At 64.3% G+C, this 54,462-nt stretch carries 62 protein-coding genes and 1 riboswitch (1 of these 63 only partly in view); of the genes, 27 read left to right on the forward strand and 35 right to left on the reverse strand.

All coding sequences use genetic code 11. From position 1 onward, the window contains the following. Nucleotides 1-495: 495 nt before the first annotated feature. Nucleotides 496-1,098 (reverse strand): TetR/AcrR family transcriptional regulator, encoded by a 603-nt coding sequence (locus CLV47_RS00005; RefSeq protein ID WP_106346955.1) that lies wholly within the window; start codon nt 1,096-1,098, stop codon nt 496-498. A gap of 127 nt (nt 1,099-1,225) precedes the next feature. Here CLV47_RS00005 and CLV47_RS00010 point away from each other — a divergent pair, with 127 nt between their 5' ends. Beyond that, complete coding sequence (locus CLV47_RS00010) at nt 1,226-1,843, forward strand: NADPH-dependent F420 reductase (RefSeq protein WP_106346956.1); 618 nt, start codon at nt 1,226-1,228, stop codon at nt 1,841-1,843. A 118-nt stretch (nt 1,844-1,961) separates the two neighbouring features. On the opposite strand, the gene CLV47_RS00015 is transcribed toward CLV47_RS00010, so the two are convergent. The 5 genes from CLV47_RS00015 to CLV47_RS00035 all read right to left on the reverse strand — a co-directional run bounded on the left by CLV47_RS00015 (nt 1,962) and on the right by CLV47_RS00035 (nt 5,762). Further along, entirely contained in the window at nt 1,962-2,369 is a 408-nt protein-coding gene (locus tag CLV47_RS00015) for a (R)-mandelonitrile lyase (RefSeq protein ID WP_106346957.1), read from the reverse strand. 37 nt (nt 2,370-2,406) lie between these two features. After that, a complete protein-coding gene (locus CLV47_RS00020) occupies nt 2,407-2,796 on the reverse strand; it encodes a DUF2255 family protein (protein ID WP_106346958.1) in 390 nt (129 codons plus the stop codon). Next, complete coding sequence (locus tag CLV47_RS00025) at nt 2,789-3,673, reverse strand: aldo/keto reductase (protein WP_106347453.1); 885 nt, start codon at nt 3,671-3,673, stop codon at nt 2,789-2,791. Before CLV47_RS00025 ends, CLV47_RS00020 begins: the two co-directional genes overlap by 8 nt. Before the next feature lie 91 nt (nt 3,674-3,764). Then, nucleotides 3,765-4,796: a zinc-binding dehydrogenase gene (locus CLV47_RS00030; RefSeq protein WP_106346959.1), complete on the reverse strand. Its 1,032-nt coding sequence runs from the start codon at nt 4,794-4,796 to the stop codon at nt 3,765-3,767. A gap of 90 nt (nt 4,797-4,886) precedes the next feature. Then, entirely contained in the window at nt 4,887-5,762 is an 876-nt protein-coding gene (locus CLV47_RS00035; protein WP_106346960.1) for a helix-turn-helix transcriptional regulator, read from the reverse strand. A 101-nt stretch (nt 5,763-5,863) separates the two neighbouring features. Here CLV47_RS00035 and CLV47_RS00040 point away from each other — a divergent pair, with 101 nt between their 5' ends. The 4 genes from CLV47_RS00040 to CLV47_RS00055 all read left to right on the forward strand — a co-directional run bounded on the left by CLV47_RS00040 (nt 5,864) and on the right by CLV47_RS00055 (nt 9,292). Then, complete coding sequence (locus CLV47_RS00040; RefSeq protein ID WP_106346961.1) at nt 5,864-6,289, forward strand: flavodoxin; 426 nt, start codon at nt 5,864-5,866, stop codon at nt 6,287-6,289. Nucleotides 6,290-6,379: 90 nt separating this feature from the next. After that, the gene (locus tag CLV47_RS00045) at nt 6,380-7,003 is read left to right on the forward strand and encodes a YqgE/AlgH family protein (protein WP_106346962.1); all 624 of its coding nucleotides are present in this window, start codon (nt 6,380-6,382) and stop codon (nt 7,001-7,003) included. A 137-nt stretch (nt 7,004-7,140) separates the two neighbouring features. Beyond that, nucleotides 7,141-7,734 (forward strand): hypothetical protein, encoded by a 594-nt coding sequence (locus tag CLV47_RS00050; protein ID WP_106346963.1) that lies wholly within the window; start codon nt 7,141-7,143, stop codon nt 7,732-7,734. Between the two features lie 274 nt (nt 7,735-8,008). Further along, a complete protein-coding gene (locus CLV47_RS00055) occupies nt 8,009-9,292 on the forward strand; it encodes an acyl-CoA dehydrogenase family protein (RefSeq protein ID WP_106346964.1) in 1,284 nt (427 codons plus the stop codon). Between the two features lie 31 nt (nt 9,293-9,323). Here CLV47_RS00055 and CLV47_RS00060 read toward each other — a convergent pair whose 3' ends face one another. Then, a complete protein-coding gene (locus CLV47_RS00060; RefSeq protein WP_106346965.1) occupies nt 9,324-10,880 on the reverse strand; it encodes an FMN-binding glutamate synthase family protein in 1,557 nt (518 codons plus the stop codon). 101 nt (nt 10,881-10,981) lie between these two features. Between CLV47_RS00060 and CLV47_RS00065 the strand changes: the two genes are divergently transcribed. The 4 genes from CLV47_RS00065 to mshB are packed head-to-tail and all read left to right on the forward strand — an operon-like array spanning nt 10,982 to nt 13,725. Continuing rightward, nucleotides 10,982-11,248, forward strand: coding sequence for an acylphosphatase (locus CLV47_RS00065; RefSeq protein WP_177557439.1), 267 nt, complete (start codon nt 10,982-10,984; stop codon nt 11,246-11,248). 52 nt (nt 11,249-11,300) lie between these two features. Next, nucleotides 11,301-12,005: a mycothiol-dependent nitroreductase Rv2466c family protein gene (locus CLV47_RS00070; RefSeq protein ID WP_202862295.1), complete on the forward strand. Its 705-nt coding sequence runs from the start codon at nt 11,301-11,303 to the stop codon at nt 12,003-12,005. Beyond that, nucleotides 12,002-12,823: a maleylpyruvate isomerase family mycothiol-dependent enzyme gene (locus CLV47_RS00075; protein WP_106346967.1), complete on the forward strand. Its 822-nt coding sequence runs from the start codon at nt 12,002-12,004 to the stop codon at nt 12,821-12,823. Before CLV47_RS00070 ends, CLV47_RS00075 begins: the two co-directional genes overlap by 4 nt. A gap of 2 nt (nt 12,824-12,825) precedes the next feature. After that, nucleotides 12,826-13,725 carry an N-acetyl-1-D-myo-inositol-2-amino-2-deoxy-alpha-D-glucopyranoside deacetylase gene (gene mshB, locus CLV47_RS00080; RefSeq protein WP_106346968.1) on the forward strand — a complete coding sequence of 300 codons (900 nt, stop codon included), beginning with the start codon at nt 12,826-12,828 and terminating at the stop codon, nt 13,723-13,725. A 10-nt stretch (nt 13,726-13,735) separates the two neighbouring features. On the opposite strand, the gene mshA is transcribed toward mshB, so the two are convergent. Next, nucleotides 13,736-14,995, reverse strand: a complete 1,260-nt coding sequence (gene mshA / locus CLV47_RS00085) for a D-inositol-3-phosphate glycosyltransferase (RefSeq protein ID WP_202862296.1) — start codon at nt 14,993-14,995, stop codon at nt 13,736-13,738. 120 nt (nt 14,996-15,115) lie between these two features. Between mshA and CLV47_RS00090 the strand changes: the two genes are divergently transcribed. The 6 genes from CLV47_RS00090 to CLV47_RS00115 all read left to right on the forward strand — a co-directional run bounded on the left by CLV47_RS00090 (nt 15,116) and on the right by CLV47_RS00115 (nt 19,334). Beyond that, nucleotides 15,116-15,619 (forward strand): SixA phosphatase family protein, encoded by a 504-nt coding sequence (locus CLV47_RS00090; protein ID WP_106346970.1) that lies wholly within the window; start codon nt 15,116-15,118, stop codon nt 15,617-15,619. Nucleotides 15,620-15,773: 154 nt separating this feature from the next. Then, nucleotides 15,774-16,076, forward strand: coding sequence for a hypothetical protein (locus tag CLV47_RS00095; protein WP_106346971.1), 303 nt, complete (start codon nt 15,774-15,776; stop codon nt 16,074-16,076). Continuing rightward, entirely contained in the window at nt 16,069-17,133 is a 1,065-nt protein-coding gene (locus CLV47_RS00100; protein ID WP_106347455.1) for a YihY/virulence factor BrkB family protein, read from the forward strand. The genes CLV47_RS00095 and CLV47_RS00100 overlap by 8 nt, the downstream gene beginning before the upstream one ends. A gap of 183 nt (nt 17,134-17,316) precedes the next feature. Continuing rightward, a complete protein-coding gene (locus CLV47_RS00105; protein ID WP_106346972.1) occupies nt 17,317-17,526 on the forward strand; it encodes a helix-turn-helix domain-containing protein in 210 nt (69 codons plus the stop codon). A 2-nt stretch (nt 17,527-17,528) separates the two neighbouring features. Beyond that, entirely contained in the window at nt 17,529-18,065 is a 537-nt protein-coding gene (locus CLV47_RS00110; protein WP_170110865.1) for a Clp protease N-terminal domain-containing protein, read from the forward strand. A gap of 411 nt (nt 18,066-18,476) precedes the next feature. After that, the gene (locus CLV47_RS00115) at nt 18,477-19,334 is read left to right on the forward strand and encodes an MBL fold metallo-hydrolase (protein WP_106346974.1); all 858 of its coding nucleotides are present in this window, start codon (nt 18,477-18,479) and stop codon (nt 19,332-19,334) included. 101 nt (nt 19,335-19,435) lie between these two features. On the opposite strand, the gene CLV47_RS00120 is transcribed toward CLV47_RS00115, so the two are convergent. The 3 genes from CLV47_RS00120 to CLV47_RS00130 all read right to left on the reverse strand — a co-directional run bounded on the left by CLV47_RS00120 (nt 19,436) and on the right by CLV47_RS00130 (nt 21,238). After that, on the reverse strand, nt 19,436-20,386 hold the full coding sequence (locus CLV47_RS00120; RefSeq protein ID WP_106346975.1) for a DUF559 domain-containing protein: 951 nt from the start codon (nt 20,384-20,386) through the stop codon (nt 19,436-19,438). Nucleotides 20,387-20,543: 157 nt separating this feature from the next. Continuing rightward, nucleotides 20,544-20,909, reverse strand: a complete 366-nt coding sequence (gene crcB, locus CLV47_RS00125) for a fluoride efflux transporter CrcB (protein WP_106346976.1) — start codon at nt 20,907-20,909, stop codon at nt 20,544-20,546. Then, nucleotides 20,906-21,238: a fluoride efflux transporter FluC gene (locus CLV47_RS00130; protein WP_337589553.1), complete on the reverse strand. Its 333-nt coding sequence runs from the start codon at nt 21,236-21,238 to the stop codon at nt 20,906-20,908. Before CLV47_RS00130 ends, crcB begins: the two co-directional genes overlap by 4 nt. Here CLV47_RS00130 and CLV47_RS22565 point away from each other — a divergent pair. Together CLV47_RS22565 and CLV47_RS00135 are read left to right on the forward strand one after the other, a co-directional pair. Continuing rightward, complete coding sequence (locus tag CLV47_RS22565; RefSeq protein WP_272946771.1) at nt 21,203-21,331, forward strand: hypothetical protein; 129 nt, start codon at nt 21,203-21,205, stop codon at nt 21,329-21,331. The two genes, CLV47_RS00130 and CLV47_RS22565, sit on opposite strands and share 36 nt — an antisense overlap. Nucleotides 21,332-21,364: 33 nt before the next feature. Next, nucleotides 21,365-21,462: riboswitch (Fluoride riboswitch) on the reverse strand. Between the two features lie 166 nt (nt 21,463-21,628). Continuing rightward, entirely contained in the window at nt 21,629-22,873 is a 1,245-nt protein-coding gene (locus CLV47_RS00135; protein ID WP_170110866.1) for an acyltransferase family protein, read from the forward strand. A gap of 27 nt (nt 22,874-22,900) precedes the next feature. Here CLV47_RS00135 and CLV47_RS00140 read toward each other — a convergent pair whose 3' ends face one another. Beyond that, nucleotides 22,901-23,650 carry a GAF and ANTAR domain-containing protein gene (locus tag CLV47_RS00140; RefSeq protein ID WP_106346978.1) on the reverse strand — a complete coding sequence of 250 codons (750 nt, stop codon included), beginning with the start codon at nt 23,648-23,650 and terminating at the stop codon, nt 22,901-22,903. Nucleotides 23,651-23,812: 162 nt separating this feature from the next. Here CLV47_RS00140 and CLV47_RS00145 point away from each other — a divergent pair, with 162 nt between their 5' ends. From CLV47_RS00145 to CLV47_RS00155, 3 genes are all read left to right on the forward strand, one after another. After that, nucleotides 23,813-24,013, forward strand: a complete 201-nt coding sequence (locus tag CLV47_RS00145) for a CsbD family protein (protein ID WP_106346979.1) — start codon at nt 23,813-23,815, stop codon at nt 24,011-24,013. Between the two features lie 231 nt (nt 24,014-24,244). After that, on the forward strand, nt 24,245-24,724 hold the full coding sequence (locus CLV47_RS00150) for a hypothetical protein (RefSeq protein WP_106346980.1): 480 nt from the start codon (nt 24,245-24,247) through the stop codon (nt 24,722-24,724). Between the two features lie 72 nt (nt 24,725-24,796). Beyond that, on the forward strand, nt 24,797-26,635 hold the full coding sequence (locus tag CLV47_RS00155; protein WP_106347457.1) for a flavin-containing monooxygenase: 1,839 nt from the start codon (nt 24,797-24,799) through the stop codon (nt 26,633-26,635). Nucleotides 26,636-26,767: 132 nt separating this feature from the next. Here CLV47_RS00155 and CLV47_RS21910 read toward each other — a convergent pair whose 3' ends face one another. From CLV47_RS21910 to CLV47_RS00165, 3 genes are read right to left on the reverse strand one after another with little or no spacing between them, the layout of a single operon-like run. After that, complete coding sequence (locus tag CLV47_RS21910; protein ID WP_170110863.1) at nt 26,768-26,950, reverse strand: hypothetical protein; 183 nt, start codon at nt 26,948-26,950, stop codon at nt 26,768-26,770. Further along, the gene (locus CLV47_RS22680) at nt 26,878-27,297 is read right to left on the reverse strand and encodes a nitroreductase/quinone reductase family protein (RefSeq protein WP_146135228.1); all 420 of its coding nucleotides are present in this window, start codon (nt 27,295-27,297) and stop codon (nt 26,878-26,880) included. Before CLV47_RS22680 ends, CLV47_RS21910 begins: the two co-directional genes overlap by 73 nt. Beyond that, nucleotides 27,186-28,106, reverse strand: coding sequence for an SDR family oxidoreductase (locus CLV47_RS00165; RefSeq protein ID WP_106346982.1), 921 nt, complete (start codon nt 28,104-28,106; stop codon nt 27,186-27,188). Before CLV47_RS00165 ends, CLV47_RS22680 begins: the two co-directional genes overlap by 112 nt. Nucleotides 28,107-28,215: 109 nt before the next feature. On the opposite strand from CLV47_RS00165, the gene CLV47_RS00170 reads away from it, so the two are divergent. Continuing rightward, nucleotides 28,216-29,166 carry an AraC family transcriptional regulator gene (locus CLV47_RS00170; protein ID WP_170110867.1) on the forward strand — a complete coding sequence of 317 codons (951 nt, stop codon included), beginning with the start codon at nt 28,216-28,218 and terminating at the stop codon, nt 29,164-29,166. Here the strand turns inward: CLV47_RS00170 and CLV47_RS22840 are convergent. From CLV47_RS22840 to CLV47_RS00245, 15 genes are all read right to left on the reverse strand, one after another. After that, entirely contained in the window at nt 29,156-31,282 is a 2,127-nt protein-coding gene (locus CLV47_RS22840; RefSeq protein ID WP_106346984.1) for a dipeptide ABC transporter ATP-binding protein, read from the reverse strand. The genes CLV47_RS00170 and CLV47_RS22840 overlap by 11 nt on opposite strands. Further along, nucleotides 31,279-32,235 (reverse strand): ABC transporter permease, encoded by a 957-nt coding sequence (locus tag CLV47_RS00180; RefSeq protein ID WP_106346985.1) that lies wholly within the window; start codon nt 32,233-32,235, stop codon nt 31,279-31,281. The genes CLV47_RS22840 and CLV47_RS00180 overlap by 4 nt, the downstream gene beginning before the upstream one ends. Next, entirely contained in the window at nt 32,225-33,175 is a 951-nt protein-coding gene (locus tag CLV47_RS00185; RefSeq protein ID WP_238145153.1) for an ABC transporter permease, read from the reverse strand. Before CLV47_RS00185 ends, CLV47_RS00180 begins: the two co-directional genes overlap by 11 nt. Before the next feature lie 18 nt (nt 33,176-33,193). Beyond that, a complete protein-coding gene (locus CLV47_RS00190; RefSeq protein WP_170110868.1) occupies nt 33,194-34,855 on the reverse strand; it encodes an ABC transporter substrate-binding protein in 1,662 nt (553 codons plus the stop codon). Between the two features lie 166 nt (nt 34,856-35,021). Continuing rightward, a complete protein-coding gene (locus CLV47_RS00195; RefSeq protein WP_106346987.1) occupies nt 35,022-36,728 on the reverse strand; it encodes an FAD-dependent oxidoreductase in 1,707 nt (568 codons plus the stop codon). Beyond that, the gene (locus tag CLV47_RS00200) at nt 36,725-38,503 is read right to left on the reverse strand and encodes a PAS domain S-box protein (protein WP_170110869.1); all 1,779 of its coding nucleotides are present in this window, start codon (nt 38,501-38,503) and stop codon (nt 36,725-36,727) included. Before CLV47_RS00200 ends, CLV47_RS00195 begins: the two co-directional genes overlap by 4 nt. A gap of 107 nt (nt 38,504-38,610) precedes the next feature. Next, a complete protein-coding gene (locus CLV47_RS00205) occupies nt 38,611-39,402 on the reverse strand; it encodes an enoyl-CoA hydratase/isomerase family protein (protein ID WP_106347459.1) in 792 nt (263 codons plus the stop codon). 67 nt (nt 39,403-39,469) lie between these two features. Continuing rightward, nucleotides 39,470-40,708, reverse strand: a complete 1,239-nt coding sequence (locus CLV47_RS00210; RefSeq protein ID WP_106346989.1) for an alpha-hydroxy acid oxidase — start codon at nt 40,706-40,708, stop codon at nt 39,470-39,472. Between the two features lie 5 nt (nt 40,709-40,713). Continuing rightward, the gene (locus tag CLV47_RS00215) at nt 40,714-41,493 is read right to left on the reverse strand and encodes an SDR family oxidoreductase (protein ID WP_106346990.1); all 780 of its coding nucleotides are present in this window, start codon (nt 41,491-41,493) and stop codon (nt 40,714-40,716) included. Nucleotides 41,494-41,589: 96 nt separating this feature from the next. Beyond that, nucleotides 41,590-43,119, reverse strand: coding sequence for an AMP-binding protein (locus tag CLV47_RS00220; RefSeq protein ID WP_106346991.1), 1,530 nt, complete (start codon nt 43,117-43,119; stop codon nt 41,590-41,592). Beyond that, nucleotides 43,119-44,684 carry a long-chain-fatty-acid--CoA ligase gene (locus CLV47_RS00225; protein ID WP_106346992.1) on the reverse strand — a complete coding sequence of 522 codons (1,566 nt, stop codon included), beginning with the start codon at nt 44,682-44,684 and terminating at the stop codon, nt 43,119-43,121. Before CLV47_RS00225 ends, CLV47_RS00220 begins: the two co-directional genes overlap by 1 nt. A 32-nt stretch (nt 44,685-44,716) precedes the next feature. Beyond that, nucleotides 44,717-45,868 (reverse strand): acyl-CoA dehydrogenase family protein, encoded by a 1,152-nt coding sequence (locus CLV47_RS00230; RefSeq protein ID WP_106346993.1) that lies wholly within the window; start codon nt 45,866-45,868, stop codon nt 44,717-44,719. Further along, complete coding sequence (locus CLV47_RS00235; RefSeq protein WP_106346994.1) at nt 45,865-46,281, reverse strand: MaoC/PaaZ C-terminal domain-containing protein; 417 nt, start codon at nt 46,279-46,281, stop codon at nt 45,865-45,867. Before CLV47_RS00235 ends, CLV47_RS00230 begins: the two co-directional genes overlap by 4 nt. Then, entirely contained in the window at nt 46,278-46,733 is a 456-nt protein-coding gene (locus tag CLV47_RS00240) for a MaoC family dehydratase N-terminal domain-containing protein (RefSeq protein ID WP_106346995.1), read from the reverse strand. Before CLV47_RS00240 ends, CLV47_RS00235 begins: the two co-directional genes overlap by 4 nt. Nucleotides 46,734-46,781: 48 nt before the next feature. Continuing rightward, nucleotides 46,782-47,687 carry an SDR family oxidoreductase gene (locus CLV47_RS00245; RefSeq protein WP_106346996.1) on the reverse strand — a complete coding sequence of 302 codons (906 nt, stop codon included), beginning with the start codon at nt 47,685-47,687 and terminating at the stop codon, nt 46,782-46,784. A gap of 149 nt (nt 47,688-47,836) precedes the next feature. Here CLV47_RS00245 and CLV47_RS00250 point away from each other — a divergent pair, with 149 nt between their 5' ends. The 3 genes from CLV47_RS00250 to CLV47_RS21915 all read left to right on the forward strand — a co-directional run bounded on the left by CLV47_RS00250 (nt 47,837) and on the right by CLV47_RS21915 (nt 50,108). Then, a complete protein-coding gene (locus tag CLV47_RS00250; RefSeq protein ID WP_170110870.1) occupies nt 47,837-49,003 on the forward strand; it encodes a TetR/AcrR family transcriptional regulator in 1,167 nt (388 codons plus the stop codon). A gap of 54 nt (nt 49,004-49,057) precedes the next feature. Further along, nucleotides 49,058-49,453, forward strand: coding sequence for a PaaI family thioesterase (locus CLV47_RS00255; protein ID WP_170110871.1), 396 nt, complete (start codon nt 49,058-49,060; stop codon nt 49,451-49,453). A gap of 505 nt (nt 49,454-49,958) precedes the next feature. Next, nucleotides 49,959-50,108, forward strand: a complete 150-nt coding sequence (locus CLV47_RS21915; protein ID WP_170110864.1) for a hypothetical protein — start codon at nt 49,959-49,961, stop codon at nt 50,106-50,108. Nucleotides 50,109-50,471: 363 nt separating this feature from the next. On the opposite strand, the gene CLV47_RS00265 is transcribed toward CLV47_RS21915, so the two are convergent. Together CLV47_RS00265 and CLV47_RS00270 are read right to left on the reverse strand one after the other, a co-directional pair. Further along, the gene (locus tag CLV47_RS00265) at nt 50,472-50,840 is read right to left on the reverse strand and encodes a hypothetical protein (protein WP_170110873.1); all 369 of its coding nucleotides are present in this window, start codon (nt 50,838-50,840) and stop codon (nt 50,472-50,474) included. Next, on the reverse strand, nt 50,804-51,034 hold the full coding sequence (locus tag CLV47_RS00270) for a hypothetical protein (RefSeq protein ID WP_106347001.1): 231 nt from the start codon (nt 51,032-51,034) through the stop codon (nt 50,804-50,806). The genes CLV47_RS00265 and CLV47_RS00270 overlap by 37 nt, the downstream gene beginning before the upstream one ends. 333 nt (nt 51,035-51,367) lie before the next feature. On the opposite strand from CLV47_RS00270, the gene CLV47_RS00275 reads away from it, so the two are divergent. The 3 genes from CLV47_RS00275 to CLV47_RS21765 all read left to right on the forward strand — a co-directional run bounded on the left by CLV47_RS00275 (nt 51,368) and on the right by CLV47_RS21765 (nt 52,645). Next, nucleotides 51,368-51,610, forward strand: coding sequence for a type II toxin-antitoxin system Phd/YefM family antitoxin (locus CLV47_RS00275; protein WP_106347002.1), 243 nt, complete (start codon nt 51,368-51,370; stop codon nt 51,608-51,610). Further along, nucleotides 51,607-51,870 (forward strand): Txe/YoeB family addiction module toxin, encoded by a 264-nt coding sequence (locus CLV47_RS00280; protein ID WP_106347003.1) that lies wholly within the window; start codon nt 51,607-51,609, stop codon nt 51,868-51,870. The genes CLV47_RS00275 and CLV47_RS00280 overlap by 4 nt, the downstream gene beginning before the upstream one ends. A gap of 583 nt (nt 51,871-52,453) precedes the next feature. Further along, nucleotides 52,454-52,645 carry a hypothetical protein gene (locus CLV47_RS21765; RefSeq protein WP_146135230.1) on the forward strand — a complete coding sequence of 64 codons (192 nt, stop codon included), beginning with the start codon at nt 52,454-52,456 and terminating at the stop codon, nt 52,643-52,645. 124 nt (nt 52,646-52,769) lie between these two features. Here CLV47_RS21765 and CLV47_RS00295 read toward each other — a convergent pair whose 3' ends face one another. The 3 genes in view from CLV47_RS00295 to CLV47_RS00305 are tightly spaced (each overlapping or abutting the next) and all read right to left on the reverse strand, a layout consistent with a single transcriptional unit that may run on beyond the window. Then, complete coding sequence (locus tag CLV47_RS00295) at nt 52,770-53,522, reverse strand: urease accessory protein UreD (protein WP_106347005.1); 753 nt, start codon at nt 53,520-53,522, stop codon at nt 52,770-52,772. Then, nucleotides 53,519-54,229 carry an urease accessory protein UreG gene (ureG, locus tag CLV47_RS00300; RefSeq protein WP_337589538.1) on the reverse strand — a complete coding sequence of 237 codons (711 nt, stop codon included), beginning with the start codon at nt 54,227-54,229 and terminating at the stop codon, nt 53,519-53,521. Before ureG ends, CLV47_RS00295 begins: the two co-directional genes overlap by 4 nt. Continuing rightward, nucleotides 54,222-54,462 carry the 3' end of an urease accessory protein UreF gene (locus CLV47_RS00305; RefSeq protein ID WP_106347007.1) on the reverse strand. The gene runs 413 nt beyond the window's last position, so the window shows 241 of its 654 coding nt (coding positions 414-654); the start codon falls outside the window, past its right edge; its stop codon occupies nt 54,222-54,224. Before CLV47_RS00305 ends, ureG begins: the two co-directional genes overlap by 8 nt.

Below are 54,462 nucleotides of genomic sequence, written 5' to 3' on the forward strand. Positions count from 1 at the left end.
GTGCGGTGAAAGTCGCACGCCGGGTTCGGAAGGCGGCCTGGGGAAACGGGCCCGGAGTAATTCAGGAACCGCGCCCCAGGCCGACCTAACCACGTCACCGCGTGGCGGGACGGTGGGCCGACGGATATTGATGATCTGACTCTGGTGTGTGGGTATCACCACCGCGCGTTCGAGGACCGGGACTGGGAATCGGTGATGATCGGTGGCCTGCCGCATTGGCGGCCACCCGCGTGGATCGACCAGGCCAGGACACCGGTACTGCATCACCGCATCACCCTCGCCAACAGACGCGAATAAGCCAGCGACCGGCATCGATCCAAGCTAGTACGCAAAGTCCTCGATCAACCAATTGTCGATCATTCTTAGACGCATGCCCAGTGAGCCTATTGCGACGTACTCTCGGACACTTGCCAGACCCGCATGAGCCCTTTAGCGATTTTTGCGATCGGTCGCGATGATGGGCAGCGGTTCGGAACGATGGGTCGAGGGCTCTTTTCAGGACTTGACAGCCCTTGCGCCGGCCGGTGCCGCTGCCGTGGGGATGGCGTTGTCGATGAGGACGGCCGCGATGGCGGCGGCGGTGGTGAACGCTTCGGTGTTGAGGACTCGGCCGCGGGCTGAGGCGCCGTCCAGGAGCAGCGCCAGTTGCTCGCCGAGCTGTTCGGGGTTGGTGGCTCCAGCCTCGCGTGCGGTGTCGGTGAGTCGGGCGGCAAAGTCGTTTTTGTAGTTGCGAGCGTGTACACGTGCTGGATGGCCCGGGTCCTGGATTTCCACGGCCGCCCCGATGAATGGGCACAGGGGCGCGCGCATGTCGAATACGGCGAGGAGGCGCTCGCGAGGTGTGAGGTCGGTGCGGTCGAAGACCTCGGGCAGGATGTCGGGATCGAATCGGCGTAGGCATTCGGCGACCAGCTCGTCTTTGCCGGTGAAGTGTTGGTAGAGCGTGCGCTTGGACACCTCAGCCGCCGCGCAGAGCTGGTCGATGCCGGTGCCGTTGATGCCTTGATCGCGGAACAGTTGTTGTGACGCGCTGAGGATGCGTTCGCGCGCGCCCCTGCCGCGGCGCAGGCCCCGCGGCCCCTTCTCCAATGCTGTCATTACCCCAGCGTAGCCCACTTGGGTACCGATCGGTGTGCATAGCTTGCGCACCGCATGCCGTGCTGTTACGTTAAGTACGCAGATCGGTGTACTTAGCACCGACATCGCGAATGAATGGACACCCGTCATGACCACAATCAGCATCATCGGCTCGGGCAACATGGCCGGCGCCATCGGCACCCGGGCGGCGAAGCACGGCCACACCGTCGAGATCATGAGCCGCAACACCGCCAAGGCTCAAGCCCTCGCCGACCAAATCGGTAAGGGAGCCACCGTCGGCACGTACGGCGCAACGCCGGCGGGTGACATCGTCATCGTGGCCGTCCTGTACGCCGGCGCGGTTGACGCGGTTGCGCAGTACGGGGATGCGCTGGCCGGGAAGATCCTCGTCGACATCACCAATCCGTTCAACGCCGACGCCAGCGGACTCGTGACTACCTCGGGCAACTCGGTGTCCGAGCAGATCGCCGCCGCCGCTCCCAAGGACGCGCACGTGGTGAAGGCACTGAACACGATCTTCGGCGGCGTCCTTGCTGCAGACAAACCAATGGACGTGTTCCTCGCAGGCGACAGCGCCGAGGCGAAGGCACGCGTCGCCGCGTTTCTGGAGAGCTTGGACCTGCGGGCGCTCGACGCAGGAGGGCTCGAGATGGCCCACGGCCTTGAATGGGCCGGCATCGTCCTGGTGGGCGTGGCACGCAGCGGCGCCGGGTTCGAGATCGCCTTGAGCGCCGCAGCCATCTGAAAATTCTCTCCCGGCTAAACATAGCCGCGGTCGTACTCGTCAACCGACTCCGCCGGCGGACGGTAAGCGCGAGATCTCATCGCGCTCCAAGGCGAACCTCGACTGGCACTTTGCCTGGTCAGCCGGCGCGGTTGGCGGCGTTGTACTGCTCGTCGCTAACCGGTTCCAGCCACGTGGTGGCATCGGCGGCCGGGGTTTCGTTGAGGATCGCGTAGTGGCACATCATGTTGTCGGCGGTGCCGCCGTGCCAGTGTTCCTCCCCGGCTGGGGTCCACACTGTGTCCCCGGCGCGCATGCGGATCACGGTGCCATCGCGGGTGGCGACCAGACCGATGCCATCGGTGCAATGCAGCAGCTGGCCGTTGGTGTGGGAGTGCCAGTGCGTGCGGGCGCCCGGCGTGAACCGGACTAGAGCGGTGACCAGGCGGGATGTGCCATCGCCGGTGAAAAGGGGGTTCATATAGACGTCGCCGGTGAAGTTCTTGGCGGGCGTCTTCACCGTCGCGGCGGCCGGTCGAAGTTCCATGGTGGTGCTCCTATTCAGCGAATTGTTGCAGGTTGATTCAGGCGGGATCGAGCCGTAGCGTGGTGCGCCGCGCCTCCGTGCTCGTGATCCGCTCGGTCGGGCCCGGCCACTGGCCGTACTTGATTCGGTACGCGGCGTCGAGCGTGTCGTCCAGGGCGTTGTCCGGCGTGTGGTCGGCTTCGACGAAGGACACGTCTCGCTGCAGACCACTGGCGCTGATCATGCCTTGATGCCGGGCTTGCACGCCTCGATACCAGGTCGCGTCCGGGCCATTTACCGACCGGACGTACAGAGCATCGTCGTGGCGTACGACCCACACGATTCGGGCGGGACGTAGAGTGCCGTCCCTACGTCGGGACGCGATCTTGATTTCGGTGTCGTCGACGGCGGCGAGCTCGGCGGCGGTCCACCGGTTGCCCTCAGGCATCGGGGATCTCGCGTCCGAAGTCTTCGAGCGTGACGGCTTCCGGTTCGGGGCCGCCACGGATGCCTGTGTCTAACTTGTCGAGTGCGTCGAGTTGCTCGCCGGTGAGGTCGAAGTCGAAGACGGCGAAGTTCTCGGTGATTCGGGCGGGCTTGGTGGACTTCGGAATCACCGAACGCCCGCGCTGCAACTGCCAGCGCAACATGACCTGCGCGGGCGTCTTACCGTGCTGCTCGCCGATGGCGGTGATGGTCTGGTCGTTGAAGGTGCTGCGCGTGGTGCCGTCGCCGCGGTAGGAGGTGATGCCACCAATAGGTGACCACGCCTGCGTGAGGATCTGGTGTTCGGCGTCCGCGGCCTGTACGTCGGGTTGGGTGAAGTACGGGTGCAGCTCGATCTGGTTGATCGCGGGCACGATCGACGTCGCATCCAGCAGGTCCCGTAAGTGTGTGCGCATGAAGTTGCTGACACCGATCGCGCGGACACGGCCATCAGCGAGAAGCTTCTCGAGGGCTCGGTAAGCGCCGATCGTACGGTCGAACGCGCTGGGAAGCGCCTGGTGCAAGATCAGCAGGTCGATCTGCTCGACGCCGAGCTTGCCGGCGCTCTTGTCGAACGCATGCAGCGTCTCTTCGTAGCCGTAGTCGGAGATCCACACCTTGGTCTCGATGAACATCTCCGAGCGATCGACGCCCGAGCGGCGGATTGCCTCGCCAACCTCGCGTTCGTTTCCATAAGCGGCCGCGGTATCGACGTGCCGGTAACCGGTGGCGATCGCGGCTTCGACTGCCTTCGTGGTTTCCTGCGGCGGGGTCTGAAAGACACCGAGACCGATCGCCGGGATTTCCACGCTGTTGTTCAGGGTGAATGTGGGGATCATAATGTGCAGCTCCATATCTAGTGAGTGCTCTGTGCGATGCCGCCGGCGAGATGCGCGGCCTTTACGGTGATGGGTTTGGTGGATGGCGTTGTCATGGCGTGACCGCGACCTTCAGTGCTTGCCGGTCTGCCATCGCCTGATAGCCGGCGGGTACGCCCGCGAGATCGACGGTGCGATCGAAGACCTTGCCTGGCTCAATCGTGCCGTCCAGGACGTCGGGCAACAGCTGCTCGAGATAGGCGCGGGCAGGTGCGACCCCGCCGGTAAGCGTGAGGTTGCGCGCGATCATGTCCATGCCGATCGGTCCCTCGGTGTACTGCGGGACTCCGACGCGACTGACGTATCCGCCGTCGCGGACCGCGCCGAATGCGGTCTCAAGGGCATCCGCGTGACCGACGCACTCAAGGACGGCGTCGACACCATTCCCGCCGGTCAGGTCCCGGACTAGTGCGGTGGCCTCGCTGCCGCGTTCGGTGACGACATCGGTGGCCCCGAACTCACGTCCCACGTCAGTGCGCACCGTGTGCCGTCCGATCAGGATGATGCGCTCGGCGCCAAGGCGACGCGCGGCGAGCACTGCGGACAAGCCGACCGCGCCATCGCCGACGACGGCGACCGTGCTGCCGTTGCCGACGTGGCCGCAGACGGCGGCGTGATGGCCGGTACAGAACACGTCGGTAAGGGTGAGCAGAGATGGCATCAGCGACGAGTCCGGCGCGACGTTGAGCTTGACGAGAGTCCCTGCCGCCTGCGGAACTCGGACTGCCTCGCCCTGGCCTCCGTCGTTGGCGTGGCCGTAGCCGCCACCGTGTCGGCACGAGGAGGTCAGGCCGCGGCGACAGTAGTCACACGTGTTGTCCTGCCATAGGAACGGGGAGATCACCAGGTCACCGCGCTGCAGCGTAGTGATGGCCGAGCCGAGGTCTTCGACGACGCCGATGAACTCGTGACCCATGCGCTGCGGTGCGGAATCGGCAGGTTTGGAGCCGTACGGCCACAAGTCACTGCCGCAGATCGCGGCACCGGTGACGCGGACGACCGCATCGGTAGGGGCGTCGATCGAGGCGTCGGGGACGTGCTCGATTCGGACGTCGCCGGCGCCGTACATAACGGTGGCTCGCATGTAGTCAGGTCTCCTTAGGAGTTGTTTGGGATCGCTGATTCACCCGCCGTGCCAGGGACAACGGCGGTGGGATGGGCAGGAAGGGCAGGTTCAGCGTCGGGGCGCGTCGTCTCCGGCGGGTTCGGGGACAGTGACGGCGAGGCTGCCTAGTAGCTTCAGCCGCTCCTCGGTCGGGCTCCCCGGCTCGGCGGTGTAGGCGAACATGTGCCACTCGGGGTTCGCGGGCAGGTCCATCGCCTCGTACACCAGCTCAAGGTCACCGACTGCGGGATGGTTGATCCGCTTGATTCCGGTGCGATGGTGCCGCACGTTGTGCGCGGCCCAGCGCTGCTGAAACGCGTCGCTGCGGGTGACCAGTTCACCGATCAGGTCAGTCAGCGCCTTGTCACGGGGATTCTGCCCGGCGTACCCGCGCAGGGTGGCGACAATATCGTCCGCCCCTTTGTCCCAGTCCGGGAAGAAGTTCCGCGCCGCCGGGTTGAAGAACATGAACCGTGCGGTGTTCGCCTGGTTCGACGAATCCTCTAGCAGTGGCGCGTACATCGCCCGGCCGAGCGGATTCGCGGCGAGGAAGTTCATCCGCCGGTCGCGTACCCACACCGGCGCGCCAATAACCGCGTCGAGGAACCGCTGCAGGCTCGGGCGCATTCCCCGCTCGGCGGGTCGCCGCCGCGAGGCCGGTTGCGGGCCCGCGGCGCGGGCGAGATCGTTCAAGTGCTCGGTCTCGGCCTCGTCTAGGTGCAGCGCCCGAGCCAGGCTGTCGAGAATCTCCGCTGACACGCCAGCGAGGTCGCCGCGTTCCATCTTGGCGTAGTAGTCGACGCTGACCGCAGCCAGCATCGCGACCTCCTCACGCCGCAGCCCCGGCACTCGCCGCCGGCCGCCGCCAATGATGCCCGCCTGCTCGGGGGTGATCCGATCGCGCCGGCTCCGCAGGAACTGCGCCACGTCGTTCGTCTGGTCCATGACGTCAACGGTAAGCCGGAGGTCTCGAATCTGGGGCGTACTGGCAGTACACGGATCAGCGGTCACTTCCACCGCCAGAAGGATCGCGATGCACTTGGAGCATGCCTTCAGCAGTCCTCACCCCACACGGCTCTAGGTTCACCAAGCCCGCGCCGTTGCACACCGGGAAAGTCCTCGTGATCGTGCGCAACCAGCAAGAGCAGAACGCCGACGCGCGACCGACGATAGCGGCAAAGGTGCCTGACACGAGCGGCTACGACACGGTGCTAATTGGCAGCCCAGTTTGGAACATGCGAGCGCCCATGACCATGTCCGCCTTCGTTGAAAGCGCGGACCTCACCGGGAAATCGATCCTGCCGTTCGTTACCTACGCCGTCAGCGGTCTGAGCGGCACTGACGACGATTATCGTGCGGCACTCCCAAACGTTGATGTCGGCGACGGTCTGGCGATCCGCGGTGAGATCGTGGCAGATGCTGGCCTAGAACGCGACGAATGGCTGAAAGCTAATGCACTTGCGGTGCGGTAAGCGACGGGGCGTCACGCTCACTGTCTTCGCGGGTGGTTAGGCAGCCGAACGCCCTTAGCGATTTTCGCGATCGGCTGCGATGATAGTCAGGTGGCAAGCAACGAGTCGGAACGATGGGTCGGAGGCTCCTATCCGGACGCTCAGTCTCTGACGCGACCGGAGGTCGGGCGCCTCCTCGTTGCCATGCCCACGCTCGGCGATCCGACGTTCGACCACACCGTCGTCTACCTGGTGTCGGCGTACGACGCGGGCTTTCAGGGCGTCATCATCAACGAGTCGACCCGCGAAGACGTGATGTCCGCCGTACCGGAATGGTGGCAGCTTGCGGCGATGCCGCGCATGGTGCACCGAGGCGGGCCGTGCGAACCTGATCTGGTGATGTGCCTGGGCCTTGGCCGGCAGGATCTCGAGCTGGACAACGTCGTAGCTGTCCACGACTACCGGTCTCAGACGCTGTATCGACTGGAAGGTGACGTCGACCCGGCGTACGTCGACGGAAAACTCGCCGGAGTGCGACTGTTCCGGGGGTACGCCGGCTGGAGCTTCTCTCAGTTGGAGTACGAGATCGCCGAGGGCGCGTGGTTGTGCGTACCAAGCGAACTGAACGACGTGATCTCTGCGCAGTCGGCGGGCCTGTGGCGCGGCGTACTGGCCCGCCAGCAAGGGCACTCGGCGTTTCTGCGTAGCTGCCCAGCCAATCCCGAGCGCAACTAACCACGATCCGTCCCGTAATCGTCGGGCCGGGTACTGAGCTTGGATGTTTCCGATCCCGATTCCTGGGTACGGCGTTATCTAGTGCGCCGTGATTGCGCTCCACCGAGCGCGCGTCGCACCTCAGCGAGGAGGTTCACATGAAGTGGTGGGTTTGGGTAATCATCGCGGTAGTCGTGGTGTTGATCATCATCGGCATCGCTGTCTCGGCGGCCAAGTCGGCCAAACGTAAGGCGAAGGAACGTGCGGTCATCGAGCATCGAGAGCGTGTCGAGGCCGAAAAGCGGCAACGTCAGAAGGCCTCGGAACTGCGTGAGGATGCCCATCAGGAGGCCGTGGAGGTAAAGCGCCGCGAGGCAGCGGCAGCCGAGGCGCAGGCAAATGCCGAGCAGGCCCGGCTCGAGGCCGAGAAGCAGGAGCGGATCGCCCGTCAGCACGGCCAACAGGCTCAGACGGTACGCGGTGGTGTCGAGGAGAAACTGGCGAAGGCCGACAGCGTTGACCCAGATATCGACGCAAATGGCAACCGCAACGCGGTGAACGACCCGATCGCGCCGGATATGCCGCGCTCGACCGGCAACGCGGAGGCGGCAGACGTGCGGAATGCTGAGCGTCCCGCGATGGACCCTCGTGGTACCGAAGGGCGCCGCGGCGACCCCCGGACCGCTGATCCGCACGGAGTCGATCCCGATGTAGTCGATCCCCGGCTCGACGATCCGCGGCCGGAGCGCTAAACCGGAGGCGTTGCGCGCGGCGCGGAGATTGTGCGTGGTGGATGACCAACGTACTCATAGGATGCTGAGCGTGTGATACTGCTCCTATGCATTGCCGCGCCGGCGTGCTGTCTTCAAAGGGTTTCCTCGGAGTGGGGGCTCGGAGCTAGTTCACGCACTGGCTGTCCGGCTCAGCGGCATGCTGACCGTTGCGCTCGCGGTTGTTACATCGCGCGGCAATGGTGAAGGTTACTGGCACGACCTACGGCAATCTGTTGACACAAGGAGACCACTGATGGCGTACGAGTTCACCCAGCAGGGCAAGGATCTGCTCGAGCAGGTCAAGGCATACATGGACGAGTTCATCTACCCGAAGGTGGACGAATACCACGCGGAGGCCGAGCGGCTGGGCCACAGTGGTTTCCCGGCGATCCTCGACGATATGAAGAAGGCCGCACGCGAACGTGGTCTGTGGAACTTGTTCATCCCGCACCTGAATCCCGGCGCGCCCGGCACGAAGCTGTCGAACGTCGACTACGCCCCGATCTCCGAGGAGCTCGGCAAGGTCGGTTTCGCCTCGCAGGCGCTCAACTGTGCAGCCCCGGACACCGGCAACATGGAAATCCTGAACATGTACGGCTCCGATCGGGTCAAGAAGGACTGGCTCGACCCGTTGCTGGAGGGCGAGATCCGCTCGGCATTCTCGATGACCGAGCCGGCGGTCGCGTCGTCTGATGCCACCAATATCGGTCTGCGGATCGAGCGTGATGGTGACGAGTACGTCCTCAATGGCACGAAGTGGTTCTCCTCCGGCGCGATGCGCGAGAACTGCCGAGTGCTCGTCGTGATGGGCAAGACTGACCCGTCCGCGTCGCGTCATCTGCAGCAGTCGATGATCGTCGTGCCCAAAGACACCCCTGGTATCTCGATCGGGCGCCAGCCGCACGTGTTCGGCTTCGACCACGGTGGCGGCCACCCGGAGATCCACTACGAAAATGTTCGGGTCCCTGCCGAAAACCTGCTCGGCGAGCCGGGCAGCGGATTTGCGATCTCCCAGGCGCGTCTTGGTCCAGGACGCATCCACCATTGCATGCGCTCGATCGGCGTTGCCGAGCGTGCGTTGGAGTTGATGGTGAAGCGTTCGTTGGAGCGCGAGACGTTCGGCACCAGCGTTGCGCAGAAAGGCATCATCCAGGACTGGATCGCCGAGGCCCGCATCAATATCGACATGCATCGCGAGTACGTGTTGCGTACGGCGCACTTGATGGACACCGTGGGCAACAAGTCCGCGGCCGCCGAGATCTCAGGGATCAAGGTTGCTGTGCCGCGCATGGCGCTGAAGATCATCGATGACGCGATCCAGGTGTTTGGTGCCGCGGGCGTCACTCAGTTCGCGCCGCTGGCCGAGATGTATGCCAGCATGCGCACCCTGCGGATCGCCGACGGTCCGGACGAGGTTCACAAGATGACGATCGCCCGCCGCGAGATCCTCAAGTACGACGGCACCTTCCGCATCAACCCGACAGTGGGCTCGCGCAAGAAGGAGTCCGGCGACGAAGTGCCAGTCATGCGCCCGTAACGCTTCACCCACCGGCCTGTCTCGCGCAAATCTAGTCGCTGTCTGGCCCCGACCCGCCCTGAGGTGCTTCCGCATGCATTAGTGCGGTGATCCGGGCGCGGTCGGCGTCGGACGGACGGCCCCACTCCGCGTCGTACCTGTAGATCTCTTGCAGTGGTACGCCGCTCTCCTGGCCGTCCATGATCTCGATGTCGTCGGTCGTGATGAGCGACGGATGCAGTACGCCGCAGGCCTCGGAGACTTTAATGAGGTCGCGGCGCAGCGTCTTGAGGTAGTTCGCGGCACGCACCGACTTCAGTGCCGGGTCGAGTCCGCGGGTCAGCCACGGATGTTGAGTGGCCACCCCGGTCGGACATCTGTCGGTGTGGCATTTTTGTGCCTGGATGCAGCCGATCGACAGCATCGCCTCGCGGGCGACGTTAACCATGTCGACACCGAGGGCAAACGCGACCAATGCATTTTCCGGTACGCCGAGCTTGCCCGACCCTATGAATGTGACCCGGTCCGTCAGTCCCGCCTGCGCAAAAAGCGTATATATACGGCTGAATCCTACTCGGAAGGGCAACGCGACACTGTCGCTAAAGGTAAGCGGTGCCGCGCCGGTTCCGCCCTCGCCGCCGTCGATCGTGATGAAGTCGACGCCGCGCTGGCCGTCGGCCATCCTCTCGACGAGTTCCTCCCAGAAGGCCGAATGCCCTACCGCAGACTTGATCCCGACCGGAAGTCCTGTCTCGGCCGCGATGTGTTCGACCCAGTCGAGCAGTTCGTCGACATTGCCGAACTCGGCATGCCGTGATGGGCTCGCGCAATCCTCCCCTGCCGGGATGCCGCGGATGTCAGCGATCTGCGCGTTTACCTTGGCCCCGGGCAGCAGTCCACCTAACCCGGGTTTCGCGCCCTGGCTGAGCTTGATCTCGATCGCCTTGACCGGAGCGTCTTCCACGAGCCGCTTGAGTCGCGCCAGGTCGAACCGGCCGTGCTCGTCGCGGCAGCCGAAGTACGCCGTACCGATCTGGAAAATGAGATCGCCGCCGTTGCGGTGGTACGGCGACAGCCCGCCCTCACCGGTGTTCTGCATACATCCAGCGAGTGCCGCGCCGCGGTTGAGAGCGGTGATCGCCTGAGGTGAAAGGGATCCGAAGCTCATTGCCGAAATGTTGACGAGCGAGGAGGGGCGGAAGGCCTTGGCGCGATTGCGTGGCCCGCCGAGGATCTTCGCCGATGGGACCGCGACGTCGTCGGCGGAATGCGGTCGGGACGGTGGTACGACGTCTGAGAATGTCCGGTGCTTGATGATCGGATAGCCCTGCAGATATTCGATATCGTTGTCGGTGCCAAATCCGAAGTAGTTGTTCTCCAGCTTCGCCGACGCGTAGATCCACCGTCGTTGGTCGCGGCTGAACGGGCGTTCCTCGTCATTGTTGGTGGTGATGTACTGGCGGAGCTCCGGGCCGATCGACTCCAGCAAGTAGCGGCCGTGGCCGACCACCGGATAGTTGCGCAGTAGCGCGTGTTTTCGCTGTACGAGGTCGCGTGCGGCGATCGCACCGGCGGCGGCGATGGGCAAAGCAAGAGTCCACTTCTTCATGGCCCCAGTCCTACCAGCCCTTGTACGTCGGCGTACGCGTTGGCCATGATTAGGCGACGTAGTTCACGAAATGCGTAGTTCACGAAAAGAGTGCCAGCCCGATGATTCGAAGACGCGTAATCGTGACCGGCCGGGTCCAGGGTGTTTTCTACCGGGATACCTGCCGCCGGATGGCCGGCGAGTACGGCGTCAACGGCTGGGTGCGCAATAACGCGGACGGTGCGGTCGAGGCGGTTTTCGAAGGTGAGCGAGACGCGGTCGATGCGATGTGTCAGTGGTGCGCGAGCGGTCCGGCGTACGCCGACGTCCAGCATGTGGAGATCGCCGAGGAACCGGTCGAGCACGAGACGCGGTTTGAAATCCGGTGATCCACGCCGCCCAGAATGGACGGCCGGGCAAAGACGTGGGAACGTGTGCTTTATGAGTACTCACATGCCGACCGAGGTCGACTTCCACTTCGACCCGATGTGCCCGTTTGCCTACCAGACTGCGGTCTGGATCAGGGACGTACGTCGCCAGACGGGCTTAAAGATCAACTGGCACTTCTTCAGTCTCGAAGAGGTCAACCTCGCAGAGGGTAAGAAGCATCCGTGGGAACGTGACTGGTCGTATGGTTGGTCGCTCATGCGGATCGGCGTCGCGCTGCGCCGCACGGATCCGGAGCTACTCGACGCCTGGTATGCCCGTATCGGCAAGGATCTGCACGAGGACGCTGGTACGCCGCACGCCCCGGACCGCGCCCGCGAACTCCTCGCCGAGATCGGCGCCCCAACCGCGATCTTCGACGATGCGCTTGCCGACCCGACCACGCATGACGAGATCAAGGCCGATCATCAAAGGGTTATTGACGCTGGCGGGTTCGGCGTACCGACGTTGTTCTTCGCCGACGGTCAGGCCCTATTCGGCCCGGTGCTCGTGGATCCTCCTCGCGACGATGCTGCCCTGCGGCTATGGGATCTCACGACCGGCATGCTCGAGTTTCCCCACGTGTATGAGCTCCAACGTCCCAAGGGTCCAGCGGACAGGGATCGGATCAGCGACGTACTTCAGCCCTATATCAAGGGTCGTGACTGGATCAGCATCAATCGTGGCAAGGTCGTCGAACTCGAGGAGAAACCCGCATGAGCTTGGATCCCACACTCGCCAAAGACCGCGTGCTGTCGGCATATTTCGAGGAGTACGCCGCACTGACGGACCTCTTCGCCGGGCTAAACGCCGCGGATTGGAAACGTCCGAGCCCATTGCCAGGGTGGGATGTTCAAGCAGTCGCGTCCCACATCATGGGCACCGAGCTAATGCTTCTAGGCGAAAAGTCCTCTGTTAAAGAGATTTCGGCGGAGCGGCCGCATATTCACAACGAGATCGGTGCCCGCAACGAGCTTTGGGTGGAGAGTTTCAAAGGCGACTCCGGCGAGCAGATGTGCGCGCGGTGGGCCGATATCGTCGATCGGCGTACGGCCGTGATGAGCGCGATGACTGACGAGGAATGGCACCGCCCGTCATGGACTCCAGCCGGGGAGGGTACTTACAGCCGGTTTATGCGGATCCGGGTCTACGACTGTTGGCTGCACGAGTGCGACATCCGCGACGCGCTCGGCGTACTGGCCGTCGAATACGGCGCGCCGATGAACGTTGCGCTCGACGAGATCGCGACCGGCCTCGGCTACATCGTCGGTAGGAAAGCGAAGGCGCCGGACGGGAGTTCGGTGACGATCTCACTCGGTGACCCGGTGGAGCGGGTCTTCCATGTGAAGGTCGACGGTCGGGCCGCGGTCGTCGACGAACTCCCCGACCCGAAGACGACACTACGGATGCCGGTGGGGACGTTTGCTCGACTGACCGGTGGACGCGGCGACGTCGACCCGCTGTTGGCCGACGTACAGGTCGACGGCGATCACGACCTGGGCATGCAGATCGCCCGCAACATGGCCTTCACCGTCTAGGCGTGGCCGAGAAGGACAGCGCGCCGACCGCGAACCGGCGCTTGATCTCTATACACGCCCATCCTGACGACGAGTCGCTCAACAACGGCATCACGCTGCCGAAGTACGCCGCAGAAGGTGCGCACACCACGCTCGTCACCTGCACCCTCGGCGAGGAGGGCGAGATCGTCGTACCGGATCTCGAGTTGCTGTCGGTTCACCACGCGGACCAGCTCGGTGGCTATCGCACTGGCGAGCTAGCGAAGGCCTGCACGGCGCTCGGCGTGACCGAGCACCATTACCTGGGCGGCATCGGACGTTATCGCGACAGCGGCATGATGGGTGAGCCGACCAACAGCGATCCGAGATCCTTCTGGCAGGCCAACCTCGACGAGGCGGCGTCGTACCTCGTGCCGATCATCCGCCGCAACCGCCCGCAGGTCATGTTGGCCTACAACGACTTCGGCGGCTACGGCCATCCCGACCACATCAAGGCGCACCGGGTGGCGCTGCGCGCGCGTGAACTGGCCGCGGATTCGGCGTACCGGCGCGAGATGGGTACGCCGTGGCAGATCGCGAAGGTCTATTTCGCGGGGCTTCCGCGCACTGTGCTCGCCGAGCGGATCGCGGTGCTCGCGAAGGCCGGCGTACCGGATGCCTTTGGTGTCAGCGATGCGGGCGATGCGCCGTTCGCGGTCGACGACAAACGCATCACCACAGTGATGGAGGGCGTGGAGTACGTCGATGCGCGACTTGCAGCGATGCGCGCACACCGCTCGCAGTTGCCGGCCGATGAGCCGGAGTTTCTGCTGTACGACGTACTCGGTCCCCAGGCAATCGATCGCGACTACTTCGAGTTGGCGATCGGCGTGCCCGGCGGCGCAGATCGGCCGGAATCCGACCTTTTTGCGGGTCTCGACTAGCCTCAATCGGCTAGAGTCGCCGCAAACCTACGGCGGCGCAGTACGCCTCGATCATCGCTGATGCCGTGTTGTCCCAGCTAAAACCGGCGGCGTGCCCGGCGGCGGCGCGTTCCATCTGTAGCCGGCGCGGTTGATCGTCGAGCACCGAACCGATTGCCGCAGCCCAGTCCTCGGGCGCGTGCCCGTCGACCAGTACGCCGGTCCGCTCCCGCAGCACGGCGTGCCGCAGGCCGCCGACGTCGGTCGCCACGACCGCGCGACCACACGCCTGTGCCTCCATCGCAACCAGTCCGAACGACTCGTTGTATGACGGTACGGCGACCAGATCGCTTGCGCAGTACCAGGACTGCAGCTCATCGCGTGGCACGTGCCGCGCAAACGTCACGACGTCCGGACGATCAGGTACGCCGGACAGCCCGAGTTCGCGTGCAAGTTCGGGTAGCGTCGCGGCCCACTGCGGTTGAGGACCGCTGGGGCTGCCCAGGATCAGCACTTTCAGTGGTCGTGTCGGGTCTGCTCTGAGCAGCTCGGCCGTGGCACGGATGAGCACGTCGGGAGCCTTGAGCGGCTGGACTCGCCCGACGAACAACACGATCTGGGCGTCCGGGTCGAGTTCAAGACGCTCACGAGACGCCGGCCGATTGCACGGATGAAACACGTGGAGATCGACGCCGGGATGCACAATCGCGATCTGGCTGGGCGCGGCGTGATAGTGCCTGCGCAGTTCGCGCGCCTCCTCTGGTGTGTTTGCGGTCAAGACGCTCGCGGCCGCGACTATCGCCTTTTCAGCGTCCTCGCGCTCATCGGTCTCGGGCCGATGACCGTCGGCGCGGGTCGCGTTTTTGACGGCGGCCATCGTGTGCATGGTGTGCACGAGAGGGAGTTCAGTGCTCGCTAGCTCCAACCCGACAGCGCCAGACAGCCAATAGTGCGAGTGGATCAGGTCGTAGTCGCGCATTCGGCCGGCAATTGCGTTCGCGAATCGGCCGACGAGCCGCGGCATGGCTTCCTTCTCGATCGACTCGGGCGGCCCGGCATCGACGTGGATCACGCGCACACCCTCGGCCATGTCGACGATTTCCGGTGTCGTGTCGTCCCTGCGGCGGGTGAAGATGTCGACCTCGATACCCCGTGACCCAAGGCGCTCGGAGACCTCGCGCACGAAGACGTTCAGCCCGCCGGCGTCGCCTGCGCCCGGCATCTCCAAGGGAGATGTGTGCATGGCGAGCATCGCAACCCGGCTCGGGAATCGACCTTCGTATGCTGTCACGTGTCCATCATTCCCTGACCGGTCGGCGTACCTCGAATAAGGTCGTCGGTTTCGTGCGCGATTGCGACCGGTTCGTACGACGTCATTCGATTGGGCTGGGGAGCCTGGCAGAATCTGGGCATGGCAGCACACCCGCGAGAGTTGTTATTGATGCGGCACGCGAAGTCCGGCTACCCCGACGGTGTCGACGATTTCGACCGACCGCTGTCCGAGCGTGGCCGACGGGAAGGGCCGCTGGCCGGCGAGTGGATTAGGGGTCAAGTCGGCGAGGTTGACGCGGTGCTGTGCTCCGGTGCGGCGCGCACCCGCGAGACTCTGCAGGTTGCTGGAATCGACGCGCCAACGACGTACGCCGACGAGATCTATGAAGCGACCGCGGGCGAGATCCTCGCGCAGATTGCCCAGACTGCGGGCGACGTACGACGCTTGCTGGTGGTTGGTCATGCGCCGGGAATCCCGTCGACAGTCGCCGCGCTGGCAACCGACGACAGCGACGCCGAGGCGCTGCGAGCGGTGCGCGCCAAGTTTCCGACGTCCGCGATCGCCGTACTCGAGTTCGACGGAGGCTGGCCTGATCTGGCAGCGGTGGGCGCGAGGTTGACCTACTTCGAGGTGCCGCGGTGAGGAACGCCGTCATTTTCCTGCAGTTGCCGCGCGGCTCCGCCGCTAAAGTGACCAATTCCGTCCCGGTGCGTGCTTAAGACTCGCGTTGCTGGGTACGGGTTGAGATGCGACCGGCGGATTGCCCGCCGGCTGAACATTGACCTTGGGAGTCGTGATGATGGGAAAGGTTCTGGTAGCCGGTGCTGCGGCCGCCGGCTACGTGCTTGGTTCGCGTGCCGGACGGGCTCGCTACGAGCAGATCGTGTCAACAGCGCGCAAGGTACGACGTGACCCGCGTGTGAAGGAAGCGACACACGTCGCTCGCGGTGTCGCCCAAGATGCGGCGATCCAGGCGGAAAAGAAGCTTGCCGAAGCCGTCGACGTCGCCCGCGAGAAGGCGCCCGAGGTGCAGGAGAAGCTGGCTGACGCGGCCAAGAAGACCCTCGGCCATGGGGACGGTTCCGGCGCGCATGGCTGACCAAACGGTGACCGGTACAGCAGACACCCGTGCCGCTGAAGGCCATGGACCGAAGCCGCAATCACCGACGGACATCACCAAACCGTCCTGGAAGTTTGTGCTGCGCAAGACGATCCGTGAGTACATCAAAGACGGTTGCATGGATCTTGCCGCCGGCCTGACCTATCGGTCCGTGCTGGCGATCTTTCCCGCGCTCTTAGCTACGTTGTCTTTGCTGGGCATCTTTGGTCAGGGCCAGAAGACGGTCGACACACTCATGGGCATCCTGTCCGATCTTGGCGCGTCGGGGACGGCCGACACGATCGAGCCGGTGCTGAGCTCCCTGGTGAAAGGGCCCGGTGCCGGGCTGGCGCTGATCATCGGTCTTGTAGTCGCGTTGTGGTCGGCGTCGGGCTATGTGGCCGCCTTCGGTCGCGCGATGAACACCATTTACGGCATTCGTGAGGGGCGACCGATCTGGAAGCTGCGGCCGGCGATGATGGTCGTGACAATTTTCGTGGTCGTGCTGTGTGCCGCCGTCGCGATTGCGTTGATCGTCAGCGGGCCGGCCGCGAGGGCCATCGGTAATGCACTCGGGCTCGGGTCGACGGCGGTGATGGTCTGGAACATCGCCAAATGGCCGGTGATCTTGCTGGTCGTCGTACTAATCGTTGCGATCCTCTATTACACGACACCAAACCTGAAGCAGCCGAAGTTCAAGTGGGTCAGCATCGGCGCATTTGTCGCGATCATCGTCTGGGTGCTCGCATCGGCCGGATTCGCCTTCTACGTCACCAACTTCGGCAACTACAACAAGACCTACGGCTCGCTCGGTGGCGTGATTGTCTTCCTCCTCTGGCTCTGGATCACCAACCTCGTGTTGCTGTTCGGTGCCGAGCTCGATGCCGAGATCGAACGTGGCCGCGAGTTGCAAGCGGGGTTGGCCGCTGAGAAGCGGTTGCGCTTGCCGTTGCGCGATACCCGCACGATCGAGAAGGCCGAAAAGCAGGAAGCGGAGGACCTCGCTCGCGCCCGCGCCCTGCGTGGGAGCGCCGGCGAGACCGACGAACCTCACTAACCGGCCCCATCACAAGATCCGCCACTGCCGCGCGGTGCGCACAGTCGGCACCGCCCTGCTTGTCACGCCAGACTCCCGCTAGTCACGCCAAATAAGGCAGCACAAGGAGGAGTCCGGCGCGACAAGGGACCGCCCTGTCAACCATGGTTGACAGGGCTGCGGTTGTCAATGTAGGTTGACGGCATGGATCAGACAGCACAGCTTGCGGTGGCTGCAGGCGATGGCGACCCCCGCAAGGGTTTACGTGCCGTCGCTGCGCTGCGTCGCCTCATCGAACACCTCGAGCGGGCGCAGGTCCTCAGCGCCCGGCGGATGGGATGGTCGTGGCAGGAGATTGCGGTCGAACTCGGCATCAGCCGGCAAGCCGTCCACAAGAAGTACTCCGGAGGCTAGAAATGTTCGAACGTTTCACCAAACCGGCCCGCGAAGTTGTCGTCGGCGCTGTCGCGGTCGCGGAGAAAAGGGGTTTGCAGCAGGTCACCGAAGAGGACGTACTAGTTGCGCTCCTGACCTCGGTGGATCTGCCGGCCGATCTCGGGCTCGATAAGTCGACCGTCGCCGGCGTACTGGACGACATCGATACGTCTCGACGCCGAGCCGGGCTCAGTGATATCGACGCGGATGCGCTTGCCAGCGTCGGTATCGACCTCGACGCAGTGGTGGACCAGATCGAAGCCAACCTCGGTGCCGGTGCGCTTGGCGACCAGTCAACGCGGCGCAAGCCGAAGAAGCACGTGCCGTTCACTGACGGATGCAAGGCGACGCTCGCGGGCGCGCTGCGACAGGCGGTGATGCGCACGGACAACGAGATCCGCCGCGAACATCTGCTGCTCGGTCTCATGATGCGGCGTACGCCGGTCGCCGACACGCTCGCTAAACACGGCGTCACCGTTGCCACGGTGTACGACGCCCTCGATCGCCATTCCGCCTGAGCGTCGCCGCGCTCGATCACCGCTCGGGCTGAGCGCGGCGGCGGGCAACGTCTGCTCAGACACGGCTATGCGCCGCGCGGCCACGGCAGGTCTCCGGGCGAGCTGCGACTTCTTGTCTCACCTTTGTCACGCCAAATAAGGCAGCACAAGGGGGAGGTTCGGGTGACCAGGTAGCGAATCGCTGGACCGAGGGCGTGTCGGCTGGCGCGTAGGTGACGCATGTTGTTGAATGCTTCTAGAGCCGGTGCGATGACTTGGGGAAGAAGCCATCGCACCGGCACTTTTATGCCCATAGCGCGGCCGCAAATCCCCAATCCATCGCCGCGAAGGTTCGCGTAATGTCGACGTCATGCGAGTGACGATGACGGGTATGCAGGGCAACGACCTAGAGGCAACTGCACCGGGACTGACATGGGGATAACACAATCCTGGCAGGTCGGCGACGTCACGATTACCAGCGTGCCCGAGATCGCGATGAGCGGGTTCGGCAGCTGGCTGCTGCCGGACGTCACGCCGACCGTGATTGACGAGCATGACTGGCTCGGTGACTTCGTTGACACGAACGGCGAACTGATCGGAATGGTGCAGTCGTTCGCGATCGATACGGCCGGGACCAAGGTGCTCGTCGATACCGGGCTGGGCAACGACAAAAGCATTCCGCGCCCCGAGTGGAACGACCTGCACACGCCGTTCCTCGAGGACCTCACCGACGCAGGATTCGCGCCCCGGGACGTCGACATCGTCTTCATGACACACCTGCACATGGACCACATGGGCTGGAACACCCGACTCGACGGCGACGCTTGGGTCCCGACGTTTACGGAGGCGCGCTACCTGACGGCGCGGCCCGAATACGACTACTGGACGACTACCGATCTCCCGCCGGAACGCCGGATTATGTATACCCAGTCCATCGACCCGGTGTACGACGCTGGCCTGCTCGATCTCATCGACGTACCCCAGCGCCTCGAGATCGCGCCGGACGTCTTCGTCGTACCGACGCCCGGACACACCCCAGGTCACAGTTCGATTCTGGTCGAGAGTCAGGGCGCGACGGCGATTATCACCGGTGACTGCATGCATCACCCGGCTCAAATCGCCGACGTCGGCATCTGCGCGGCCGTCGACTTCGATGCGCAACAGGCCGTGCGCACCCGCAGAAAACTGCTCGCCGATCTGGACGGTACTGACGGGCTACTGATCGGCAGCCATTTCGCGCGCCCGACCGCCGGCCGGATAGCCGGCAACACGTTCGTCACCGGGGCATAACCGCCCGAGCCGCCCCTTAGGTGAAACAGATCGACTCAACGGTGAGTCATTCTGTTGCACCTAACGTCAGGTATCCGCGCACTTACGGGACGATCCCGAATCTAGGCGACGACCGCAGCGCATCGACCGCAGCGCGGTACCTCGCCACGCCAGCCGCGCGCGATGAGGACCGCGATGATCTCCGCGGCCACGCCGCACGGGTCGGTAGCGATCTCATGCCACCCGTAACGGAGCGTCGTCACCCCCACCCGCGCGTTGCGATTGTCGCGTCGCCGGTCCCGAAATTCCCGGCCGATGTGAGCTTCGCGCCCGTCTAGCTCAACGACGAGCCCATACTCTCGAAAGTACAGATCGACCCATCCGCCCTTGGCGTTTGCCGTCACCTGCCGCTTGCCCGTCGGTAGTCCGTGCGCCCGCTCGACGTCGTGCAAGAAGAGCATCTCCAGTGAGCTGTCGGCCCCTGAGCGCGCATCGGCGACGATTGCCTCGATGAGCCGCCGGTTTGGAAGCCGTTCGCGTCGCTCTGCCGCGGTCGCGAGTGCATAACCCGAGGTCAGCCGCTTCTGAAGGGCGCCAGTAATGAGCGCTACGACCTCGCCACGCGAGCTCTTTGCGCACACGTCGATGACGGTGTCCGCGACAGAGGTGCACAGTAAATGGTGGCTGGTCTGCCCGCGCCGTACGAGGGGATTCACCCGCCGATAGAGCGCAAACGTACGACGTCTAGGCGCGCGCGATTTTGGTACGACGACCTCGACCGGCAGGTCTTCGGCGTCGATCAGTCCGTACAGTCGCGCCGCCGTACCTCCCGCAACCATCGCGTCCTCGCCGCCGCAGAGGTACGCCGCCCACACGTACGCGCGCCACGGGATCGTGCCGGCACCGGCAAAGAAGATCCCGTAGTCGACCCGGGCCCAGACTCCGTCTCGCACGAGTTGTGAACGGCGACGGAGCGAGACGTCGTGTTCGCGGATCTGTTCGGCCGTCAGAATCCCGCACTGCTCGGCTGCCAGGCGGTGCAAACTCACTGGGATCGCGCTGCGTGTGGTCATGTCGAAACGGTCGCAGGTGCGGACATCGATAGGTACGGTTGCCGCGGATCTGTTGATAACGGCCGAAGGCTGTGGGCGATCGTTTGACAGCGCGCGTCTTAGGTGAAACAGATCGACTCAACGGTGAGTCAATCTGTTGCACTTAACGCCCGCGCTCTCAGATGCTCGTGAGCCAGAGGCCGAGGGCGCCGGCGCTGACCGCAAGTAGCGTCGTGCCGAGTGAGTTGACCAGCGCGTAGCCGTATCGGCGTTGTTGCAGCAGCCGCACGGTCTCGAACGACGCCGTACTAAACGTCGTATAACCACCGCAAAACCCGGTGCCGATAATCAGCTCGAGTTCGGTAGGGGCGCCACGGAAGAGAGTCAGGCCGAGCATCAGCCCCAGCAGCAGCGAACCGGTGACGTTGATGAGGACGGTCGGCCACGGAAAGGTCGCCGCCCATCGAGCGCGCGAAGCCCCGTCGAGCACAAAACGCACGACGGCACCGAGACCGCCGGCGAGTGCGACGTAAAGCGCGATCATGAGCGGACCCGCGTAGCAAAGGCGATTCCGGCGTACGCCGCCACGACCCCTGCGATCAGAGTGCCCACGCCGTACGCCGCACCGAGCCACGCCGAACCGCCGCGGATCAGCAGGTCGATCTCGACGGCGAAGGTGCTGTACGTCGTGAGCCCCCCGCAGAATCCGGTGCCGCACAGCAATCGGATTCGGGTGCCGGCAATGGAGTTCGACCGCGACAAGGCCTCAAGGAGTACGCCGAGGACCAGGGCGCCGATCACGTTGACCACGAACGTCGCAACCGGCCAACCGGTGCTGTGCGGAACGAGCTGGCCAGCGCCGTACCGCAGCAGCGTGCCGAGGCACCCGCCGACGAATACGGCGAGCAGATGGATGGGGATCAGATGAATCGGGCGCGCGCCGCCAGCATCGGGATCGAGCGGTAGTTCCTCGTGGCTGATGACAGGCCTCCCTAATCGTGAACGAGAGGAACCATCAGCCGGTCGGGGCGGTTCAGACGAATGGTGATATGCGAGCAAACCATGCGTCAGGGCGGAGATCCATCGCCGCTCTCCACGATACAGACCAATGTGAGCAGTTCGGCAATCAGCCGCCAAAAAGCAGTCGTCAACTGGGCCGGAAAGGTCGCGCCAGCGCCCAGACGCCGTCAGATCGCACGGAAATGTTGGTCACGAACTGGTAACGTCGGCCCCCGCCCGACGACCTAGGGAGTGACTGCCGCAGTGACCTTGGCGCCTACACGTGGCGACCGCGATACCGTCGCGGGGGCTTCAGCAACCCACGTCGACACAGATCAAAGCACACTCACCAAAGACCAGAGCACACTCGACAAGGGCCAAAGCCCAGGCACGAATCAGTCCACACCAGCGAAGCAGAAGCCGCGCCTGCACAGCCTCGACCTGCTGCGGTTCATCGCCGCGCTCGCGGTCGTGCTTTATCACTACACGTACGCCGGCCACCGGTTTGGTTCGCAGGATGTCGACTACCCGGGCTGGTGGAACGCGGTCAGTCGCTATGGCTACCTCGGCGTCGAACTGTTCTTCCTGATCAGCGGTTTTGTCGTCTTTATGAGTGCGTGGGGCCGCCGCCCGACGACGTTCGCGATCTCTCGTGTGACCAGGCTCTATCCGGCGTACTGGCTCGGCATCCTGCTCACGAGCGCGGTCGTGGTGATGTTCGGCCAGGGCGCATCGGACACCCTGGACCCGTCGCACATCACCTGGGGCCGTTTTGCAACCAACCTGACAATGGGCCAGGCTTACGCCAAGGTTGAACCGATCGATGGCGTCTATTGGACCTTGGCTTGCGAGGTCGCGTTCTACCTCTTGGTCCTGGCGTTGACGTACGTCGGAATCACCCGCCGTAGTGCGCTCGCATTCATGTGGGGCTGGCTCGCGCTCAGTATCGTCGCGCGCGTCGCCCACCCTCGGGGTGACCTTGGATTCTGGGTCGATCGGATCCTCATCCCGGACTGGAGTTACTTCTTCATCGCGGGTATGGCGTTCTTCCTGTGGCGCAAGTTCGGCCGCTCGGCAAACCTGGCCGCGGTCATCGTCGTGAGTTACGTGTGCGCGGTGTTCGCGGAGATCCGGCAGGCGCATTTCGTCACCAGCATCACGGGTAGCCCTGTCAGCCCGGTCGTCGCATCGCTGATCGTCGCGATTGCGTTCGTGCTCATCTGGCTTATCGCCGACGGCCGGTTGACGAAGCTGTCGCATCCGTCGTTCGGCACGCTTGGTGCGCTGACCTACCCGCTGTACCTCTTGCACGCGGTCATCGGCTACATCATCTTCAACGCGTTGGACGACGTACTGAACCGCTGGCTGCTCCTCGGGCTGGTGCTTGGTTTGATGCTCGCCTCCGCCTGGCTCATCACGACGTACGTCGAACGACCACTGCACCCACGCTTGCGCGACGTGCTGACCAAAGCGGATGTTTTAGTACGCCGCAGATTGGGTAGCAAATAGGCACGTCGGAGTGAAGCAGCCCGCTTGTCAGACGGGCCGGGCGGCCGGATCCTTCCCAACCGAGGGATCTTGCCCCCTGGCAGGTGCCGCACGATGGTTATTGACAACCTCGGCAGCCACCTGCGTGAGCTTGATGTTTAAGTCCTGGGACGTGCGGCGCAGCATCTCGAACGCGTCGTCGTCGCTGATCTTGTGGAAGGCCATCAACAGACCGATAGCCTTGCCGATCTCACGGTTGCTTGTGAGCCCCGCACGCAGCGTATTGGCCGCTTCGTTGCGGCTCGCGGCGATCAACGCGACGGATGTGAACGCGGCGAGTACGGCGGCCTCGTTGACCGATTGAGCGGTGAGCGCGTGCGGCGTATCGGAGAAGAGGTTGAGCGCGCCGACCTTGCGGTTATCCACAAGGACTCGGAACCCGGCCATGCCGCGCACCGGCGTACGTTCGAGCACCCGGGCGCTGAGTAGCGGCCATACCTGGGACTGGGTCAGGTCGGCGTCGATTTGCGGGGCGTCATCGACTATCGCATCGACACACGGTCCGGCGCCGATCTCGCGCTCCATTTCATCGACTAGCCGGGCGACATCGTCACTGGAAGCGGCCGTGATCAGGCGCTCTTGCTGACGCAGCATGAGACTGGCGTGATCGCAGCCGGTGACGAGCCGCGGCGCCGCGTCGCAGACCGCTTGGTAGATCTCCTCATACGTGTCAGATCCGTAGACCAGATTCGACAGTTCGAGGAAGGCGCTGGGCGTCGTACGTGGTTCGTTGTCCATAGCTTTTGCCGCGTGAAGCGGGCGTCTCCCTCAACTGATAACCGTAAGAATGAGCACCTATCTGCTGAAGCGCCACACTTCAATTATCTCACGGTTACTGTTTAAAGAAGCGTTGTACCGGGCACAGGTACGACGTACGCACCACAACCTGAGGAGACGATCATGGGTTTGTTTGATAAGGCCAAGGATAAGGCGCAGGAGCTCGCCGGCAAGGGCAAGCAGGGAGTCGGCAAGGCGACCAACAACGAAAGCCTCGAGGCCGAGGGCCACAAGGACGAGGCCGCAGGCAAGCTCAAGGGCACCGGTGAAGACCTCAAGGACAAGGCCGCCGAGAAGTTCAACGACATCAAGGACGGCGACTAGTCGCCAGGTCGGGTACGGCGTCCTCTGTAGCAGTAAGGAGTCGGCTCATGGCTGATCCAATCGCGGCCGGCGACGAGATCGCGAGGCCGGATCGCCTTGAGCCGGGCTCCCCGATTGACGATATCGACGCGCCGCGTCTGACCGAATAACTGAGGGTGCACACGACGTCCCGGCCGCGCCCGAGATGTCGACACCCGGGAACGGCTCGGCCACGGGGTTCGTCGCAGGCGAATGGACGTTGAGGGGGCGACACCGCGACTTACCGATCGCGATCTAGCGGATCGTTATGCCAGGCTTTATGGCCCGTTCGCGGTGGTGATGCTGCTGCTGACGTTCTTCCCCTATATGCGGTCCGGCGAACCCAAGGGTGGCATCACCCCGCACGAATTCGGCAGCCTGTGGCGGGAGGCGTTCGGCCCGGGCGGCGACAACGAGGTGGCCACATTTGGGGCGGCGCTGTTCGTTGCGGCGATCGTGCTGGTACTTATCGCGACCTTTGTCCCGCCACCCCCAGTTCTCACCGCGACTATCGCGGTTCTCGCGCTGATCATCGTGGTCATGGTCTGGACCAGGCCGGGCTTCTACAACACTCCAGCGCTGACCGACGCCGGTATCGCCGACATCGCCATCGGGTACGCGCTCGTCGTACTCACGATCACCCACACGATCCACACGGTGCTGCGACGAAGCGCCCGCGGTGATCGCGATTGACGTGCCCCGGTAGCCATTGGACCCGGTCTCGGTAGAGACTGGGAAGAAATGGTCGATGGAGAAGGTATGCCGATGTCGATAGATACCCGCAACGCAACCGACGAGCAGCTCACGAGCGACTGGCTGGGCAACTTGTCAGCCGCGTTTAGCAGCGCGGATCCGCACGCGCTCGCGGGCCTCTTCCTCGACGATGCCTACTGGCGCGATGCGCTGGCGCTCACGTGGAGTCTGCACACGTTCTACGGCGTCGACCAAATCGTCCCGGCGCTCCAGCACGGGCTGTCCGAGACCAAGATCCTCGACGTACGTCCGGCCTCCGATCCCTCGCCGCGTCGGGTACGCCGCGCAGGTGTCGACGTCATCGAGTCGTTCTTCGAGTTTGAGACCGGTGTCGGCCGCGGCCGCGGAGTCGTGCGCTTCAAGGCCGACGAGCCGACCCGGGCCTGGACGCTGCTCACTGCGCTGGAGGAGCTCACCGGGTTCGAGGAGCCGATCGGTGAGCGGCGCTCGAGCGGCAGCAACTTCTCGCGGGTCTTCAACGGACCTAATTGGCTCGACTCGCGCGTGCAGGAGCAACGGTACGACGATCGCGATCCAGTTGTGCTCGTCGTCGGTGGCGGTCAAGCCGGTCTTGCCGTTGCGGCGCGGCTCAAGATGCTCGGTATCGACACGCTGATCGTCGACCGGATGCAGCGTATCGGCGACAACTGGCGCAAGCGTTATCACTCCTTGGCTCTGCACAACGAGACCTGGGTCAACCATCTGCCCTACATGCCGTTTCCCGACAACTGGCCGACGTACATCCCCAAGGACAAGCTAGCCAACTGGTTCGAGGCGTACGCCGAGAGCATGGAGCTCAACTTCTGGACCGACACGGAGTTCAAGACGGGCGAGTACGACGAGGCCACCCAGACGTGGTCGGTGGTGCTCGAGCGGTCCGACGATACCCGGGTGATGCATCCGAGGCACGTCATCATGGCGACCGGGGTCAGCGGGATCCCCAGTATTCCGGCGATCCCGGGGCTCGATGACTTCGGCGGCACGGTCATCCACTCCAGCCAGTTCGACAGCGGAGCGCCGTACGCCGGTCAGAAGGTGCTTGTCGTCGGCTCCGGCACCAGCGGTCACGATGTCGCGCAGGATCTGCACAGCCACGGCGCCGAGGTGAGCATCATGCAGCGCGGCTCGACGCTGGTCGTCAACGTCGGGCCGGACGGCGCGGGCAAGGCGTACGCGCTGTACGACGAGCCACTTTCCACTGATGACTGCGATCTGCTCACAGTCGCGTCGCCGTACCCGCTGACCCAGCGTTCGCATCAGCTCATGACAGAGGACATCATCGGCATCGAGCGCGACCAGATCGAGGGGCTGCGCCGAGCGGGGTTCCGGATGGGCTTCGGCGAGGACAACACTGGATTCCAGCTGATGTACCTGCGCCGCGGCGGTGGCTATTACCTCAACGTCGGTTGTACGCCGTACATCATCGACGGCCAGATCAAGATCCTGCAGTACGACGACTTCGCGCGCTTTGATCGCGACGGGATAGTGCTCAACGGTGGCGAGACTCGCGACTTTGACGTCGTCGTGCTCGCCACCGGCTATTGGCCGCAGCAGGAGCTGGTACGCCGCCAGTTCGGTGACGAGATCGCCGACCGCGTGGGTCCGGTCTGGGGTCTGGACGATGAAGGCGAGATGCGCAACATGTGGCAGCGCACCGCGCAGGACGGAATGTGGTTTACCGCAGGCAGTCTGGCGCAATGTCGGATCTTCTCGGCGTACCTCGCGTTGCAGATCAAGGCGATCGAGGAAGGCCTGATGCCGAAGTCCCGGCCGGTCGATGAACCGACCGGTGCGGTCCGCCCGCACGATCTCTCACCGGCTGACGCCGTCATAACCCCCCTCGTGGGTTGAGCGGGCCAGCGACTTGCTCGAGCGAGCGCTGGGAGTCGAGGGCATCTCAAACGCGATCTTAAGATCCCCGCGCTGGAAAGGCCGCACTTGTAGGCGCGCGCCGCTGCGCTCTCGCGGGTCCACCCAGGACCATCAGCCGTCCGAGAAGGTCACCCTCGCCAGCGGACTGTGTGCGACCCACTCGTCGAGGACGGCTAGCGGCCATGGACCGTCCGGGTCGTGGCGGCGGTTGAACTCTTCCACTAATGCGGCGAGAATTCGTCGCCGCTGCGCTGGTTCGACGATGACCGTCGCGGATGCAGGCAAGTCCGCCACGACGCCGTGCTTGAGGTGAAACACACGAACTCTGGTTGCGTGCTGAGGTTCGCGAGCCAATCACGCTGCTTGGGTGCAGGTATCCCGCTCAGGTAAATGTCGTCGTCGAAGCGATAGAAGACGATCTCGATTCGCCGCGATTTACCGCTTCGACGCCCCACGGTGGTGATGTCGATCGTGCGGTCCTCCAGTGTGGATGAGGAATCGATGGCCAACTTGCGACGGACGCCCTCGTTCATCTGATGTCCGCGACGTCCCGCGTCGACCTTCGCCGTACGGGCCCCGCGACAGCAGCGGGATCGAGTGCCGCGCTGCTGGCACTCGGGCCGAATTGTGCCCAGGCCCATTCGTCGTACTCGGGCTCCGAAGTGGAGTGCCGCATGTGAGTGCGCTCGGCTTGGTCGCCGCCGACCGCATAGCGTAGCCGCCGCGAATCATCGGTCGCCGCTTCGAGGATGACCTGCGCGACGTCGGCGGAGGAGGCCAGAGGTCGGTCGGTGACGGCCTCGAAGGAGGCCATTCGCTGATTCACGTAGTCCTGGTACACGTCCGGGATCTCGCGCGTGGCGGCGGTCTCCAAGATTCTCTGCACGAAGCCGGTGGTGGGTACAAAGCCGGGCTCGACGACGCGTACCGAGATGCCCTGGGGCGCCACCTCGTAGCGGATCGTCTCGCTCAGGTTGTCCAGTGCGGCCTTGCTGGCGTTGTAAGCGGCCATGAGGGGCTCGGGCACGATCGCAGATCCGGCGGTGACGTTGACGATGGTCCCGCCGCCGCGCATGCGCAGGTGTGGGATGACCTGCCGCATGAGCGTCATGGGTCCGAAGCAGTTGGTGCTGAACAAGAGACGGACGTCCTCCGCAGTGGTGGTCTCGAAGGGCTGAAACATGCCGAAACCGGCAACGTTCACTAGCGCGTCGACGCCCCCGAAATGGGCGGCCGCGGTCTGTAGGCTGGCCGCGGTGGCTTCCGAATCCGTTACATCGAGCGGGATTACGAGCATGCGGTTGGTATCTCGGTTCCCGACGGCGCGGAAGTCCTCGATCGAGCTCTCGCGCATCGTCGCGACTACGTTCCAACCGACAGCGTGAAACGCGGCCACTGTCGACTTGCCGAAGCCGGAAGAGCTACCCGTGATGAACACAGTGTTAGTCATCGCGAAGTCCTTTCGTGTAGGTGAATCACTCTCGACATTAGAGGCCTCCCGCCGTACGATCTATAGCTCAGCGTCCGCATTCAACTACATATCGTCCAGAAAGGGCTCGATGGATCCCCTAACCCAGCTGGTAGAACTGCTCCGTCCGCGCTCTTTCCTGCGAAAAGACCTCATCGGGAGGGGCTCCTGGGAATGGCGTTTCCCTGCGGTATCCGGAGTTGTGTTCGGCCGCGCAATTAGCGGACGCTGTCGTTTTGAGCTACCGGGAATGGGCGAGCGCGACGTAGAGCAAGGCGACTACCTGCTCCTGACCAACCCCGCACCCTGGAGTCTGCGTGGTGGCACGGGCAAGACGGTTCCCGTGGACTTCGCCACGGCATACGCGACTATGACAACCGACGAGTTGGTCGGGAAGGAGCCTCAGCGGCAGCCGACGAGTGAGCGGATGGGCGAGGATGTGACCCGGATGGTTGCCGGACACTTCGAGTTCGACCCGGTCAACGCCGGGCTGCTCGCGTCGCTGCTGTCGCCGGTTATCCATCTTCCTGCCGCGCGGTGCGGCGAGCGCGACTTGCTCACCAGAGTGTTGGACATGATCGACGCGGAGGCTTCGTCCCAGCAGCCTGGTCGGCAAATTGTGCTGTCCCGGCTGCTCGAGATCATGTTGGTCGAACTACTACGCACACCGCAACTCGTCGCGAGCCGGCGCGGCATGCTCAACGGGCTCACCGACCCGCCGGTGGCGGCAGCGCTGCGTGCATTCCACTCCAACATCCACAAGCATTGGTCGGTCGCCTCGATGGCCGAACAGGCCCACCTGTCGCGGTCGGCCTTCTCCGAGCGTTTCGCCACGGTCGTCGGACAGCCTCCTATGACCTACGCCCTGAACTGGCGGATGGCCGTTGCGCGCGACGCGCTGATCACTGGCCGCAAGAACATCGAGCAGGTGGCAACCGCGACCGGATACGGCTCGGCCAGTGCCTTTAGCATCGCCTTCTCTCGAACGGTTGGGGTTTCTCCGGCACGCTACGTGCGCGAATCGCTCGCCGCTAACAAGTAGCCGACGCCTCTTCGGCTGCAGCGGTCCCGAACTCGGGCTCGCCCACATTCGGGAAGTGACACGCTACTTGCTGACCGGTGCCGACCTCCCGCAACATCGGCTCGATTTCCGCGCAGATGTCCTGTGCCTTCGAGCAGCGAGTCCGGAAGCGGCACCCCGACGGCGGATTCACCGGTGACGGCAGGTCTCCGGTGATGCGTCCGGCGTGACTCTCCAGCGACCGCGACGGATCGGGCACCGGCACCGATGCCAGTAGCGCAGTGGTGTAGGGATGGGCGGGAGTCTTGTAGAGCACGTCGGGGCTCGCCACCTCGCAGAGTTTGCCGAGGTACATCACCGCGACGCGGTCACTCACATTCTTGACGACCGCCAAGTCGTGGGCAATGAACAGCAAGGTCAGGCCGTAGCGACCCTTCATGTCCTCCAGCAGGTTGAGGATCTGCGCCTGCACGGAGACATCCAGTGCGGAGACGGGCTCGTCGCAGATGATGAGCTCGGGATCGAGCATGAGCGCGCGGGCGATGGAGATACGTTGGCACTGACCGCCGGAGAATTCGTGTGGCCGGCGTTCGGCGTGGGCCTCGAAGTCGAGGCCCACGGCGTCCATAACCTCTTTGAGCTTGGCGCGCTGCGCGTCTTTGTCTGCCAGCCCCAGTGCCTTACCCCAAATCTTCAGGGGTTCGGTGATGATCTCGCCGACCCTGCGGCGCGGGTTCAGCGACGAGATCGGATCCTGGAAGATCATCTGCATCCGCGGCCTGATCTCACGGAGTTGGCCGGCCGACAGGGTGCTCAGATCGGTGCCCTCGAAGCTCACCTTGCCGGACGTGGGGCGCGGTATGGCCATGATCGCCCGTCCGGTGGTGGACTTGCCGCAACCGGACTCGCCGACCAGCCCGAGTGTCACTCCCCGGTCCAGGTCGAAGCTGATGTCCGAGACGGCATGGACCTTTTTGCCACGCCCGGCCGGAAACTCCACCACCAGGTGCTCGACTCGCAAGAGGGGCTCGGCGCTCGGCGTGTCGGTGGCCAGCGCGGCTGTCTCGGCGCGGACCGGCCGGACCGTATCCGCCTTCGCTGGACCGCTCACGAGTGATTTACCAGCGCCCGCGCTGCCGACGGGGAACCAGCAGCGATACAGGTGTCCCGGCTCGGACTCGACGAGTGGTGGCATTTCTTCGCGGCAGCGGTCCTGGGCGTAGGAGCATCGGGCTGCGAAGCGGCAGCCCTTCGGTGGGTGGACAAGGTCCGGTGGCCGCCCCGGAATGGCCTCCAGCCGGGTGTGGCTGGCGGCCTCTAGGAGCGGGATCGAGGTGAGTAGCGCCTCGGTGTAGGGCATCTGCACGTCGCGGAACAACGCCTCGGTCGGGGCCTGCTCGACGACCTGCCCGGCGTACATCACCACAATGTCGTCGGTGCGGCCGGCGACGACGCCGAGGTCGTGAGTCACGAGGATCATGGCCATGTGCCGCTCGCGCTGGGCCGCGCCAAGCAGGTCGAGGATCTGTGCTTGCACGGTGACGTCGAGAGCCGTCGTCGGCTCGTCGGCGAGCAACAGCTTTGGGTTGCACGCCAGCGCGATCGCGATCGTGACCCGCTGGCGCATGCCGCCCGACAGCTGGTGCGGATAGTCCCGCGCGCGCTTGGCAGGCTCGGGTATGCCGACCGACCGCAGCAGCTCTACGGCCGTCGCGTCAGCCTCGTGGCGGTTCTGGCCCAGGTGCTTGCGCAGGGACTCGGTAATCTGCCGGCCGACCCGCAAGACGGGGTTCAGCGACGTCATCGGGTCCTGTAGGACCATCGAGATCTCGGGCCCCCACACGTGCTGAAGCTGGTCAGGACCGAGCTCGCTCAGGTTTCGGCCGTCGAAGCGCACAGTCCCGGAGCGCTCCACGGACCCGCTGGGTAGCAGGCTCATCACGGCGCGGGAGAGGACCGTCTTGCCCGAACCCGATTCCCCCACGACGCCGAGTGTGCGGCCGCGTTCCAGGGTGAACGAGACGTGGTCCACGGCGCGCACTAGCCCGCGTCGAGTCGGGAATCCGATGCTGAGGTCCTCGACCTCAAGCAACGGCCCGTCGTGCTCCGGCTCGGGCTTCACGGAGTCAGTGGTCACAGCTTGGCCTCCCGGACATCGAACAGGGCGCGGAGTCGGTCGCCGACGAAGTTGAGCGACAGCACGGTCAGGAACAGGGCGATCGACGGCCACAGGCAGATAAAGGGGTCGTTCGACAGGTAGGTCTTGCCTTCGGCCACGATCCCTCCCCACGTAGCGGTCGGCAGGGGGACTGACAGCGCTAGGAATGACAGCGCGGCCTCGGCCAGGATCGAAACCGCTACGAACACCAGCGAGTAGGAGATGACGATCGGCACCACGTTGGGAAGGATCTCGCGGAACAGCACGCGCCGTCTGGTGGCGCCAACCCCGTTGGCGGCGGTGACGAACTCAAGGTCCGCGAATGACACAGTCGTGCCCCGAACCACCCGGAAGATCGGCGCGATCGACAACACGCCGACGGCGAGGGTGATGTAGAGCAGGTCCTGGCCGAGGAAGGCCACGACCGCTAGCAGCAGAATGAGCGCCGGAAACGCTAGGGCGACGTTCGCGATAGCGGACAGGATCGTGTCGGTCTTGCCCCGGACGTAGCCGGCGATGAGCCCCATCAGTCCGCCGACGAGTACGCCGATTGCGATGGAACCGAAACCCACGACAAGCGAGACCCGGGCACCGTAGACCACCCTTGAGAACAAGTCCCGTCCCAGGGTGTCTGTGCCGAGCAGGTGGTGGATGCTCGGCAGCTCGAACGGGACCGCGCCCGGCGGAGTGACGTTCGGCGGCTGGAGGGGCAGCAGCGGTGCGAAGATCGCGCCGAACACAATCAAGATCAACCAGCCGGCACAGACCCAGAAGAACCAGCCCAGCCGCCGCTTAGCCTTCGCCGCAGCGGGCGACACCTCGGCGCTGGCCCCCACGCCCGCGACCTCCGCAGGAACCGCGGCGCCGAAGCCGCCCACGATAACGTCAACGTCGTTGTGAGCGCTGTCTGGAAGAGTCTCGTCAGCGGGCACGTTCCACCCTCACACGCGGGTCGGCGACGCCGTACAGGACGTCTACCAAGAAGTTGACGAGGACGTATCCCGTCGCAGCGACGAGCACCACACCCTGCACGGTGAGGTAATCGCGCTGGCCGATAGCCGTGACGATCAAGGTGCCGATCCCGGGCAGCGCGAAGACGGACTCCACCACGAGCGCCCCACCGATGAGAGCACCGATGTTGAGACCTGCAACGGTGAGCAGGCTGAAGGTGGAGGGCCGTAGCGCATGTCGCAGTAAGATCCACCGTTGCGACATGCCCTTGGCGCGCGCCATCGTGATGAAGTCTTGCTGCAATGTGTTGATCATGTCGCTGCGCAGCACCCGCAGATAGACGGCAACCGAGCCGAGGCCGAGGGTCACCGACGGCAGCACCATGGTCTTCAGGTTCTGCAGTGGGTCGGTGGTCAGCGGTGTGTAGCCCGTGGCGGGGAAGATCTGCCATTTCACCGCGAAGATGTAGACGAGCAGCACGCCGAGCATGAAGCCGGGAATGGCCAGCAGCGCAAAGGCACCGCCGGTGCTCAGGCGGTCAAGCAGCGAGCCCGGTCTTCGCGCGGACAGGACTGCCAGCGGAATGGACACCGCGAACGCGATGATCTGCGACAGCACGAGTAGTTCGAGGGTGACCGGCAGTCGCTGGCCCAGTTGGGTGGTGACGTCCTCTTTGGTCGTCGCGGACTTGCCGAGGTCACCCTGTACGACGTTGCTGAGGTAGTGCCCGTAGCGCACCAGGATGTTTTCGTCGAGGCCGAGGCGCGCGTGCTCTTGCGCGATTGCTTGCGGTGTGGCGCCGGGTCCGAGCACGGCCAGCGCAGGGTCACCCGGCAGCAGGCTCGTCAGGTAGAACGACGCGAACGTGACGACGAGCAGTACCGGGATGAGCATGAGGAACCGCTTGACGAGGAAACGCACGGGGAAGGCGGCCCGATCTCAGGCGTTGAGCCAGGTTGAGGTCGGATAGAACAGTCCCCCGGCGAAGCTTAGAGCCTTCTTTCCATCGGGCAGGTTCTGTCCGTTGAAGTTTTGGACCTTCTTCGCCGCGAAGCACCCCCAGATCGTGCGGCTGGTGAATAGGTAGGGCAGGTCGACAGCGAAGCGCTCGTTGACCTTTTGGTAAGCGGCGAGCCGGTCGGCCTTGTTGAGGCTGGTCCGGCCTTTCTGAAGCGCTGTCTCGACTTCCGGATCCATGTTCCGGGCGAAGTTCAGGGCCGATTTCCCGATCGGCGCGGCGGTAAGCGGACTCCACCAGACGTAGTTGGCGTCGGGGTTTGCCGCGTTGAACGAACGCCATCCGGTGGTCTGATAATCACCCAGGACCGCGTTAGTAATCAGTTGGACCTGCTCGACCTGCTTGATTTTGACGGTGATGCCGATGGCCTCCCACTGCTGCTGAACGAACTGGGCGGTCTCGCCGTTGCGCGGGTTGTTGGTCGTGGCGTATTCGATGACGGGCTTGCCTTTTTCCTTGGTGTACTCCTGCACGAGACTCTTGGCCTTGCCCTGGTCGTAGCGGGGGAAGCCTTTCGCGCTCGCGTCGTAGTCCTTGTTACCCGGGAACAGGCCATAGGCTGGCTCGTAGAGGCCGAAGTTGTGCACCTTCTGGTACGTCGCGTTGTCGAAGCCGTACGAGATCGCCTGACGGATCCGCAGGTCGCTCACCACCGGAGCCATGAGGTTGATCATCACCATGTTCATGCTCGGCTCGCCAGTGGTGCTTCCCTTGTCGGTGAGGTACTGCACCTCCGACTTGTCCTTCAAGTCTCGGAGGTTGATCGAGTCGCTGGAGTGCATGATGTCGATCGTCCCGGCGAGCAGCGAGTTCTCGCGACTGGTGGGGTCCGAGATCGTCTGGTACTCGACGCGGTCGACGTAGGGCAGCCCCTTCTGCCAGTAGTTCTTGTTGGCGTTGGCGTAGAAATGCGAGCCCGGGACCCATTCGTCGAAGACGAATGGACCGGTGCCGATTGGTGTGAGGCCCCCGGCGGGGGTCGCGATGGTTTTCGGTGAGGGGACATAGCCGAGCTGGCCGGTCAGATACGTGGGGAACGCGGGCCATGGCGTTTTGGTCTTCATCACTACGGTCATGGCATCAGTGGCGGTCACCGAGGCCAGGTTGAGCAGTGCCGGCGCGGTCAGCGGCGCCTTCTGCACCGCCTGCAGCGCGCCGACCACCTCCGCGGAAGTGAGCGGGGTGTTGTCGTGGAACATGATGCCGTCGCGCAGCTTCACCGTGAACTCGGTGAAGTCAGCGTTGGGCGTCATGGACTTGCACAGGTAAGGCTGCGCGTCACCGTTGGCGTCGAGAGCCATGAGCGGATCGAACACTGTGGACGCGTACATGAGGCCAGCGGTGTCGAACTGGCCGGTAGGCGGAGCAAAGCTGTTGAAGTCGGACTCGAGGCCCATCTTCAGCGTGCCGCCCTTCTTCGGGGTCTTGGTGGTCCGGCCAGAGACCTCACTGCCGGTGCCGCTGGAGGCATTGGGAGCAGCGGTGCCACCGCACGCGACGGCGACGCCGCTGACGAGGAGGAACCCGGCGCCTACCGAAAGAAACTGCCGCCTGTTGAAGTCATGCACCATGCGAGCCCCCATTAATGTGAGATTAGGTACACAACGGTTTAGCATCGAATGCTCAAGAGCACAACGGCGACGGACCGATTGCGACCAACAGGAGACCTTGGACTAACAGCGCCTAAGCCACAATTCGCGGTCCCGGGATCACGAAATCTGCACCTGAAATGCACATATATGCTCGGGGTTAATTCTGCAGGTACTGGTGCACAAACTGCACCGCGACCGAGCCCTCGCCGACCGCGGACGCTACCCGTTTGACCGATCTGGCGCGCACGTCGCCGACGGCGAACACCCCGGGAACGCTGGTCTCGTACAGGTAGGGATCGCGCTCGCCGTCTGGTGTGGCAAATCGACGGTCCCCGAGTGCGGGGCCGGTGAGCACGAACCCGCGCCGGTCGGTCGCTATCTGCGGCGGCAGCCATCCGGTGTGTGGCGACGCGCCGATGAAGATAAACATCGCGGACGCGGCCAACTCGGTGGTCTCGCCACCGTCCGCGTCCGAAACGGTGATGGTATCGATACGGTCGGTGCCGGTTACCTTCTGCACCTGTGCGCGGCATCGGACCTCGATGTTGGGTCGTGCCTCGATTTGTTCGATCAGGTACGCCGACATCTTGTCGCCGAGCGATGCAGACCGGCACAGGATCGTAACTTTGGCGGCGTACTCGGAGAAGAACACGGCTGCCTGACCCGCAGAGTTGGCGCCGCCGACCACGACGATTTGCTCGCCGACGACGGTGTCGCGCTCGCTGAGTGCCGCACCGTAGAAGATTCCGCGGCCTTCCAGATCGCTGGCGCCGGGCACATCCAGACTGTTGTAGTCGACACCACTGGCCAAGATCATGGCCCCGCAGGTGATCGCGGATCCATCGGCCAGATCGAGCCGGGGGTACGGTCCGCTCACGTCGAGGTTGGTCACGGTCGCGGGTGCGAGTACTTCGACCTGAAAGCGCCGCGCCTGGGTGACCGCTCGTCGGGCCAGGTCGCCGCCGGCGATTCCGTTCGGAAATCCGAGGTAGTTCTCGATCCGGGACGACTGTCCCGCCTGACCGCCCGGCGCCGACTGCTCGAGACACACCGTCGACAAACCCTCACTGGCCCCGTAGACCGCGGCGGCCAGTCCGGCCGGCCCGGCCCCAACGACCGCGAGGTCGAAGACGGTGGTGTCGGAGCGCGTCTTTTGACCGAGTGCCGCGGCCAGGGTCGCGACGTCCGGGCAGACGAGGCGCTGACCGTCGGGAGTCACGACGAGTGGAAGTGCCGCGTCGTCGGTTGCCGAATGCAGGCGTCTGGCCTCCGGGCTTGACGCGACGTCGAGCCACTGCATGGGTATCTGGTTACGCTGCAGGAAGTCCCGTACCGCGTGGCTTGCGGCGGAGAATTTGGTCCCCACGACCCGCGTCACGTCACGGGACGGCTGTTGGTTTGCGTGCCAGTCCTCGAGCAGATCGTCGAGGACCGGATACAACCGCTCCTCGGGTGGCTCCCACGGCTTGAGGATGTAGTAGTCGAGGTGGAGGTCGTTGATCGCGCCGATCGCGACCTCGGTGTCGGCGTACGCGGTCAGCAGCACGGCGCGTACGTCGACGAACAACTCGCGGGCCGACTTCAGGACCTCGAACCCAGACACGTCGGGCATGCGTTGGTCCGATACGACGAGCGCCAGCGGCGAGGACCTCAGCTTGAGCTCTTTGAGTAGCTCGATCGCCTCGGCGCCGCCGGAGGCGACCATGATCCGATAGTGCTGGCCGTATTGGCGGCGCAGGTCGCCACGTACGGCGCTCAGTACGGCGGGATCGTCGTCGACCGCGACGATGATGGGGCGGTCCGAGCCACGAGCGGAGTTCTGGTCGGCACCCGACTCAGCGGCGTTGCTCGAGGGGGCGGTCACTGGGCCTCCACTTCCGTCCCTGTCGTGTCGCGTCGCAGCGGTATTCGCACCCGAAACACTGTGCGACCCGGATCGGAGGTGACGTCTATCCGGCCGCCAGAACCGCGCACGATGTTGAACACGATGTTGAGTCCGAGGCCCGTCCCCTGACCCGGGAGTTTGGTGGTGAAGAACGGGTCGAACACCTTGTCCAGCAGGCTCGGATCGATCCCGGGGCCGTCGTCCTCGATCATCACCGTGACCCACTCGTCGTCGGCGGAGGTGCTGATGACCAGGTGTCCGGAGGCGCCCATGGCGTCAACGGCGTTGTCGATCAAGTTGGTCCACACTTGGTTCAGCTCGCTCCCTAAGGCCTCGATCCGCGGGATGTCCTGTCCATATCGTCGGTCGACTGCGACGCCCCGCTTGAGCTTCGCTTGGAGCATGACGAGTGTGTTGTCGAGACCTTCGTGTACGTCGACCTCCTGCACCGGCGCCTGATCCATGAAGCTGTAGTCCTTCAGAGCCTTCACGATTTCGGATATCTGCCCTGACCCGTGCCCAATCTGCGCCAACAAGGCGAAGGCGGTAAATGAGTTGGTCATTAACGACAACGCCGACGCGAGTTTCTCGGGAGCGAAATCGCCAGCGATCTTGTCCAGATCGCCGATGTCCAGGTCCAGGCTGACGATCGGCCCGGCGAGCTCCCACGGTGCCGCAACTCCGCGCGCATCAAGCCAGTCTTCGACGTCGCTCTCGCGGTCGCTTCGGGACATCGCGTCCAGCGTGTCGGGCATTGTTGCTCGGCGTGTGCCGTGTTCCACGAGTTCCGCTAGGCGGGCGGCATCGTTGCCGGTGAGGCCCTGCGCGGCGAGGTCGAAGAATTTGTTGCAGGTCTCGGACAGCGCGTCCCGAAGTAGCACCGCACCGCGCTGAGCCGCGGCCGCCGGGTTGTTGAGCTCGTGCGCCATACCGGCGCTGAGTCGGCCAAGCGTGGCGAGCTTCTCGCTCTGCACCAGGGCGGCGGTTCGTTCTGCGACATCTTGTTCGAGCTGCAACTGGTACTGCGCGGTCAGCGCCTCGGCTTCCTTACGATCTGTGATGTCCCGGAAGAACGTGTGCGTTGCCATGAACACGCCGTCCCGGAACCGGCCGGTGGCGTTTCCTTCAACCGGGAACTTGCGGCCGTCCTTGGCGACAAACGTGACTTCGACCGAGTCGATGGTCATGCCGCTCATGATCTGGCCGATGATCACGGTGCAGTGGTCGTGAAACTCTTCGTCCACGATGTCGAACAGGGTGAGGCCCGGTAGCTCCTCGGGACTGTAGCCGAGGTGGTCGTGCCAGGCCTTGTTCACGAACTGGAAATGACCGTCGGGACTGATGCTCTGGATAATGTCGTGCGAGGACTCGATCAGATCGGCATAGCGACGCTCGCTCTCGCGGCCGTCCTCTTCGGCGATGCGCTGCCGTGTGAGGTCGCGCGCGACGGCGTAGTACCGACCCGTGGTGGCAATCGCGACAGCGGTCCAGGAGAGCCAGCGTGTTGCCCCGTCGCGGTCCATGAAGCGGTTTTCAAAACGGGTGATGTCCTGGCCGTTTCGGCCAGCCTCCAGTTGCGCCGCAGTGGATTCGACATCGTCCGGCTGAACGAAATCGAGTAATGGGCGCCACAACAGATCTTTACAGTCGTAGCCGAGCAGATCCGTCCAGCCGTCGGACAGTTCCTCGAAATACCCGTCAAAATTTGCGACGCACGCGAGATCGACCGTCAAATCGAGAAGCCGTCGCGACACCTCGTCAGGCCAACCAAACCCCGTTACGTTTGCCTGTGAATCCACGGCGCCCCCGCCTCAGTTCGTTCCCCAGGGCCTCATCGTACTTCCGGACCCTTACGTTCCGCTTACATGTCGCGGAAGGCCGGCTTACGCCGCTCGGGAAACGCCGCGACCGCGTCCTTGTGATCCTGCGTCATCAACCCGAGGACCTGCGAGCGCATCTCGATCTCCATGTGCTCGCGGAACCCGCCACCGATGCTGGCGTTGAGGAGTTCTTTTGCCATCCGTACGCCGAACGGAGCGTTAGAGGCGATCTCGGCTGCCATCGCCTTCGCCTCGGCCAGCGGGTCGTCGACGATCTTGTTGAGAAAGCCGAGCTTCTCGGCGCGCTCGGCGTCGAGTACGCCGCCGGTGTAGAACAATTCGGCTGCCGCGGTCTGGCCGATGAGACGGGGCAGCAGCCACGACAGGCCCAGATCACCTGGCGTCATGCCGATCCGGACGAACACGGCGTTGAACTTCGCATCCGGTGCAGCGATTCGGATATCCGACGCCGAAGCGAAAGCGAAGCCGGCGCCGACGGAGTGTCCTTGCAGCGCCACGACGATCGGCTGCGGGATCTCACGCATCGTCAGGATCAGGTTGGTTGACGCCCGGAGACGTTCGAGCCTGCGTTGGACCGCGCCCGGTCCGTCGCTGTCACCGATCGGCGACTTGAGGTCCATACCGGAGCAGAAGGACTTGCCGGCGCCGTTCAACACCACGGCACGGCACTCGTAGTCGGTGCGCAGGGACTCGAACGCGGCGATCAGCCCTTCGTGGATCTGCGGCGTGAGGGAGTTATGGCGCTCTGGGTTGTTGAGCGTGATGATCGTGACGGCGCCCTCGCGCTCGACTAGTACGGCGTTCTCAGTCATCGGGTCCTCTACTTTGTGGATGAGTGCGGGCCAGCCAGACCTTGGCCGTGCCCGCATGCTGGTCATGTCAAGTGCTAAGGGGCGACCGGTCCCGCGTCGCCCTCAGCGACACCTGAGCCGGTCCGATATCGCCGATGGTCGGCGTGCCGAGCAGGGTCATCGTGCGCCGCAGTTCCGCGCGGTAGATGTCAATGACTTTGCGTACGCCACGCTCGCCAGCCATCATCAGCCCGAATAGGTATGGCCGGCCGATCATGACGGCGCGGGCTCCGAGGCCGACGGCCGCCGCGATGTCCGATCCGGTGCGAAAGCCGGAGTCGACGTACACCTCGGCGCGGTCACCGACGGCCTCGGCAACGGCAGGCAGTACCGCCAGCGGGGAGCGGGTGCGGTCGAGTTGGCGACCGCCGTGATTTGACACGACCACCGCAGCGGCGCCGGCATCGACGCTGTCGCGAGCGTCGGCGACATTCATCAGTCCTTTGACGATGACCGGGCCGTCCCAGTTCTCCCGCAGCCAGGCGATGTCGGCGGGGCGGATGTTGCTTTCCACGACCGCGCCGGTGTTGGTCCAGCGTCGGTCGCCCGCGTCGGTCAGGGTGGCGAAGCGAAGCGGATCGTGGGTGATCAGGTCGACGACCCATCGCGGGTTGACTGCCATGTCGAGCAATGCCCGCGCGGTGAGGTTTGGCGGGACGTCGAAGCCGTTGTGGAAGTCTCGGCGTCGGTGCCCGGCCACGGGCGTGTCGACGGTGAGCATCAGGGCCTCGTAACCGGCGTCGCGCGCCTGCGCAAGGTGCCCGAGGGTGATCTCGCGGTCGCGCATCAGGTAGACCTGAAACCAGTTGCGCCCGCCGGCCGCGACCTTCCCAACCTCGCCGATCGAGGTCGTCGCGAACGTGGACAGGCAGTAAGGTACGCCGGCATCGCGACCCGCTCGCGCGACCGAACCCTCTCCCTCGTGATGACTGAGGCGAGTGAAACCGGTCGGCGCGAGGATCAGCGGCAACGGAGCGGGTCGGCCGAGGATCTCGGTCGAGGTGTCGGGCTTATGGACCTGCCCGAATGCGCGTGGCGTGAAGCGGACACTGTCGAGTTCGCGTCGATTCTCGGCCAGCGAGACTTCGTATTCGGCCGCTCCGGTGACGAACTCCCACACCGAACGCGGCACGCGGCGTTTCGCGAGGCGTTCGACGTCGACCATGGCCTGGGACTTCGCGAGCCGGCGGGCCTCGCCGCGTCGTTCGGGAACGCGCACTCGCAGGTAGGGCTTGATTTCCGACGGCGAGGGGATACGACGTGTCATCGCGCTTACACCACCATCGACAGGCCGCCGTCGACGTTGAGCGCCGTACCGGTCAGGTAGCTCGCCCGCGAGGAAAGCAAGAATGCCGCAACATCGGCGAACTCCTCGGTGCGACCGACGCGGCCGAGCGGGATGCGCATCTGTTCGGCGCGGTTGGCCTCCCACTCCTCGACGTCGGCACCGGTCGCGGCCGCGCCACGCACCCACTGGTCGCTGTGTACGAATCCGATCAACAGCGCGTTCACCCGAATCCGGTCGGCGGCGAGATCCCGGGACAGTCCGTTTGTGAGCGCCAGGCCGGCCGCGCGATACACCGAGCTCGGCATTGACTTGTTGGGCTGGAAGCGCGCGTAGATGCTCAGCACGTTCAGGACCGCGGGCGCATCGCTCTTGCGCAGCAGCGGCAGGCTTTGCCGGATACCACGTATCTTCGCGAGCAACTTGAGTTCGAAGTCCATCTGCCACTCGTCGTCGGTGGTCGTCTCGAAGCCGCTACCTGTGTGGAAGCCAGCGTTGTTGACCAGCCCGTCCAACCGGCCCCATTCGCGTTCGGCCGTATCAATCGCGCTTTGGAGGTCGTCGGCGTTGCGGACGTCGGCGGGCACGGTCAGCACCTGTGTCCCGGCGGCGCTCAGGTCGTGGGCCGCGGCGTCGAGCTTGTCCGCGTTGCGGCCGACCAGGAGCACATTCGCTCCCTCCTTGACCAGGGTGTGGGCGAGGCCGAGCCCAAGGCCGGACGATCCTCCCGTGATGAGTACATTGCGTCCTGCGAGCTCGAGATCCACGGGTTCTCCTCTGTTCCGGTTGCTGTTCCTGAACGATACCGATGCTGCGCCGTGGCCAGCACGGAATGTCGCGGTGCACCCTCCGGTCGGCCGGCCCTACTTCGGCTGGGTCGCCGTCATGTAGCGCTCGCGTAGCCGCCGTTTGAACAGTTTTCCGGTGTCGTCGCGGGGTAGCGCCTCGTCGAACACGATCGCTCTGGGCGTCTTGTATTTCGCCAGGTGTCCGGCTACGTACTCGCGTACCTGCTGCGCGGTGAGCGACACGCCGGGCTCTAGTTCGATGTGTGCCACGAGTTTCTCGCCCATGTCCTCATCCGGTACGCCGAAGACCGCGACGTCGGCGATGCCGTCCATCATGTGCAGGCAGGCCTCGATTTCGGCGGGATAGATATTCACGCCACCGGAAATGACCATGTCCTTGGCTCGGTCGGTGAGATAGAGGTAGCCACCTTCGTCGAGGTAGCCCATGTCGCCCACGGTGATGTAGCCGTCGACCTCGATCTCGGCGCGCGCCTCGGGAAGCCCTATATAGGTGAAGTTCGCCGTACCCGGGCGTGGCTTGAGGTAGATGACTCCTTGCTCGCCGGCCGGAAGTGTCGCACCGTCGACATCGAGGATTCGTACGCCGCAGCCATCCATCGCGCGTCCGACGGTACCTGGATGAGCGAGCGCCTCCGCGCTGCTGCATTTGACGATCGCACCGGATTCGGTGCCGCCGTAATACTCGTTGATGACCGGTCCTAGCCAGCCGATCATCTGTTCCTTGAGATCTGCAGGACACTGCGAGCCGGCGTGAATGATCGACTTGATGCTCGACACGTCGTATGACGCGCGCACCTCGTCCGGTAGCGCGAGGAGCCGGCGAAACATCGTGGGCACCATCTGCAGATGCTCCAGGTGTTCGCGCTGAATCAGCTCGAGGAGTTCTTGCGGATTGAACTTATGCAGCAGATACAGGTCCATGCCGAGGGCGGTCGCCACGAGTGCGTGGTTATTGGGTGCCGCGTGATAGAGGGGCGCGGTGACCATGGTGCTCATAGTGGCGTCGAGAGCGAGAGTCTCCAATGCGAGTCTGATCCGACGCTCCGCGCCCTCGGGACCCGATGGATCGCGCAGCACACCCTTCGCTTTGCCGGTGGTGCCCGACGTGTAGATCACGCTCTGCGGTGGGGCCGTCGAGGTCGCCGCCGCGGCCTCGTGGGCATCGATCAAGGCTTCGAACTCGGGGTGCGCGCCGGTGAGCGTCTGTGGCTCGAGTCCATATGCGTCCACGATGTACGGCGGAGTCGCGACCTCGACCAGCGGCACACCGGTGGGAAGCCGGTCACGGACCGCGGGCAGCAGGTCAGTGTGCGCAAAAGCAAGGCGGCATTCGCTGTCGCTCAGGACATGCGCGAGGTCATCGCCGGTCCAGTGCCAGTTGATCGGGACCGGTACGGCGCCGATCGATGCGCCAGCTAGCGTCGCCTCGATATATTCGACGTCGTTGCGCATGACGATCGCGAATCGGTCCGCCGGACCGAGACCGAGCTCGCGAAGCCCGCTCGCCAGCCGCGCCGCGCGGGCGCGTATCTCGGAGTAGGCGCGGACTTTTGTGCCGCAGTGGATCGACTTCTCTTGCGTCATCAGGAGGTCCCTTTTGTGGAGTCGGCGGCATCGGTCTCGTGGCTCGCGCGTAGTTCGCGTTTGAGGATCTTGCCGACTGCTGAGACGGGGAGCGCGTCGGTGAAGAAGACAGTGCGCGGCGCTTTGTAGCGGGCTATATGCGCGCCGCAGTGCTCTCGCAGCTCCCCAGCGGTCACTTGCGCGCCGGGCCGCAGCACGACGACGGCGTGCACACGTTCGCCCCAGTCGTCGTCGGGTACGCCGATCACCGCGCACGAGGCGACCGCGGGGTGCAGCGCGAGAACTTTCTCAACTTCGGCGCTGTAGACGTTTTCGCCACCGGACACGATCATGTCCTTGAGCCGGTCGACGACGTAGAGGTAGCCGCTGCGATCGAAGTAGCCGACGTCGCCTGTGTGCATCCAGCCGCCGCGGAGTGCTTCTGCAGTCTCTGCGGGTTTGTTCCAGTACCCCAGCATCAGGTTGCCGCCTCGGACGACGATCTCACCGATCTCGCCGACCGGGAGTTCTTTATCGACGGTGTCTACGACGCGCACTTCCGCGTGCGCCGCGGCCCGACCGGCGGACTTAAGTCGTTCGGGATGGTCCCGGTCGAGGTGGTCTTCCGGAGTCAGGACGGTGGCCACCGGACCGAGTTCGGTCATCCCGTATCGCTGGCACAGCTGGATCCCTGGCAGCAGACGCTGCACATCCCGCAGAGTCGTCTGCGAGATCGGTGAGGCGCCGTAGCCGAGACGGACCAGGGTTGAAATGTCGACGCCGGTCTCCTCGACGTACGCCACGAGTCGCTGGATCATCGTTGGCACAAGAGTTGTCGCGGTTATTCGGTGCTTTTGGATCGCCTCGACGAGCGTCGGGACGTCGAAGTCGCCGAGTACGACGTGAGTCGATCCCAGCTGGACCTGCTGCAGTGCCGATGCCAACGCGGCCAAGTGGTAGAGCGGCGAGACGTGTAAGAAACGCTCCGGCATGTTTGCCATCCCGGCAGTGACGAGGGTGCCGAGACCGGAAACGAGGAGTTGCTCGGGGCTGATCATGACGCCTTTAGGCGTGCCGGTCGTGCCGCCGGTGTAGAGGATCGCGGCGAGCGCCTTGCCGCCGAGTCTGCAGTCTTCGACCGGCGCGCTGCCGGAGATGAGCTGCTCATAGTCGACGAATCCGTCCGGAGCCGGATCGCTGCCACAGAAGACAAGTGAGCGCAAGTCGCCCGCCGTCTCCCGCAGCTCCCGAGCCCTCGCGGTGCCGGACTCGCCGACGATCAGCAGGCCGATCCCGGCGTCGTTGATTTGGTAGGTCATTTCCTCACGGCTCCACCGTGAGTTGACCGGCGCGAAAACGTAGCCGCCCCAGAGGCAGGCGAGCACGTATTCGAGGTAGCGCGGAGAGTTGGTCGCGAGCATCCCGATCCGGTCACCCGGACTCGCGCCGAGCCCGGCTAGACCGGAGGCAAGCCGGGCCACCCGCTCGGCTAGTTCGGTGAAGGTGATCTCCCGCGCGCCGTCGACTATCGCGATCCCATCGGGGTCACGTTGGATGCTGCGGTGTAGTCCTGCGGTGAGGTGCATGCGGCCTCCTAATCGACGGCGGGCGTGGAGAACTAGAGGGTGCGGGCGATGAGTTCCTTCTGGATCTCGTTGGCTCCGCCGTAAATGCGCTGTGCCCGCGCGTCCGCGTAAAGACGGGCAATCGGGTATTCACGCATATATCCGTAGCCGCCGAACATCTGCAAGCACTTGTCAATGACCTTGCACTGCACGTCGGTGAGCCACCACTTGCACATAGCAGCACCGGCCGTGTCGAGTTCGCCGCGGAGGTGCTGCTCCATGCAGTTGTCCAGGAAGACCCGCGCGACCCGCGAGAGGGTGGCACACTCTGCCAGCTCAAACCGGGTGTTTTGCATGTCAATGAGCTTCTTGCCGAACACCTCGCGCTCCTTGACGTACGCCGTGGTCACCGCGACGGCGCGTTCGATGGCGCCCACCGCGCTGATCCCGATGATCAGGCGCTCTTGGCGCAGCTGGCTCATCATCATCGCGAAACCGGCGCCCTCGTCGCCCAGCAGGCGTTCGGCGGGCACACGGACGTCGCTGAAGAACATCTCCGAGGTATCCGCGCCGTGCTGCCCGATTTTGTCGAGCACCTTGCCGACCGAGAATCCCGGGCAGTCGGCCGTCTCGACAATGATCAGCGAGATCCCGTGTGCGCCGGCCGTTGCGTCGGTTTTCGCGGCCACCACCACGAGGTCGGCAGAGGACCCGTTGGTAATGAAGATCTTCGAGCCGTTGATGATGTACTCGTCGCCTTCACGCACCGCCGTCGTGCGGATCGCCTTGAGGTCCGAGCCCGCGGAGGGCTCGGTCATCGCGATCGCCGCGACCATCTCGCCGGTCGCCATCTTCGGCAGCCACCGCTTCTTCTGCTCTTCGGTGCCGTAGCCGAGGATGTAGTGCGCGACAATGCCGCTGTGCACCGAGTTGCCCCACGACCGATCGCCGGTGCGGGCGTAGGCCTGCTGAATCGCCGCTTGGTGGCGGAAGTCGCCGCCACCCCCGCCGTACTCCTCGGGAATCGACGCGCACAGCAGCCCGAGTTTGCCTGCGGCTAGCCAGAACTCGCGATCGACGTGCTGCTGCTCTTCCCAGCGTGGGGACTGCGCAGCGATCTCTTTGCTTAAGAACTCGTCGGCGAGCTGGTACAGATCCGCGACGTCGCCGGTGACCCAGGACGAGCTGGGGTACGCCGTACTCATGCGACCGGTACGACGAACTGCGCGCCGCCATCGAGAGTCACGGTGCCGTCGGCCAACTGCACCTTGAGCGTGAGGTCGGCTATGCGCTCGCCGTTTTCCTCGCGTACGGCGGTGACCGTGCCGCTGCAGGTCGGTGCGCCGTGTACCGGTGTGATCGAGGTGAACCGCACGCGGAAGTTGCGCAGCGAGCCCTGCGGCGCCAGGTCGGTCAGATAGCGGCCGAGGTAACCCATCGACAGCATGCCGTGAGCGAAGACGTCGTCGAGTCCGGCGCTCTTCGCGTTGTCCAGATCGATGTGGATCGGGTTGTGGTCTCCCGACGCACCGGCAAACAGCGCGAGCGTCGTACGCGAGATTGGTGGGATCGTCAGCGGCGGAAGGTCCTGCCCCTCGACGAATGTGGTGACGGTCATGAGGTCAGCTCCATTTGGCGCGAGATCAGCACGTTCTTGAGGACGGCGATCGGCTCGCCATCACGACTGACCTCGGTCTGGCGGACCAGGAATCGCATCGCCCCGCCCTTCTTCTCGTAGTAGTCGACGTACTTGCCGGTGAAGTCGAGCTTCTGACCGGCAAAGGCCATCGACGAGTAGCTGAACTCCTGCTCGCCGTGCAGCACCGAGCGCATATCGATGCCAAGCTCGGTCAGGATTCCGCGCGGATCGGGGCGTCGCAGCTCCAGCGTGAACAGGAACGTCGGCGGCACCGGCAGGTCCGGATAGCCGGCGGCGTGTGCTGCGTCAAGGTCAAAGTACGTCGGGTCGGTCTGGCCGAGCACCTGGGCAAAAAAGGCCAGCTGCCCGCGTTCGGGAATGGCCGAGAAGCTCGGCAGTTCCCGCCCGATGACGCTGCTTGGGTCGGTCATGAGGTCCCTTTCATTGCGACATCATTTCGTCGGTGTGACGCGCGACGATTAGCTGGCCACGCCGGAGAACTCCGGAGGACCGGCCGGGATATGGGCGAGCGCTTCAGCGATCTCATGCACTTGCCACTGCCGATCGAGGTCGTGCGCCTCTTGCTCGACCCAGCCCTGCTGCCACCCGATATGCCCGCCGAACACGCCGAAGACCTGCCCGGAAACCTTGTTGCCCGCAAGAGCAAGCCACGCTACAAGTGGGGAGATGTTCTCGGGTGACCACTTGTCAAAACCGCTGGTGCCGTCGGCGTTGATCCGGTCGCCCAGGCCCGGTGTCGCTTCGGTCAGGCGGGTGCGTGCGATCGGGGCGATGGCGTTGACACGCACGCCATACCGCTCGAGCTCGCGGGCGTGGATCACGGTCATGATGGCGATCCCGGCCTTGGCGGCGGCGTAGTTGGTCTGTCCCGGGTTTCCGCGCAGCCCGGAGCCGGACGAGGTGTTGATGATCGCGGCATCGACCGGCGTGCCGGCCTTGGCCATATCCCGCCAGTACGCCGCGGCGTGCCGTGACGGGCAGAAGTGCCCCTTGAGGTGGACGTCGATGACCGAGTCGAACTCGGCTTCGGACATGTTGACGAGCATCCGGTCGCGCAGGATGCCGGCGTTGTTGACCAGAATGTCGAGCTTGCCGTAGGTATCGACGGCCAGGTCCACCATCTCTTTAGCGGTGTTCCAGTCCGAGACGCTGCCGACGTGAGCGGTGGCCTCGCCGCCGCGCGCCTTGATCTCACGGACGACCTCCGCGGCTGGGCCGGCGTCGTCGCCGCTGCCGTCGGAGCCGGCGCCGTTGTCATTGACGACGACGTTGGCGCCGAGGTCGGCAAACATGATCGCGTGTTCGCGACCTAGGCCGCGACCGGCTCCGGTGATTAGCGCGGTGCGCCCTTCCAATGTGGTCATACGTTCATTCTCCGATCGGGTGTGGCGCCGAAGTTGGGCGCCAGGGTGCTCAGTTTTGGGATTTGAAGGCGATACAAAGACGTTTCGAGTCTGGATGCGACGGTAAACCAGATAGTGCAAAATAGTCAATATGCGTTAACATGAGAATCGTGACTACGCCCGATCTCAGACAGCGATCCGCTCCGACGAGCCGTAGCGAAGAGCGGCGACGTGAGGTGCAAGCGGCCGCCGCCCGGCTAATCAGACGGCGGGGGTTCGACGGTGTCGGTATTGACGATATCGGTGCAGAGATCGGGGTGAGCGGGCCAGCCGTTTATCGCTACTTTCCGAGCAAACAAGCAATTCTGACGCGGATCATCACAGATTTCCGCAGCGCGGTGGCGGCGGGAGCGACCAGCATGTCGCCGTACGCCGCTCTCGCCGGCGCGGTGTTCGACGACCCCGACAGCGCTGTCGTCGCACTTCGCCAGTTGCGCAGCCTGGACGACCCCGCGTCGATTCCCATCCTGACGGGTGACGTCCGCACGCTCATGGACACGCTGGCAGCCAGTCCGGATATCGACACTCGGTTAAGCAGTGAGGCACTCCGCGTGCGCGGTGCCATGGGTGCGCTTGTGCATACCGGGCTCGCCCGCGCCGGTACCCAGGCCGCCAGGGCCAGGATCGCCCGCGCCATCACGCCGGTGCTGGGCAGCGTCGTACTCGGTCCTCCTGACCACACACTTCTCAAGCCGGACCCCGAGGTCATGACGCATGCGACGCGGCGCGAGGCGATTCTTGCCGCTGCGCTGCGACTGTTCCGGGTTCGCAGCTTCCACGGCGTATCACTGCGTGACATCGGAGCCGAGGTCGGCATCACGGCCTCCGCGGTGAGCCGCCACTTCGACAGCAAGGAGTCGTTGCTGGCGGTCATGTATGACCGGGCCGCGGCGCAGATCGCCGGCGGTGTCGCGACGGCGCTGCGTCGTTCAAGCAATGCCGAGGAGGCGGTCGTTGAGCTGGTACGCCGATACGTCGATATGGCGATCGACTATCGCGATCTGATCGCTATCTACTCGACGGAGATGCATTTCCTGGCGGCGGAATACTTGGACCTTCGCCGCCGCAACCAGCGCATGTATATCGACGAACTCGCGCACGTCGTGCGCATCGCACAATCTCAGATGAGCCAGGCGGAGGCGCGAATCCGGGCTGGCGCGTCGTTCGCCGTCGTCAACGAGGTGATCATGCACGACGGCCTGGTACGCCGCCGCAACCTGCCGCAGGAGTTAGCTACGTTGGCCTTGTGCGTCGTACGCGAGCCAACTGCCGGATAGCCGATCCGGAACGACGATCGGATCAAGAAACATCGACACAAGGACAGTGCGTCAGTGAGTAGTCCCAACAACACCACATTTCCAATCAAGGACTTTCTGGAGTTCACGATCGAGCGTGGTGAATCCAGCGCGACGGCCAGCCTCGAACTCAGTGAGCGCCACATGAATCCGAATGCTGTTGCCCATGGATCAGTCGCGTTCGCGCTAATGGACACGGCGATGGGCGCGGCCGCGATGGCGGTTGTCCCCGATGGCAGCATATGCACCACGATCGAGATCCAAACACGTTTTCACCGAGCCGCGCAGAGTGGCTCGCTCACAGCAGAAGCGACCATCCTCACCGCCGGGCGCCGGATTGTGCACCTCCAGGCAAGAACCGTCGATTCCGACGATCGGCTCGTTGCCAGCGCGACCGGAAGTTTCGCTGTGATCGCTCGCGCGAGGGAATGATTGCGAAGACTTCCACCGGCGCTTGCCTGAAACATCATGGTCACTGACTCGCCGCCATAGATCCCAGCGTCGGTCGGCAGGCATTGACAGCGAACGGTAAACGGCTTCAAGTGGAGCGTCGGTGTTGAACGGCACGATCGGCGCAGACCGCATTAGTTGTTCAGCGCGTTCCTGGCAGGCGTTTGCAGCATGGCGGGGGCGAACGACGGATTGTTGCCGAGCGGCGGGATATGCTCGAGTCCTTGGGCCTCCATCTGCGTTGCTACAGCACCGGTCCGCCCTCTGAGATGGTGGCTTCACGCCCGCGCTCTTGAGGCTCGCCACGGCCGCGGACATGTCCGCCTCATCGGCGGGAGTATTTGCTTCCACACTGGTCATGTCGTGGTCCTTGGCGTAGGCCTTCGAACCGAGAAGCCCGTCGTCGCCGTACTCACTGTTGATGTAAACGTGACCGTTCTTGTCGCCGTCCTGGATCAAACCCTGCTTCTGCAGGTACGCCAGGCCGTTGAGTATCTCGATCGAGTGCGTCGATCCGACGGTGAGGATGGCCGGCGCCGCGAAATCGCTGCTCGCCCACGAGCCGGGGATGGACAGCATGTCGTTGGAGATGATCGAGGACTTCAGCGCCGCGACCATCGGCGCGCCCAGCACGTGAACCATTCCTCCCACGTTGTCTTCATCGCACCGAGGTGATCGTGGAATCCGTGACGCCGTAGCCGGTCCTTGCCGTCCCGCTGCCGATCCTTCACCGGTACATGCTCGCGGCTATGTCAGACCCGTCGTTTACGCTGTCCGCATCGTACCTAAAACCCGTACCGCAAATGATCCCGTTGAGGGTGCTCTATTCGGCGCGGTTCAGGCAGGTTGTCACTGCGCGGTTCCCGCGCCCCGAATACCACATAGACCTCGCCAGCTACGCAGACACCAGTCAGCACGTCGCCGTTTGAGCGGCAACCCTTTAGCCGCCGAAGGGCGCGGCGCGCGGCATCCCTGAGCTCAGGTATTCGTCCCGAGCGTTTCAGATCATCAAGTTCCCCGAGAACCACTGGAGGGACGTGAACCAGGTAACGCGACCCAACCGTGCGGTGTACGCCGCGGCGTCGGGGTTGTCGATTAGGGCGTTCGTGTCGATCACGAGCCGAACGTCGTAGTCGTCGGTCGGCAGTAGTTCCTTTGCCGAGTGCAGCACCTCGAACGTTTGCCGAAGTTGGTCAACCATGTTCTGGGTGCTTGCCGTCAGGGAGTGATCATTGCGCGCTTCGCGCAGCAGCCAGCGTTCGATGTGGGCGAATGCGTCTCTATGCCGTCCGGCGACCTCGGGAGTCGGATGCAGAAAGAGTAACTCGAACCTCACTTGCCAGCCACGGATGTCACGAAGCAGTGACATCCGGTCGCCTCCAACGCGGGGTCGCTTGCCTTCCACGAATAATCGGCCGCACCGATGAAGTAGGTGCCGACGGGGCGGTTCGGGTTGCTGTAGTACGTCTCGGAGTGTTCGACGACATCCACATAGCGTTCCTCTATCTGGCCGAGCTCGCCGAGCAAGGCTTCGATATACGATGATTCGGGAACCACAGTCATAGCAGTGAGATTACGTTCAGACGCAGATCCTGCTGGCAGGCGTGCCTGTAACGGTCGGCGGCTCGAGGTTCAATTGGGCAGTTCGTTCGAGCTTGGTGTGCCCGGGGCAGCAGACTGGGTGGTTCTGGCGCGGCAGGCGCTGTCTGTCGTGAGTGGGGAGGTAGATGAGAACAAGTCCGGTGTTATGGACATGGATGTCCGGGGTGGTGCATGGGGTTGCGGGACGTCAGGCCATGGTCGTCGCTTCGCCACGGAGGCACCGGCAGAACTCCCGGGGTTCGACCTTGCCAATAACGTACGACATAGCGTACGCTTTGTCGTGAGGTGGAAGATATGACTGCGGTGAGTGCGACATCGGCTCGGTCGAACCTGTACCGGCTGATCGACCAGGTCAATGATGAGTCTGAGCCGCTGACCATCACGGGGCAGCGAGGCAATGCGGTGCTGATTGGTGAGGCGGACTGGCGGGCGATCCAAGAGACCCTGTTCTTGGAGTCGGTGCCGGGGTTTGCAGGGTCGATCCGTCAGGCGCGGGCCGAGGGTGTTGAGGACGCCTCGACGAGTCTCGACTGGTGAGTGACTGGACGCTGGTCTATTCACGTCAAGCGCAAAAGGACGCGAAAAAACTTGCCTCGTCGGGCTTGAAGTCGCGAGCTCAGAGACTTCTGGACGTACTGGCTGCGGATCCGTTCGGTGTGCCTCCGCGGCACGAGAAGCTGGTGGGCGATCTGGCGGGCTGCTATTCGCGGCGGATCAACATTCAGCACCGGCTGGTGTACGAGGTTTTCCCCGATCGCCGTGTGGTGCATGTGTTGCGCATGTGGACCCACTACTAGTGACTGTCCTCAGGCGATCCGCGCGCCCGTGACTCCGCACTCGCCATACGTCACTGTGACAAAATAGGGCGACAAAGGTTACTACTGACTGCGCGGCGCGGCGCAGTCAATTCCCGGAACGACCGAACTGGACCTCGCGGCATAGCTGATCCGCGATCGGAACGCCGCCTCTGGTGCCGGGATAGTTGCTTGTCGCAGAAGTGGCCGGTAGTGTTCAAAACGAACTTGAGGTCGGCTCATTTATATGCTCTGACCTGCTATGATGACAGAATACAAATTATTCAGCGTCGGCCATGGAAGGTCTGAGTACGCGGGAATTTGCTGGCTGGCGCGGTCATTGTTTACGCGGTAAGTCATGTACGACTTGGTGGAGGGGGAGCGCGTTGGCGGCGGCGCGGACGTGCCGACCGGCGGCTTTGGTGTAGATCTGAGTAGAGCTCAGTGAGGCGTGTCCGAGGAGGTCTTGGACGACTGTGGCACTTTCGCCGATATCGTCAGACTCAGGGCCCTAATCAACAGCAACTCCACAAGCCCGAGTTGGCCGAATGCGGCCATCAGCGACATCAGCACAACGATCGCAAGTATGAAAGCCAACACGCCAATCATCGGCGTCGGCCACGATTTCAACCGCGTCGCAAGCAACATACCTCTGCGCGCTGGCTGCAGGTTTAATGTCGACGGCGGCGACATCGTGGTCCGTTCCACGATCCGAGCGATCGCCGCAAGAAGCTGCGACAACGAAGCGTTCGCGGAACGGGCAGCATGTCAAACATGACCCATCCAGGCCGAGCAGCTAGATAGCCCACGACCGCGACGACTACCCGCCGCCGCCCAACTCATCGACCGTGGCCGGACGGCGCGGCGGCGACACCGTCCTCGATTACAAACGCTGGCACCTGCTAGCTGGCGTGGGTGTCCCAGATAGGGGAATTGACGACACCGTGCCATCGCCGCCATACCGGCGCGAGTTGATTCCATGCGGTGTGCGCATCCGTCGCGATGCAGCGTGCTAGCGCACCTGGGCCTGCGAGGGACGTCTCGTGCACGCACTCCGATGGCGGCCGACAAACGCCCAGCAGGGCAACGGTGCCCAATACCCGCGCCGACCCCAGAATTCCGGGCGCACTCCGGCGTAACGGCTCGCGCAGGTCCAAGTCCTCCACGAGCAGCGGTACGCTGGCCAGCGACGCCTCCAGCATCGACCGAACGCAGCCGCCGACCTCGTTGTGTCGGCCGAGCACGAGCAGTTCGCGCAGCAGCATCGAGGCCCCGTCGGCGAGCTCGATCTCGGTACGCCGCAAAACGTCCGCTCCGCCGGCAACCACAAACGGCGCTGCCGCCCAGGTGACGTGCGCGTCGTCGCCGACCCGGACGCACGCGGACCATGACGCCTGCCCGCCACGGGCGTTGTAGGCGACCATCCCGGACGGTTCGACCAGTTCCAGACTCACGCCGGGCCCGACGTCGATATCGATGCGCAGGTCGTCACCGGCGAGCAGGGTCGCGCTGGAACTCACGAAGGCGACGCTCACGTGATGACCGTCGGCACGCAGCAGACGCGGTCGCACGAAGTCGCTGCCGTCGAGCGCCACGATGCGCACCCGATCGCTATCGCGCTCGACCGCAATCCGGGCCGCGCGCGGTCGGCTCATCCGGTCGCGTGTTCGTGGCCGTGCGAATGCGGCGCCATCGGCCCGGGGTCCTGCGGCACGCTGCGACCCTCGCCGTACGCCGTCCGCACCGAGCGGACCCAGTCACAAAGCGCGTCGACGGACTCCGGCACGTGCCGTGACAGTGCGATGACCGGCAGGCCCGCTCGGACGTCGCCGGCGTCGCGGAGCATCTGCTCGACGTCGACCTCGACGTACGGCGCGAGGTCGGTCTTGTTGATGATCAGCAGGTCGGCTCGTTCGATCCCGGGACCGCCTTTGCGCGCGACGTCCCCACCGCCGGCGACATCGATGCAGAAGATCTGCGCGTCGACGAGGGCCGGGCTGAACGTCGCGGTCAGGTTGTCCCCGCCGCTCTCGATGAGCATCAGATCGAGCGGCGCGAACTGCTCCTCGAGGTCTTCAACCGCGATCAGGTTGGCGGTGACGTCGTCGCGGATCGCGGTGTGCGGGCAGGCGCCCGTCTCGACGGCCTTGATGCGGTCGACCGGGAGTACGCCGGCCGCCTTGAGCAGGCGCGCGTCCTCGTCGGTGTAGATGTCGTTGGTGACGACCGCGATCTGCAGTTCTTCGGACAACCGCGTGCACAGAGTCGCGATGAGCGTGCTCTTGCCGGTACCGACGGGGCCCGCGATCCCCAGCCGCAAGGGCCGGCTCGGCGCTGGATGGGTGTGCGTGTGGTCAGGCAACGAAGATCCTCCTTGTGCGGGCGGAATGGTCCAACGACCATTGTTCGATCAACGGCGCGGTGAGCGCCGGCAGCTGCTGCGGCCTGCTGGTGGCGACGGCCAGCAAGACCGATTCCTCGACAATCGGCGCGGATTCGAGCACCCAACGGGCGGCATCAGCGGGATCGACCGGCAGCAGTTTGAGCGCCGCCGCGGCCACGGTCTGCGCGTCGTCGTACAGGCTGATCCGGGCG

This window comes from Antricoccus suffuscus, assembly GCF_003003235.1.
GTDB lineage: Bacteria > Actinomycetota > Actinomycetes > Mycobacteriales > Antricoccaceae > Antricoccus > Antricoccus suffuscus.

Coding starts and splice junctions, on each gene's coding strand:
- CLV47_RS00005 (WP_106346955.1), bottom strand. CDS start 1,098: ATGACAGCATTGGAGAAGGGGCCGCGGGGCCTGCGCCGCGGCAGGGGC.
- CLV47_RS00010 (WP_106346956.1), top strand. CDS start 1,226: ATGACCACAATCAGCATCATCGGCTCGGGCAACATGGCCGGCGCCATC.
- CLV47_RS00015 (WP_106346957.1), bottom strand. CDS start 2,369: ATGGAACTTCGACCGGCCGCCGCGACGGTGAAGACGCCCGCCAAGAAC.
- CLV47_RS00020 (WP_106346958.1), bottom strand. CDS start 2,796: ATGCCTGAGGGCAACCGGTGGACCGCCGCCGAGCTCGCCGCCGTCGAC.
- CLV47_RS00025 (WP_106347453.1), bottom strand. CDS start 3,673: ATGATCCCCACATTCACCCTGAACAACAGCGTGGAAATCCCGGCGATC.
- CLV47_RS00030 (WP_106346959.1), bottom strand. CDS start 4,796: ATGCGAGCCACCGTTATGTACGGCGCCGGCGACGTCCGAATCGAGCAC.
- CLV47_RS00035 (WP_106346960.1), bottom strand. CDS start 5,762: ATGGACCAGACGAACGACGTGGCGCAGTTCCTGCGGAGCCGGCGCGAT.
- CLV47_RS00040 (WP_106346961.1), top strand. CDS start 5,864: ATGCCTTCAGCAGTCCTCACCCCACACGGCTCTAGGTTCACCAAGCCC.
- CLV47_RS00050 (WP_106346963.1), top strand. CDS start 7,141: ATGAAGTGGTGGGTTTGGGTAATCATCGCGGTAGTCGTGGTGTTGATC.
- CLV47_RS00055 (WP_106346964.1), top strand. CDS start 8,009: ATGGCGTACGAGTTCACCCAGCAGGGCAAGGATCTGCTCGAGCAGGTC.
- CLV47_RS00060 (WP_106346965.1), bottom strand. CDS start 10,880: ATGAAGAAGTGGACTCTTGCTTTGCCCATCGCCGCCGCCGGTGCGATC.
- CLV47_RS00065 (WP_177557439.1), top strand. CDS start 10,982: ATGATTCGAAGACGCGTAATCGTGACCGGCCGGGTCCAGGGTGTTTTC.
- CLV47_RS00070 (WP_202862295.1), top strand. CDS start 11,301: ATGAGTACTCACATGCCGACCGAGGTCGACTTCCACTTCGACCCGATG.
- CLV47_RS00075 (WP_106346967.1), top strand. CDS start 12,002: ATGAGCTTGGATCCCACACTCGCCAAAGACCGCGTGCTGTCGGCATAT.
- CLV47_RS00090 (WP_106346970.1), top strand. CDS start 15,116: ATGGCAGCACACCCGCGAGAGTTGTTATTGATGCGGCACGCGAAGTCC.
- CLV47_RS00095 (WP_106346971.1), top strand. CDS start 15,774: ATGATGGGAAAGGTTCTGGTAGCCGGTGCTGCGGCCGCCGGCTACGTG.
- CLV47_RS00100 (WP_106347455.1), top strand. CDS start 16,069: ATGGCTGACCAAACGGTGACCGGTACAGCAGACACCCGTGCCGCTGAA.
- CLV47_RS00105 (WP_106346972.1), top strand. CDS start 17,317: ATGGATCAGACAGCACAGCTTGCGGTGGCTGCAGGCGATGGCGACCCC.
- CLV47_RS00110 (WP_170110865.1), top strand. CDS start 17,529: ATGTTCGAACGTTTCACCAAACCGGCCCGCGAAGTTGTCGTCGGCGCT.
- CLV47_RS00115 (WP_106346974.1), top strand. CDS start 18,477: ATGGGGATAACACAATCCTGGCAGGTCGGCGACGTCACGATTACCAGC.
- CLV47_RS00120 (WP_106346975.1), bottom strand. CDS start 20,386: ATGACCACACGCAGCGCGATCCCAGTGAGTTTGCACCGCCTGGCAGCC.
- crcB (WP_106346976.1), bottom strand. CDS start 20,909: ATGATCGCGCTTTACGTCGCACTCGCCGGCGGTCTCGGTGCCGTCGTG.
- CLV47_RS00140 (WP_106346978.1), bottom strand. CDS start 23,650: ATGGACAACGAACCACGTACGACGCCCAGCGCCTTCCTCGAACTGTCG.
- CLV47_RS00145 (WP_106346979.1), top strand. CDS start 23,813: ATGGGTTTGTTTGATAAGGCCAAGGATAAGGCGCAGGAGCTCGCCGGC.
- CLV47_RS00150 (WP_106346980.1), top strand. CDS start 24,245: ATGGACGTTGAGGGGGCGACACCGCGACTTACCGATCGCGATCTAGCG.
- CLV47_RS00155 (WP_106347457.1), top strand. CDS start 24,797: ATGTCGATAGATACCCGCAACGCAACCGACGAGCAGCTCACGAGCGAC.
- CLV47_RS22680 (WP_146135228.1), bottom strand. CDS start 27,297: ATGGGCCTGGGCACAATTCGGCCCGAGTGCCAGCAGCGCGGCACTCGA.
- CLV47_RS00165 (WP_106346982.1), bottom strand. CDS start 28,106: ATGACTAACACTGTGTTCATCACGGGTAGCTCTTCCGGCTTCGGCAAG.
- CLV47_RS00170 (WP_170110867.1), top strand. CDS start 28,216: ATGGATCCCCTAACCCAGCTGGTAGAACTGCTCCGTCCGCGCTCTTTC.
- CLV47_RS00190 (WP_170110868.1), bottom strand. CDS start 34,855: ATGGGGGCTCGCATGGTGCATGACTTCAACAGGCGGCAGTTTCTTTCG.
- CLV47_RS00205 (WP_106347459.1), bottom strand. CDS start 39,402: ATGACTGAGAACGCCGTACTAGTCGAGCGCGAGGGCGCCGTCACGATC.
- CLV47_RS00210 (WP_106346989.1), bottom strand. CDS start 40,708: ATGACACGTCGTATCCCCTCGCCGTCGGAAATCAAGCCCTACCTGCGA.
- CLV47_RS00220 (WP_106346991.1), bottom strand. CDS start 43,119: ATGACGCAAGAGAAGTCGATCCACTGCGGCACAAAAGTCCGCGCCTAC.
- CLV47_RS00225 (WP_106346992.1), bottom strand. CDS start 44,684: ATGCACCTCACCGCAGGACTACACCGCAGCATCCAACGTGACCCCGAT.
- CLV47_RS00230 (WP_106346993.1), bottom strand. CDS start 45,868: ATGAGTACGGCGTACCCCAGCTCGTCCTGGGTCACCGGCGACGTCGCG.
- CLV47_RS00235 (WP_106346994.1), bottom strand. CDS start 46,281: ATGACCGTCACCACATTCGTCGAGGGGCAGGACCTTCCGCCGCTGACG.
- CLV47_RS00240 (WP_106346995.1), bottom strand. CDS start 46,733: ATGACCGACCCAAGCAGCGTCATCGGGCGGGAACTGCCGAGCTTCTCG.
- CLV47_RS00245 (WP_106346996.1), bottom strand. CDS start 47,687: ATGACCACATTGGAAGGGCGCACCGCGCTAATCACCGGAGCCGGTCGC.
- CLV47_RS00265 (WP_170110873.1), bottom strand. CDS start 50,840: ATGTCACTGCTTCGTGACATCCGTGGCTGGCAAGTGAGGTTCGAGTTA.
- CLV47_RS00270 (WP_106347001.1), bottom strand. CDS start 51,034: ATGACTGTGGTTCCCGAATCATCGTATATCGAAGCCTTGCTCGGCGAG.
- CLV47_RS00275 (WP_106347002.1), top strand. CDS start 51,368: ATGACTGCGGTGAGTGCGACATCGGCTCGGTCGAACCTGTACCGGCTG.
- CLV47_RS21765 (WP_146135230.1), top strand. CDS start 52,454: ATGAAAGCCAACACGCCAATCATCGGCGTCGGCCACGATTTCAACCGC.
- CLV47_RS00295 (WP_106347005.1), bottom strand. CDS start 53,522: ATGAGCCGACCGCGCGCGGCCCGGATTGCGGTCGAGCGCGATAGCGAT.